This window comes from Halobacillus hunanensis, assembly GCF_900166655.1.
In the GTDB taxonomy this organism is placed as follows: Bacteria; Bacillota; Bacilli; order Bacillales; family Halobacillaceae; genus Halobacillus_A; species Halobacillus_A hunanensis.
This window is the reverse complement of record NZ_FVZB01000006.1, coordinates 171,099-228,769: the sequence shown is the minus strand read 5'-3', so window position 1 is coordinate 228,769 and position 57,671 is coordinate 171,099. Positions and strand designations below refer to the sequence as shown.

At 41.9% G+C, this 57,671-nt stretch carries 49 protein-coding genes and 1 pseudogene (1 of these 50 only partly in view); 39 read left to right on the top strand and 11 right to left on the bottom strand.

The genetic code is table 11. The features are described from left to right. Together B5354_RS06845 and B5354_RS06840 are read right to left on the bottom strand one after the other, a co-directional pair. Positions 1-615, bottom strand: partial view of an LCP family protein gene (locus B5354_RS06845; RefSeq protein ID WP_079527239.1) — the 5' portion only. 411 nt of this gene lie to the left of the window's left edge; the window shows 615 of its 1,026 coding nt (coding positions 1-615); its start codon is at positions 613-615; the stop codon falls past the left edge of the window. Positions 616-662: 47 nt separating this feature from the next. Then, the gene (locus B5354_RS06840; RefSeq protein ID WP_079527237.1) at positions 663-1,301 is read right to left on the bottom strand and encodes a YigZ family protein; all 639 of its coding nucleotides are present in this window, start codon (positions 1,299-1,301) and stop codon (positions 663-665) included. A gap of 168 nt (positions 1,302-1,469) precedes the next feature. Here B5354_RS06840 and B5354_RS06835 point away from each other — a divergent pair, with 168 nt between their 5' ends. From B5354_RS06835 to B5354_RS06760, 16 genes are all read left to right on the top strand, one after another. Continuing rightward, positions 1,470-2,609: a sensor histidine kinase gene (locus B5354_RS06835; protein ID WP_079527235.1), complete on the top strand. Its 1,140-nt coding sequence runs from the start codon at positions 1,470-1,472 to the stop codon at positions 2,607-2,609. Between the two features lie 163 nt (positions 2,610-2,772). Further along, positions 2,773-3,450 carry a response regulator gene (locus B5354_RS06830; protein WP_079527233.1) on the top strand — a complete coding sequence of 226 codons (678 nt, stop codon included), beginning with the start codon at positions 2,773-2,775 and terminating at the stop codon, positions 3,448-3,450. A 391-nt stretch (positions 3,451-3,841) separates the two neighbouring features. Further along, on the top strand, positions 3,842-4,687 hold the full coding sequence (locus B5354_RS06825) for a DegV family protein (protein ID WP_079527231.1): 846 nt from the start codon (positions 3,842-3,844) through the stop codon (positions 4,685-4,687). Between the two features lie 179 nt (positions 4,688-4,866). Then, on the top strand, positions 4,867-6,198 hold the full coding sequence (locus B5354_RS06820) for an ATP-dependent helicase ComFA (RefSeq protein ID WP_079527229.1): 1,332 nt from the start codon (positions 4,867-4,869) through the stop codon (positions 6,196-6,198). A 101-nt stretch (positions 6,199-6,299) separates the two neighbouring features. After that, entirely contained in the window at positions 6,300-6,869 is a 570-nt protein-coding gene (locus B5354_RS06815; RefSeq protein WP_245804732.1) for a ComF family protein, read from the top strand. Positions 6,870-6,937: 68 nt separating this feature from the next. Beyond that, positions 6,938-7,360 (top strand): TIGR03826 family flagellar region protein, encoded by a 423-nt coding sequence (locus B5354_RS06810; RefSeq protein ID WP_079527225.1) that lies wholly within the window; start codon positions 6,938-6,940, stop codon positions 7,358-7,360. Between the two features lie 58 nt (positions 7,361-7,418). After that, a complete protein-coding gene (gene flgM / locus B5354_RS06805) occupies positions 7,419-7,688 on the top strand; it encodes a flagellar biosynthesis anti-sigma factor FlgM (RefSeq protein ID WP_079527223.1) in 270 nt (89 codons plus the stop codon). Positions 7,689-7,700: 12 nt separating this feature from the next. Then, positions 7,701-8,186, top strand: coding sequence for a flagellar protein FlgN (locus B5354_RS06800; RefSeq protein WP_079527221.1), 486 nt, complete (start codon positions 7,701-7,703; stop codon positions 8,184-8,186). A gap of 20 nt (positions 8,187-8,206) precedes the next feature. Then, complete coding sequence (gene flgK, locus B5354_RS06795) at positions 8,207-9,751, top strand: flagellar hook-associated protein FlgK (RefSeq protein WP_079527219.1); 1,545 nt, start codon at positions 8,207-8,209, stop codon at positions 9,749-9,751. Between the two features lie 11 nt (positions 9,752-9,762). Further along, entirely contained in the window at positions 9,763-10,638 is an 876-nt protein-coding gene (gene flgL / locus B5354_RS06790) for a flagellar hook-associated protein FlgL (RefSeq protein WP_079527217.1), read from the top strand. Between the two features lie 62 nt (positions 10,639-10,700). Continuing rightward, positions 10,701-11,252: a DUF6470 family protein gene (locus B5354_RS06785; RefSeq protein WP_079527215.1), complete on the top strand. Its 552-nt coding sequence runs from the start codon at positions 10,701-10,703 to the stop codon at positions 11,250-11,252. 6 nt (positions 11,253-11,258) lie between these two features. After that, positions 11,259-11,711 carry a flagellar assembly protein FliW gene (gene fliW, locus B5354_RS06780; protein ID WP_079527213.1) on the top strand — a complete coding sequence of 151 codons (453 nt, stop codon included), beginning with the start codon at positions 11,259-11,261 and terminating at the stop codon, positions 11,709-11,711. Then, a complete protein-coding gene (csrA, locus tag B5354_RS06775; protein ID WP_079527211.1) occupies positions 11,698-11,925 on the top strand; it encodes a carbon storage regulator CsrA in 228 nt (75 codons plus the stop codon). The genes fliW and csrA overlap by 14 nt, the downstream gene beginning before the upstream one ends. Before the next feature lie 124 nt (positions 11,926-12,049). Continuing rightward, entirely contained in the window at positions 12,050-12,886 is an 837-nt protein-coding gene (locus B5354_RS06770; RefSeq protein ID WP_079527209.1) for a flagellin N-terminal helical domain-containing protein, read from the top strand. A 64-nt stretch (positions 12,887-12,950) separates the two neighbouring features. Further along, positions 12,951-14,786 carry a glycosyltransferase gene (locus B5354_RS06765; RefSeq protein ID WP_079527207.1) on the top strand — a complete coding sequence of 612 codons (1,836 nt, stop codon included), beginning with the start codon at positions 12,951-12,953 and terminating at the stop codon, positions 14,784-14,786. 403 nt (positions 14,787-15,189) lie between these two features. Continuing rightward, a complete protein-coding gene (locus tag B5354_RS06760) occupies positions 15,190-15,912 on the top strand; it encodes a hypothetical protein (RefSeq protein WP_139377080.1) in 723 nt (240 codons plus the stop codon). A 90-nt stretch (positions 15,913-16,002) separates the two neighbouring features. Here B5354_RS06760 and B5354_RS06750 read toward each other — a convergent pair. The 4 genes and pseudogenes from B5354_RS06750 to B5354_RS06735 form a co-directional block, all read right to left on the bottom strand. Then, positions 16,003-16,973 (bottom strand): annotated as a pseudogene (locus B5354_RS06750) (transposase); the annotation flags it as partial. A 116-nt stretch (positions 16,974-17,089) separates the two neighbouring features. Then, a complete protein-coding gene (locus tag B5354_RS06745; RefSeq protein ID WP_079527199.1) occupies positions 17,090-18,088 on the bottom strand; it encodes an ABC transporter substrate-binding protein in 999 nt (332 codons plus the stop codon). A gap of 143 nt (positions 18,089-18,231) precedes the next feature. Further along, positions 18,232-18,993, bottom strand: a complete 762-nt coding sequence (locus B5354_RS06740) for an ABC transporter permease (RefSeq protein WP_079527197.1) — start codon at positions 18,991-18,993, stop codon at positions 18,232-18,234. After that, positions 18,971-19,765 (bottom strand): ABC transporter ATP-binding protein, encoded by a 795-nt coding sequence (locus B5354_RS06735; protein ID WP_079527195.1) that lies wholly within the window; start codon positions 19,763-19,765, stop codon positions 18,971-18,973. The genes B5354_RS06740 and B5354_RS06735 overlap by 23 nt, the downstream gene beginning before the upstream one ends. Before the next feature lie 216 nt (positions 19,766-19,981). Here B5354_RS06735 and flaG point away from each other — a divergent pair, with 216 nt between their 5' ends. The 15 genes from flaG to B5354_RS06660 all read left to right on the top strand — a co-directional run bounded on the left by flaG (position 19,982) and on the right by B5354_RS06660 (position 35,069). Next, positions 19,982-20,353 carry a flagellar protein FlaG gene (flaG, locus tag B5354_RS06730; RefSeq protein WP_079527193.1) on the top strand — a complete coding sequence of 124 codons (372 nt, stop codon included), beginning with the start codon at positions 19,982-19,984 and terminating at the stop codon, positions 20,351-20,353. Between the two features lie 12 nt (positions 20,354-20,365). Next, entirely contained in the window at positions 20,366-21,862 is a 1,497-nt protein-coding gene (locus B5354_RS06725) for a flagellar hook-associated protein 2 (RefSeq protein ID WP_079527191.1), read from the top strand. Positions 21,863-21,890: 28 nt separating this feature from the next. Then, positions 21,891-22,280, top strand: a complete 390-nt coding sequence (gene fliS, locus B5354_RS06720) for a flagellar export chaperone FliS (RefSeq protein ID WP_079527190.1) — start codon at positions 21,891-21,893, stop codon at positions 22,278-22,280. Then, positions 22,280-22,633 carry a flagellar protein FliT gene (gene fliT, locus B5354_RS06715; RefSeq protein ID WP_079527188.1) on the top strand — a complete coding sequence of 118 codons (354 nt, stop codon included), beginning with the start codon at positions 22,280-22,282 and terminating at the stop codon, positions 22,631-22,633. The genes fliS and fliT overlap by 1 nt, the downstream gene beginning before the upstream one ends. Positions 22,634-22,645: 12 nt before the next feature. Beyond that, the gene (locus tag B5354_RS06710; RefSeq protein ID WP_079527186.1) at positions 22,646-23,029 is read left to right on the top strand and encodes a DUF8042 domain-containing protein; all 384 of its coding nucleotides are present in this window, start codon (positions 22,646-22,648) and stop codon (positions 23,027-23,029) included. Between the two features lie 598 nt (positions 23,030-23,627). After that, complete coding sequence (gene hpf / locus B5354_RS06705) at positions 23,628-24,182, top strand: ribosome hibernation-promoting factor, HPF/YfiA family (RefSeq protein WP_079527184.1); 555 nt, start codon at positions 23,628-23,630, stop codon at positions 24,180-24,182. Between the two features lie 261 nt (positions 24,183-24,443). Next, the gene (locus B5354_RS06700; protein ID WP_079527182.1) at positions 24,444-24,644 is read left to right on the top strand and encodes a hypothetical protein; all 201 of its coding nucleotides are present in this window, start codon (positions 24,444-24,446) and stop codon (positions 24,642-24,644) included. A 190-nt stretch (positions 24,645-24,834) separates the two neighbouring features. Beyond that, a complete protein-coding gene (gene secA, locus B5354_RS06695) occupies positions 24,835-27,351 on the top strand; it encodes a preprotein translocase subunit SecA (RefSeq protein ID WP_079527180.1) in 2,517 nt (838 codons plus the stop codon). A 74-nt stretch (positions 27,352-27,425) separates the two neighbouring features. Next, positions 27,426-28,527 (top strand): peptide chain release factor 2 gene (prfB, locus tag B5354_RS06690; RefSeq protein ID WP_139377079.1). Its coding sequence is split into 2 segments (ribosomal slippage): positions 27,426-27,497 and positions 27,499-28,527, totalling 1,101 coding nucleotides; the frame shifts between segments, so codons are not numbered across the junction. A 453-nt stretch (positions 28,528-28,980) separates the two neighbouring features. Continuing rightward, positions 28,981-29,862, top strand: coding sequence for a UTP--glucose-1-phosphate uridylyltransferase GalU (galU, locus tag B5354_RS06685; RefSeq protein ID WP_079527179.1), 882 nt, complete (start codon positions 28,981-28,983; stop codon positions 29,860-29,862). 152 nt (positions 29,863-30,014) lie between these two features. Further along, a complete protein-coding gene (cccB, locus tag B5354_RS06680; RefSeq protein ID WP_079527177.1) occupies positions 30,015-30,380 on the top strand; it encodes a cytochrome c551 in 366 nt (121 codons plus the stop codon). A gap of 381 nt (positions 30,381-30,761) precedes the next feature. Continuing rightward, positions 30,762-31,448, top strand: a complete 687-nt coding sequence (gene ftsE / locus B5354_RS06675; protein WP_079527176.1) for a cell division ATP-binding protein FtsE — start codon at positions 30,762-30,764, stop codon at positions 31,446-31,448. Further along, positions 31,438-32,331, top strand: coding sequence for a permease-like cell division protein FtsX (ftsX, locus tag B5354_RS06670; RefSeq protein WP_079527174.1), 894 nt, complete (start codon positions 31,438-31,440; stop codon positions 32,329-32,331). The genes ftsE and ftsX overlap by 11 nt, the downstream gene beginning before the upstream one ends. Before the next feature lie 30 nt (positions 32,332-32,361). Continuing rightward, entirely contained in the window at positions 32,362-33,750 is a 1,389-nt protein-coding gene (locus tag B5354_RS06665) for a murein hydrolase activator EnvC family protein (RefSeq protein ID WP_079527172.1), read from the top strand. A 164-nt stretch (positions 33,751-33,914) separates the two neighbouring features. After that, positions 33,915-35,069: a D-alanyl-D-alanine carboxypeptidase family protein gene (locus B5354_RS06660; RefSeq protein WP_079527170.1), complete on the top strand. Its 1,155-nt coding sequence runs from the start codon at positions 33,915-33,917 to the stop codon at positions 35,067-35,069. A gap of 106 nt (positions 35,070-35,175) precedes the next feature. Here the strand turns inward: B5354_RS06660 and B5354_RS06655 are convergent, their stop codons facing one another. Together B5354_RS06655 and B5354_RS06650 are read right to left on the bottom strand one after the other, a co-directional pair. Further along, positions 35,176-36,249, bottom strand: a complete 1,074-nt coding sequence (locus tag B5354_RS06655; RefSeq protein WP_079527168.1) for an NAD(P)H-dependent flavin oxidoreductase — start codon at positions 36,247-36,249, stop codon at positions 35,176-35,178. Between the two features lie 75 nt (positions 36,250-36,324). Then, positions 36,325-36,990: a DUF421 domain-containing protein gene (locus tag B5354_RS06650; RefSeq protein ID WP_079527166.1), complete on the bottom strand. Its 666-nt coding sequence runs from the start codon at positions 36,988-36,990 to the stop codon at positions 36,325-36,327. A gap of 372 nt (positions 36,991-37,362) precedes the next feature. Here B5354_RS06650 and B5354_RS06645 point away from each other — a divergent pair, with 372 nt between their 5' ends. From B5354_RS06645 to B5354_RS06635, 3 genes are all read left to right on the top strand, one after another. Then, positions 37,363-38,832, top strand: a complete 1,470-nt coding sequence (locus B5354_RS06645) for a S41 family peptidase (protein ID WP_079527164.1) — start codon at positions 37,363-37,365, stop codon at positions 38,830-38,832. An 86-nt stretch (positions 38,833-38,918) separates the two neighbouring features. After that, entirely contained in the window at positions 38,919-40,100 is a 1,182-nt protein-coding gene (locus B5354_RS06640; protein ID WP_079527162.1) for a PDZ domain-containing protein, read from the top strand. Positions 40,101-40,336: 236 nt separating this feature from the next. Further along, on the top strand, positions 40,337-41,194 hold the full coding sequence (locus tag B5354_RS06635; RefSeq protein ID WP_079527160.1) for an ABC transporter ATP-binding protein: 858 nt from the start codon (positions 40,337-40,339) through the stop codon (positions 41,192-41,194). Between the two features lie 67 nt (positions 41,195-41,261). Here the strand turns inward: B5354_RS06635 and B5354_RS06630 are convergent. Continuing rightward, positions 41,262-42,589, bottom strand: a protein-coding gene (locus B5354_RS06630; RefSeq protein ID WP_139377037.1) for an IS3 family transposase whose coding sequence is annotated in 2 segments (ribosomal slippage) — positions 41,262-42,217 and positions 42,217-42,589 — 1,329 coding nt in all. Because the reading frame shifts where the segments join, the coding sequence is not laid out codon by codon here. A gap of 232 nt (positions 42,590-42,821) precedes the next feature. On the opposite strand from B5354_RS06630, the gene B5354_RS06625 reads away from it, so the two are divergent. Next, entirely contained in the window at positions 42,822-44,819 is a 1,998-nt protein-coding gene (locus tag B5354_RS06625) for a PAS domain S-box protein (RefSeq protein WP_176142423.1), read from the top strand. A 114-nt stretch (positions 44,820-44,933) separates the two neighbouring features. Here B5354_RS06625 and B5354_RS06620 read toward each other — a convergent pair whose 3' ends face one another. Then, the gene (locus tag B5354_RS06620) at positions 44,934-45,593 is read right to left on the bottom strand and encodes a haloacid dehalogenase type II (protein ID WP_079527156.1); all 660 of its coding nucleotides are present in this window, start codon (positions 45,591-45,593) and stop codon (positions 44,934-44,936) included. Positions 45,594-46,423: 830 nt separating this feature from the next. On the opposite strand from B5354_RS06620, the gene B5354_RS06615 reads away from it, so the two are divergent. Next, a complete protein-coding gene (locus B5354_RS06615; protein ID WP_079527154.1) occupies positions 46,424-47,308 on the top strand; it encodes a COX15/CtaA family protein in 885 nt (294 codons plus the stop codon). Positions 47,309-47,427: 119 nt separating this feature from the next. Here the strand turns inward: B5354_RS06615 and B5354_RS06610 are convergent, their stop codons facing one another. After that, the gene (locus tag B5354_RS06610; protein WP_079527152.1) at positions 47,428-50,631 is read right to left on the bottom strand and encodes a DEAD/DEAH box helicase; all 3,204 of its coding nucleotides are present in this window, start codon (positions 50,629-50,631) and stop codon (positions 47,428-47,430) included. Between the two features lie 321 nt (positions 50,632-50,952). On the opposite strand from B5354_RS06610, the gene B5354_RS06605 reads away from it, so the two are divergent. The 3 genes from B5354_RS06605 (at position 50,953) to uvrA (ending at position 57,663) form a co-directional block, all read left to right on the top strand. Then, on the top strand, positions 50,953-52,536 hold the full coding sequence (locus B5354_RS06605) for a peptide chain release factor 3 (protein ID WP_079527150.1): 1,584 nt from the start codon (positions 50,953-50,955) through the stop codon (positions 52,534-52,536). A 261-nt stretch (positions 52,537-52,797) separates the two neighbouring features. Further along, positions 52,798-54,783 (top strand): excinuclease ABC subunit UvrB, encoded by a 1,986-nt coding sequence (uvrB, locus tag B5354_RS06600; RefSeq protein WP_079527148.1) that lies wholly within the window; start codon positions 52,798-52,800, stop codon positions 54,781-54,783. 6 nt (positions 54,784-54,789) lie between these two features. Continuing rightward, positions 54,790-57,663 (top strand): excinuclease ABC subunit UvrA, encoded by a 2,874-nt coding sequence (gene uvrA / locus B5354_RS06595; protein WP_079527146.1) that lies wholly within the window; start codon positions 54,790-54,792, stop codon positions 57,661-57,663. Positions 57,664-57,671: the final 8 nt, after the last annotated feature.

The following is a 57,671-nucleotide window of genomic DNA, read 5'->3' as shown; positions in this document are numbered from 1 at the left end:
TTCACCTGTAACGGTTTGAAACCCTTCTCCTAAGTGAATAGCGCCTTCTGTGTCTTCACTGTTTTGCTCCGTTAAGTCAAACGGGACATTAAATTTGACGCCGCCAAGAGCGTTAATAACTTCAATGAACGAGTTGAAATTCAACCGGACGTAGTAGTCAACTGGAACATCCAGAAAGTTTTCCACTGTTTTTACTGTCGCATCTGTTCCTCCAAATGCGTGTGCATGTGTAATCTTGTCTCGATACCCGACTTCTGGAATATAAACATATGAATCCCGTGGAATGCTCAATAACTTAACAGACTTTTCTTCATCGTTGAAAGTAGCCAACACTAGGGCGTCAGAACGGCTGGTGTGTCCAGAGGGATTCCCATTGGATCGCGTATTACTATCATCGACCCCGAGGAACAAAATTGAAGTATTGTCAAATTCAGGCTGAACTGCTTCAGTACGCATGTCGGATTTACCACCGCGTTCTAATGTATCGTGCGATTCTTTAGCTACTTCCCGTGCTTTATCCGTTAAATAGGCTGCATACCCAACTGTGGCTCCTACAAATATAAGGAGGAGTGCAGCCAGTGACCATAAGAATATCTTCAACTTACTTCTCTTCATAACAAATCTTCCCCTTCAAAAAGTAACGATCTTCAAAAACAACCCTTTCACAAAGAAATGGGGGTATCTGAATAATTGCATTCTCCCTTGTCAATCAGAGCTTGACCACTTGTTAAATTGGTGATCCAGGTTTCGAATGCTGTAGTTTGATTGGTTTCGACTTTAACGTCTATTTCGACTTTTTCTAAGTAATGAATCTCGTCTAAATGATAGGTTGAATGTCTGATCTCATTTTCCACTTTACCGAGCAGCGTGTAGTCAATGGAGACTTTCATCGTTTGCATGAGCTCTCTTTTAACTACACCTGTCGCCTTAATGGCTTCAGAAGTTGTACTGGAGTAAGCACGTATCAATCCGCCTGCCCCAAGCTTCGTTCCTCCAAAGTAACGAGTGACAACGACTGCCGTATCCTTAAGTCCCATCTTTTTAAGGACTTCAAGCATAGGTACTCCTGCTGTCCCGCTTGGTTCACCATCGTCGTTGGCTTTTTGTATGAGATCGTGTTCGCCTATCATATAAGCTGAACAGTTATGTGTAGCATCTTTATATTGTTTCTTCATAGATTCTATGAAGGATTGAGCTTCATCCTCTGTCTCACAACGTTTAACATGCCCGATAAATCGGGATTTCTGTATTGTCAGCTCTTCGGATCCTAGATAATTTACGGTATAATAGCTTTCTAACATGGTTTTAGTTGAACCTCCTAAGATTTTATTATATAACGACTTTATAGGTATGGGCAAATGTAGATCAAACAAGAATAGAGAAAAAATATAGTGGTTTTTCGCATAACCCCCACAAATTGACGTAGGTCAATCGAATGAGTATGTGAATATTGATGGAGGAGACTTGTTATGAAAGAGAATGGATCTGGGAATAAAGAACTCGACTATGTAATCAGGGAAATGGTCGATACCGTTACGAACAGTAAAGATGAAATTTTCCAGATTGGTGAAGACTCCCGAAGCGAATTTGAGAAACTGAACAAAGAATTACTCCGTATCAAAGAGCAGGTAACTGACTTAATTGAGGACGGGGACCTTCTTGATCAAAAGGTTCGGCTATCTAAAAATCGATTGTCGGAAGTCAGCAAGCAATTTCAACAGTATTCAGAACATGAAATTCGTAAAGTTTATGAACAAACTCATTCCTTGCAAATGGATTTATCCATGACCAGGGAAAAAGAAAAACAGCTGAGAATCAGGCGTCAGGAGATTGAATTTCGACTGCGCAGCCTGGATGATACGATTCAACGTGCGGAAGCTTTAGCGGGCAAAATTTCTATTGTGTTGAATTACTTAACAGAAGACTTTAAACATGTGACTGACGCTTTAGAATCAGCCCAGGAAAGACAGGAATTCGGCTTGCAAATTATTGAAGCACAAGAAGAAGAACGCAGAAGGCTTTCCCGGGAAATTCATGATGGACCGGCACAAATGCTGGCTAATGTAATGCTTCGTTCCGACTTAGTGGAGCGGACTTTTAACGAGCGGGGAATTAAAGAAGCCCTTGATGAGATGAAGAATGTTCGTAAACTTGTGCGATCTGCACTTTATGAAGTGCGTCGTATTATTTATGATCTTCGTCCAATGGCATTAGATGATTTAGGTCTGGTGCCCACCCTAAAGAAATACTTAGCCACAACTGAAGAGTATAATAACATCAAGATTTCCTTTACTTCGATGGGAGATGAGCGAAGACTTGAAAGTAAGTATGAGGTGGCTTTATTTCGGCTGATTCAAGAAGCTGTTCAGAACGCTGTGAAGCATGCAGAGCCTTCTGAAATCCACGTAGCCATAGAAATGAAGCCCGAGAATGCGAACATTTTAATTAAAGATGATGGAAAGGGCTTTGACCCGGCTATAAAAAAAGAGAAATCCTTCGGCCTCATGGGTATGCGGGAACGTGTAGACATGGTGCATGGGGAATTGAAAATAGATTCCTCAGAAGGTCAAGGGACCATCGTCATGATTCAAATTCCAATTACTAGTTAATCTTTAATTCAACTATGTAAAAAGACTTGAATCGTTTATAATAGGAAATAGGATTAGGGTAATGAACGAAAACATATTAAACAGAGAAAAATATGAGACGATTCTCATTCGTATTCTAGTAAACCAGCAAAACAATCGAATGTAATAATTAGGAGGAAGATTCATGACGACAAAAATAGTCTTGATTGATGATCATAAATTATTCCGTGAAGGCGTAAAGCGTATCCTCGATTTTGAAACGAGCTTTGAGGTAGTTGCCGAAGGAGACGATGGCGATGTAGCGTTGGAGCTGATCGAAGAAAATAATCCGGATATCGTATTGATGGACATTAATATGCCAAGTATGAACGGTGTGGAAGCAACAGCGGAAATTACTAGTAGATACCCAGATTTAAAGATCATTATTTTGTCGATTCATGACGACGAAAACTATGTAACGCATGCATTGAAAACAGGGGCACAGGGCTACTTGTTGAAAGAAATGGATTCCGATGCACTGATCGATGCGATTAAAGTTGTAAGTGAGGGCGGTTCATACTTACATCCAAAAGTGACTCATAACCTGGTCGCTGAATATCGCAGGTTGTCAGAGACGAAGGAAGGCAACGCTTACCGCGCGATTGAGTACAGAAAGCCGCTTCATCTTTTAACTAGACGTGAATGTGAAGTATTGCAGCTTTTGGCTGACGGAAACAGCAATCGCGGCGTAGCTGAAGCGTTATATATTAGTGAAAAGACGGTTAAAAACCATGTTAGCAATATTCTACAGAAAATGAACGTGAACGATCGTACGCAAGCTGTTGTGACGGCAATTAAGAACGGCTGGGTGGAAGTCGTATAAACTAGAAGATAAGGGATCTGAAGAGAAATTACTTCAGATCCCTTATCTATTGCTTAAGAAACTTTTACAGTCGATTAAGGTGATTTCTTTTCTGATTGTTGAGGTTCCGTCGGGGGTTTAGCGATAAGATTCAGGGGATAACGACTTATTGAATCGTGATAGAGCCCCACCTATGTTAGATACTCCCTTAACGGATGGAGATAACGCCCTGCCTCTGAGCGATAGCGCCTTATCTTAATAGGATAACTCCCTAACCAAGTATATAGTGAATAGAACGCGTCTTTTCCATATTGTAGGTGCATTGCATGAGGGCTTGGTGTAAAATGTAGGTATAGAAAAACGTGACAAGCTATACATATAGTTTAACAATAGATTGGAGGAGATCAATCCTATGAAAACAGCGGTGCTTACGGATAGTACAGCTTACATACCTAAGAAAGTACGTCAGTCTAATAGAATCCATATGGTGCCTTTGAACGTAATATTTGGCCAGGAGTCCTACCAGGAAGAAGTCGACATTACGGCTGATGACTTCTATGATATGGTCAAAGAACACGAGGAACTGCCCAAAACATCACAGCCTGCTACCGGACTGATGGCGGAAAGACTAGAGGAGTTAGCTCGTGATTTTGATGCAGTGGTAGCGATTCACCTCTCAAGCGGGATTAGCGGAACGTATCAAGGAATGGTGGCTGCAAGTGAAATGGTAGACGACCTTGATGTGCACGTGTTTGATTCCGAAATTAGCTGCCTTATGCAGGGCTTCTATGCGATAGAAGCTGCTGAACTAGCCAACAATGGCGGAACACCACAGCAGATTATTGCTAGATTAGAAGAGATGAAATTGTCCATGCAAGCCTATTTTATGGCTGACGATTTAAGCCATTTACATAGAGGAGGAAGGCTGAATGGGGCTCAAGCTTTCGTAGGGAGCCTTCTGCAAGTGAAACCTGTTCTTCATTTTGTCGATACGAAAATCGTTCCATTTGAAAAAATAAGAACGCGTAAAAAAGCTCTTAAACGAATTCTGACGTTGTTTGAAGAAGATATAACTGAAGAAGGTACCTTCCAGGCAAGTGTCATTCATGCCAATCAACCTCAGGAAGCCGAACAAATCAAAACCGCTATTGAAGAGCAGTTTGAGAATGTCGAGGTGACCGTAAGTTACTTTGGTCCTGTCATTGGGTCACATCTCGGTGAGGGAGCTATGGGCATTGGCTGGTATAAGAAGTCTTAAGTGAGTCTAATTGGGCTGGGACAAAATTTAGTTATGTCCCAGCCTCTACAAGTTTCTTTATAAAAATAGAATAGGAAGTGATTTTTCTGACTCGTTTATTCTCCGTGCGTAAATCCTCTGCTGCTCCGCAAGTTGCACCACTTCGGTCGATCCCTGAACAGTCATCTCCCAGGTGGCTGATGGGAAAACTGCTGACCCGACAAGAAATCCCTTTATCAGATGAAGAATTACAATGGTATATTTCAGAAGGTTATATGGAAAGTAAGATCGCTATTGAAAAGAAAAGGTCTAGATTTACTTGTAAGCGATGCGGCAACCATAAGCAGTATTTATTTGCTGCCATGCCGCATGCTGCCTGTCAAAAATCATGTGTGTACTGCAGGAACTGTATTATGATGGGGCGTGTCATGGAATGCGAACCTCTATATAGAGGAAGTCCTCACTACACCTGGCCAATTCTTGAGAATCCTTGTGCCTGGGAAGGGGAATTGACGGCAGAGCAGCAACATGCTGCTGATGAAATTGTCTCGGCGATTGAACACGGTCAAAGCGAGCTGCTGATTTGGGCAGTTTGTGGGGCAGGAAAAACGGAGATGTTGTTCCCTGGGCTTACAGCTGCCCTAAAAGCAGGCAAGCGGATTTGTCTGGCTACGCCTCGAACGGATGTCGTTCGCGAACTGACTCCAAGGCTCAAACAAGCTTTCCCACATGTATCGATTCAAGCTTTATATGGTGATAGTGAGGAAAAATCAGGTGATGCCCAGCTGTTGATATCAACTACACACCAACTATATCGTTTTGCCTACGCCTTTGATGTGATGATTATTGATGAAATTGATGCCTTTCCTTATCATAACGACCTCTCTCTAAAATTTGCTTCTAAACGAGCAGCTAAGATAGATGCTTGCTTCCTTTATTTAACGGCCACTCCAAGACGGCAAGAGAAGAAACGGATTCATCAAAAAAAGCTTCCCTCCGTATTCATCGCTAGAAGATTTCATGGTCATCCCCTGCCTGTTCCGAAGTTAAAACTCAGCCCTTTGTTAAGAAAAGAATTGGCTAATCGCCGTCTCCCGAAAACTATTCTTCAGGTTATAGAGGCTCAGCAGCTTGGGAGCAGACAGCTTCTGCTTTTTACTTCAACTATAGATTATGCCCAGCTAGTTACGGACATCTTAAAGCCAATCTATCCTGCTATTACTTCTGTTCATGCAGAAGATCCCGACCGTGAAGAGAAAGTCCGTGCATTTCGAAACCAAGAATACAGTATTTTAGTAACGACAACGATCCTCGAGCGAGGTGTGACTTTTCCGTCTGTTGACGTTTATGTGCTTGATGCAGGGCATGTAGTGTTTGACGAGGCAGCTCTCGTGCAAATTGCCGGTCGCGCCGGCCGCAGTGCTCATGATCCAACCGGTGAGGTAATCTATTTTCATAGAGGTAAAACGAACGCGATGCTTGATGCACAAGAAGCGATTATGAGAATGAACAAGCGGGGACAGCGCCCATGAAGTGTTTGATTTGTTTTGAGGAGATTGTGGCACAGGTCAGTTGGAACCAGTTCTTGCTTCCCCAAAGAACCAGGAGTATTTGTGAAGGATGTACAGGTAAATTGAAGCGCATTGATCAGATCGGCTGTCCGAAGTGTGGCCGTGAAGATGCGAAAGAGATTTGTTATGACTGTGAGCGCTGGGAGCAATCAGATGTGTACGCAGGATGTCTTGAGAAAAATGTGGCGGTGTATGCGTATAATGAATTTGCAAAAGAGATCGTGGCCAAATGGAAGTATCGTGGGGACTTTATACTGATCCGGGCCTTTGCTGAGGCTGTACAGACGACGTATCACCAGCACTTTTGTGATGTGGGTGCTGATGCGGTGGTGATTCCGCTTAGTGGGCAACGGCTTCTGGAGCGGGGATTCAATCAATCGGATGCGGTTATTCAATTGCTCGGGCTTGATTCTCATGATTTTTTTACGAGAAGGGAAAGCGAGAAGCAGTCGAAGCGTGGGCGCAGGGAGCGGATGGAGGCGGGGAATCCGTTTGAGTTGATGAGGGGGTCTTCACGGCCTGTGCTGCTGGTAGATGATATTTATACGACGGGGGTGACGGTGCGGCATTTGGCGAAGTTGTTAAAGGAATCTGGGTGTCCGGCTGTTTATTCGTTTACACTTTTTCGCTGATCGCTCTTTGGATTATTGGGAGTTTGCCGATATAATAGAAAAAGAGGTATACAGGAGGAAGTTTGAAGATGACTGATTTAGCGAATTGTCCGAGGTGCCATGCATTGTTTATGAAGGGGGCGGCTTCTGTTTGTCCGCATTGTGTGAAGCAGGAAGAGCGTGACTTTCAGGTGGTGTACACGTTTTTGCGTAAAAAACGGAATCGGACAGCGAATATGCAGGAGATTGTTGAGGAAACGGGTGTGGAGGAGGTTCGGATTCGAAGTTTTGTAAAGTCTAAGCGTCTGCATCCGGCTCAGTTTCCTCAGTTGACGTATGATTGTGAGAAGTGCGGGGCGCAGATTCGTGAGGGGCGTCTTTGTGATGGGTGCCGGCGTGAATTTGACCGCGGGCTCCAAAAGCATGATGAAATGGAGCAGCTTCAGAAGCGTAATAGGCAGGACGATATGGGTCAGGTGACTTATTATTCGATTAAGCAGGATAAAGTCTAAACATCCAAAGAAGCGGTCCGATAAATAAAGTAATGATTTTGAACGAGAGGTGAATGAAATGAAGATCAATGGTCCAAACCATTCTAATTTTAACCCTTATAAAAAGCATATAACGCAGCAATCTGATGTGCAAAGGCAAATGCAGAGTCAGCGGGATAAGGTCGAAATTTCTCACCAGGGTAAGGCACTTCAAGGGTCTGAGCAGAAAAATGAGGCTCGCCAGAAGCATGTGGATGAGATTAAGGTGGCTGTCGAGAGTGGTAAGTACCAGGTGGATTCGAATGCAACGGCTAAGAAGATGATTGATTTCTTTTCGAAAAAGGGATAAAGGAGAATGACTGTGACGATCGATAGCATCATAGAGCAGATGGGGCGATTGCAACAGCTTCATGAAAGTCTGCTTGCCTTGTCGACGCGGAAGACGGAAATATTGAAATCGAATGATACGGAAGCACTGCAGGATATTCTTGTCCAGGAGCGGAAGCATGTCCAGGGAATTAATACGGTTGAGAAGCAGCGGATGGCTAGGGCTGCGGCCTGGGCGGAGTCGGCAGGATTTGCTGGTGAGGCTCCGACGGTTTCTGAGATGCTTGAGGCTGTGGAAGGACAGGAGAGGGTGCGGCTCAAGGAGGCTTATGATGCTTTCATTCTTGTGCTGGCCGATTTGAAACAGCAGGAAGTGTTAAATGCGGAGCTGACGAAGCAATCGTTGCAGTTTATTACGATGTCCTTAGATATGCTGCAGCCGTCTTTAACGAATATGAATTATGGCACGTCTTCTCAAGGCGGGGAGCAAAAGCGCTCTGTATTTGATTCGAAGGCATAAGATAGAAGAGGAGAGTTCATATGGTTTCTACCTTTCATGGTTTAGAAGTGGCCAAGCGCGGGCTTTTTACCCAGCAAGCGGCTTTATATACTACAGGGCATAATATTGCCAATGCCAATACACCCGGATATACGCGTCAGCGTGTTAATTTTGAACAAACGGGTCCGTTTCCGGCAGCATCGCGGAACCGTCCAGAGATTCCGGGGCAGATGGGAAGCGGTGTTCAGGCTGGGTCGATTGAACGGATTCGGGTTGGTTTTTTAGACGATCAATTTCGAGGCGAAAATAGTAAAACAGGTTACTATGAAGCTCGTTCGGATGCATTTGGCCGCCTGGAATCAGTGATGAACGAACCATCTGACAGCGGTCTGGCAAAAACGATGGATCGATTTTGGCAATCATTACAGGACTTGTCGGTCAACCCGCAAAACTCAGGGGCCCGTGATGTGGTCGTTCAGCGTGGTCTGGCGGTGGCGAAGACGTTTAATTATTTATCTAGCACTATACATAGAATGCAAAATGATATTAAAACAGAAGTTGGCGTGACGACTAAAGAATTGAATTCCCTTGCGAATCAAATTAATAATTTGAATCAGCAGATTGCTGAGGTTGAGCCGCATGGCTATGTGCCTAACGATTTGTATGATGAGCGGGACCGCTTAATAGATCAGATGTCAGGGCTTGTGAATATTGACGTCAGTTATGAAGATACACCGAAATCCGCTGACCCGTTAGCGATGGGGAAAGCGACGATTTCAATCGTTGGTGTCGGGGGTCAGCCGTTGTCACCTGCTTCCACATTAGTCAATGGTGCGAATAATACGGTGAATGAAGTTACGGTTAATTATCCTGCTGACGGCACCCCTGTTGCTGAGTCGATCACAGTGGGAACGGCGACCTACCAGGTAGAAGACTTTTCTTCACAAGGAAAGTTAACAGGTTTGATTGAGTCTGGCGGCTATATGGCCGGTGGTGAAGCTAAAGGTACTTATGAGGCTATGCAGTATGATTTGGATAAAATGGCTACAGCCTATGCGACAGCTTTTAATGCGGTGCAAACGAGTGGTGAATCGCTAAACTCAATGGAAAACGGTACGCAGCCACCTGCCTTTTTTCAGATTGATGAGTCATTGTCTGCTGACGAAAATGGCGTCGTACGCGGTCTAGCGGGCGCTTTAGATTTAACGGACGTGATTAAAAACGGTTCCGATCATATTGCCGCAGCGAATGGAGAATTGGCGGGAAATGGTGCCAATGCTGGTGAGTTAGCAGATGTACGGGATGAGGCTTCTGCCATTCTAGGAGAAGAAACGTCGGTCAGCACGTTTTACGAATCCATCATTGGAACGATGGCCGTCGAAGCACAGGAAGTTTACCGTATGGAAAGCAACTCTGCCACGTTACGTGCTTCTGTCAATCAACAGCGACAATCGGTCAGCGCGGTTTCCTTAGATGAAGAAATGACCAATATGATTAAATTCCAGCATGCGTATAATGCAGCGGCTCGAAATATAACGGTAGTCGACGAAATGCTTGATCGAATTATTAATCAAATGGGAAGGTAGGTGAGTAGCGAATGCGTGTGACCCAGGGAATGTTAACGAGCAATATGCTTCGCAACTTGAGCAACAGTTACAGCCAGATGGGTAAATATCAGGAACAGCTTTATACGGGGAAGAAAATAAGTCAGCCGTCTGACGATCCGGTAGTAGCGATGAAAGGGATTAACTATCGTTCACAGCTGAGCGAGGTTCAGCAGTATAAACGTAATATTGGGACGGTACATAACTGGACGGACAATAGTGACGCCGCTCTGGATAAGGCTACGCAGGCGATGCAGCGGATTCGTGAGCTTACGGTTCAGGCAAGTAATGGGACATATGAAGACGGGCAGCGGGCCAACATTGCCAAGGAGATTCGTCAGCTGAAAGAGCATCTCGGTACGATTGCGAACACGAAAGTGAATGATAAGTATATTTTTAACGGGGCGAATACGACGGAAGCTCCTGTTGATCTGACCGACTATACAGTCGATAGTACTCAAACCCCTGTTCAGATTGAGGTTTCGGCTGGGGTCAAAATTCAAGTGAATGTTAATCCACAGCCTGTTTTTAGTCAGAAGCTTTTTGAAGACATAGAAGCGTTTGCTGATGCGTTAGAAGGTGATGGCAGTGATGAGGAACTTAGTGATTACCTTGGTACCTTCGATCAGCACATCGATAACATCGTCAATGAACGTGCCGACCTTGGCGCTCGGATGAACCGGGTGGAGTTGATTGAAGGTCGAATCGAAGCCCAAGAAGTTAGTGCTACGAAGATGATGTCAGAGAATGAAGATGCTGATATCGAAAAAGTGATTACGAATTTAAAAACGCAAGAAAGTATTCATCGAGCAGCGTTAGCAGTTGGATCACGTATTATCCAGCCGACATTGATGGATTTTCTAAGATAAGACTGCTTCTCCATTGAGGCAGTCTCCTTTTATAGCCAGTTTTCTTGGAAGGAGGGGTCGGAATGTCTGTACCTCAGCTCCATCTCCAATCGACAGATGCTCGAATTGGAATCAGGACTGTACCAGGACGGCAAACGATTCGTCAGCATCAAGCTGCACAATCCATCCAGCAGTCGAAAGCGCAAATGACGATCGAGACTCGTCCTGGGAAGTTAACGATAGATCAAACGAAAGCCTGGCATAATCTTGATTTGAAAAACGTGTTTGCACGAGCAGATGAGTTAGTGAGTGACGCCAGGCAAATATGGATGGAGGGGATTGCTCGTGTTTCCCGCGAAGGGGACGAACTGATGCGGATCGAGGATGGAGGAAATCCGATTGCAGCTCATGCGAAGCACAATGCTAAGTATGAGTTTACGCTTCAGCCAGGGGGAAGGCCAGCTTATGAATTGGTTGATCTTGATTATACGCCAGCAGAAGTGGATATATCTGTGGAACCTCAAGAACCGATTATTTCAGCGGAACCTCGCAAGCCGGACATTTCGTATCAGCCTGGGAATGTTGATATTTATATGCAGCAATATGCTGATATTCAAATTGATTGGAAAGTGTGATGAGAGATGAAGGTAGAAACAAAATATTTTGGGACGGTAGACGTTGAAGAGAAAGAAACGGTTCATTTTGAGCAGGGATTGCCTGGTTTTGAGAGCTATCATGCTTTTGTTCTATTACCGGTGGATGAAGCGGGACTTTATTATGCGCTGCAATCCTGTGAAGATAAAAACGTGTCTCTGATTGTAACGAACCCTTATTTATTTCAAAAAACGTATGAATTTGAAATTGGAGACGGTGCTCAAATTGAGTTAGGAATTGAAAAACCGAAGGATGTAGCGGTTTATAGTGTGGTGACACTGCGGGAGCCTTTTCATGATTCAACCCTGAACTTGCAAGCTCCAATACTAGTGAATGTACATAATGGAAAGGCGAAGCAGGTTATTTTAACGGAAGATAACTATCAGACAAGAAGGCCGCTTGGGCAAGGAAAAGGCGGTGAACAGCATGCTCGTCCTTAATCGCAAAGCTGGTGAGTCGATCCGGATTGGTGATGAGATTGAGCTTAAGATTGTGTCAGTGGAAGGCGGGCAGGTGAAGCTCGGGATCGATGCACCGAAGCATGTGGAGATTCACCGGCAAGAAGTATATGCTGCGATTCAAGAGGAGAATAAGGAAGCGACAATGTTCTCGGAAAACTTGCTGGAGCTGCTAAAAAGTTCAAAAAAAGATTAAACTCTATGTGAAGTCGTCCGATATAAGTAATGTACCACATTACAAAATCGGCCGGCTTTTGTTTTGTAACTAAACAGCATCTCACAAGGACGTGGGATGACCTATTCAAGGAGGAATTTATAACATGAGAATTAATCACAACATTGCGGCACTTAACACGTATCGTCAGTTAGGACAAGCGAATGATGCTATGTCTAATTCAATGGAAAAATTGTCTTCAGGCCTTCGTATTAATAGTGCTGCAGATGATGCGGCAGGTCTATCAATTTCAGAAAAAATGCGTGGACAAATTCGTGGGTTAGAGCAAGCTTCTCAAAACTCACAAGATGGTATTTCAATGATACAAACTGCTGAAGGATCTCTAAATGAAGTACACTCAATTCTTCAACGTATGCGTGAACTTGCGGTACAGGCATCAAACGATACAAATGTTACAGAAGATAGAGACGCATTACAGAATGAAGTTGATGAATTAGTAACTGAGCTAGGCAGAATAAAGGATAATACGCAGTTTAACACTCAAAACCTATTAGATGGGTCTTCTGGTAGTGGAGGAACAGTCACTATTCAAGTAGGTGCAAATTCAGGAGAAGTGATGACATTAGATTTTACAAAAAAAGGTATTGATTTAACTGATATAGTGGGGACTGATTTAGCCTCCCTCGACCTTTCCAATACCGCAAATGCTCAAACTGCGATTGACTCTATCCAAACAGCTATTGAAGATGTATCCGCAGGGCGTTCACAGCTTGGGGCTTGGCAAAACCGCTTAGAACATACAATTAACAATCTAGATAATGCTAGTACAAATCTGACCGCAGCTGAGTCTCGTATCCGTGATGTGGACATGGCAAAAGAGATGATGAATCAGACTAAGAATTCAATTCTTGCTCAAGCATCCCAAGCAATGTTGGCAAAAGCAAATCAGCAACCACAGGGAGTACTTCAGTTACTTCGTTAATGGATTACTTGATTAAAGGCTCGCTTCAAATGAGGTGAGTCTTTATTTTATAAAGGTGGTAAATATGAAAACAATTGTTATGCTTACAGGAGTTACATTCAATTCCTTAAAACAAAGACCACACCATATGGCAAAACATTTCTCCACTCAAGGATATCGGGTTGTTTTTTTGCCAATAATTGGCGATAAAGTAGTGCTACAAAACTGTATTATCAAGAAGTTGAGTTTTCAAAAGCTTCTTGAAAAGTACTCTAAAGAAGTAAAACAAAATCTATTTGTAATGAAAAAACTATTATATGATACAGTTGGTTCTGAAAATGGTTTAGAAGAAATCTTAGAGATTATTGAACGAGATGCAAAAGGTAAGGTTACCTTTATAGTTTCGCATCCTAACTGGGGAAAATACATTGCTGGTATTTCTACTGACTCAAAATTGATTTATGATTGTTTGGATGATTGGGAGTCATTTGTTAATGATTTAGATTGGGGTTATCAAAATGATTTAATTCATTATGAAAGAAAGATTGCAAGTATGGCTGATTTAGTAATTGTTTCAGCTAGGAGCTTATATTTAAAAATGGCGCATTTAAATGAAAACATTTATTATTTACCTAATGGTGTATGGAATAAAGATTATAGTTTTAATAATACTATTCAAACTCAAGATATTCCTAAGGATACTCTTTCTATTAATAAACCTATTGTCTTTTTTATGGGTGCTATAGCAGGTTGGGTTGATACCGAGCTTATTAGGTTTGTTGCAGAATCTAGACCTGAATATTCTTTTGTATTTATCGGAGCTAAAGTGAAGAAAAGGTTGCCGGAGATTTCTAATATATACTTTTTAGGGCAAAAGAAGTACGAAGAATTACCATCTTATTTATCTCAAGCTAAGGTAGCTATAATACCATTCAAAGTTAATAGATTAACAACTGCTGTAACACCATTAAAATTTTATGAATATCTAAGTTCCTCCACACCAGTTGTAACAACAATGATGCCTGATTTAATAGGAATTAAAGGTTCCCAAACCGCGTTAAACTATAAAGATTTTTTAACCTATATTGATAAATATATATATATGGATGACGCAGAATACAAATTGGAGTCACAAAGAGCAAAGACTACCAGTGAAGATTTTGATTGGAACAAGCTTTTTGAACCATTAACTTCTTTTATTAATGATGAAAATTTTAGGACCTCATCCGTAGATAATTTTACAAATAAAATGATACAGCTATATGAAAGTTATAAACAAAATAATCATATTAAAAATGAGTTATTATGTCTTTACAATATTCAAAGACGTTATAGTTTATCGCTAGAACTTCTTACATCAAAAGAGAATATTGAAGACAAATTAACTTTTGATTACATACAAATGGCATTGGCATATTTTCAAGTTGGTCATTATGAGAAGTCAGTGCAAGTATTAACAAAAAATCAAAAAACTAAACGTTCTTTATTAGTATATATAGATTCTATCGCCAACGATATTGATAATAGGGAAGTTCTTCTTCAAATTTTTTTATTTAAAATGTCAGGTGATATTTATGAAGCGATTAGATTGGCAGATGAAGCAATTCAGGTAAGAGGTAATTCACGGAAACTTTTAGGTTTATTAGCTGGACTATATCTGGATCTAGGTGAATATGGCTCGGCATTTCACTTTGCGACAGAGGCTATAAGAATTAGAGAAAATCTAAAAATAGAAGATATATTAGATATCGATTGTATAACTTTTTTAATTGAATTTCTTACAAAAAAGCAACAACATGAACTGGCTGAAGAGGTTGTGCTATTAGTAATGACAAATAAAGAACTAGAAGAATCATGTATTAATATGCTATCAACTATTTATTTTTCTAAAGCCTTTAATCATGAAAAAAACGAGGCTTAAATCCAAGAAAGTGTAATATTAAATTTATCTGTTATTTTGCATCTGACCAATTAGCTGTCTTGTCTGGTTACTGCTAGAGGTTACAATCAGCGGGGGGGGGGGTTGTAGAAAACCTTTAGAATTTTTCTTTTTACAACTTGAATTTTGAATCGACAGGCATTCAAGGTTTTAATTGAGAAATCAGCAGCCAAGCTGATATTCGAAGTGTCCATACCAAGACATAGTCTATTATATGCTCGAGAGACATGGTGGCTTAACAAGCCAGTCAAATGCCTTAAGGCGTATAAAACTTATTAGTGTAACGTAAATCATAAATAAGGATCCTAGTTTTATGCAAGGGTCTTCTAATATTTTGAAAACTGACCCTGTTTTTATTTTACCTAATATTAAGAGGATGATACAAATGAGTAATTGTGGTTTTAGTGAACGAACTTTTGAATTTTGCTTTAATGCTGAGTTTAGTAAAAAGTATAAGGGTATACTAGCAACATATCCTTTTTTACCTAGTCAAAGGCAAGAAAAGCTATTAGGTTACGATGTTAATTTTGAATTAGAATATGGTAATTATAGGCAGTCACTTTTTCTACAACATAAAATTCCTAACTTTGCTCAAAATCGTCAACACAATAACCGACATTTTTATGATGAACATCATGGACCTTATTATAGGTTTGGTGTCAATACGTTTCAACATAATAGAATGATATCACTTAGTTCAGGAAGGGATTATTTTTACTGTGCCCCCCTCTTTTCTACTAGAAATGATTTGCAAATACGTTATGGTGCCCAGAATATTGTTGATTCATCAATCTGGATAGATTTGAACGGATCAAATATAACAGACAATGCCAAACATAATATTACTTATAGTCAGTATGGAACTAAAGCCATTTTGCATTCGAAAACTTTTCCTCTAAAACCATTCAAACCAGTTGTTGATTCTAACATACAGAGGAGAAGAATTGACAAGGAATATGTGCATAATCTCAAAAATGATTTAAGTGAACAATTAGTTGGTACACCGTATCAAAGGAAGCTTTCTTCTATGGGTCAGATGAATGATCTTGATACAGTTCAATATATTTTAAGTCATATTTTAAGTACATCTTGGATATTACTACCATAATTTATAAATAGTATACCTGAATCAATTTCATAATGGCTCTATTTAAAAAAGTTCAGCCCTTCAGAATATTGATAACGTGATTTTTCAGGCTTACGAAACTATGGTTTCCTGATGAGTGAGGCTGTTCAGATGATCTACAGCTAATTTCGATGCATTATAAACAACCGTCACAAGCTGAAAGTGCATCTTGGCTTTCTTTCCTGTTCGATGACGTACATTGTTCAACATAAAATACTCTTTTAAATAACCGATGTCCCGTTCGACAGCTGTTTGTTGTTTGTAAATCTCATCCCATTTCTTAGATCCTCGGGCAGGCACACTGTACTTGCGCAATTCCTGCGTCCGCTTGACCTTGTAAACCTTTTGACATAAGTCTTCATGACGCAGAGGGTAGTCTTTGATTTTAACGTAACATATTTGGGATCGTAGCTCTCATACCGATAAGAGTGTTCACGGACACAGGTAGGGGCAAAATGTTCATTGAAACCTACCATTTCCTTCTCGTTGCGACGGTTATATACGATGACTGCGTGGGTTCCCATGTCATCCAACTGTTGATAGATTGAAGTGTAATCATAACCGGCATCCAGTATTCCATAACGCAACGAGACATCGAAGGCTCGCCGTATTTTCTTTAATAAAGGAATGGCAGTTTTCCAGGCATGGAGGTTTCCGGTCAACGAAGAAAGAATGTACTGACTTTGCGTACCGAAGGCTAAGTGAGCTTTATAGCCGAACCAAAAGACATTTTTGCCTTCACTGTTTTTCTTAATGCCCCATTTTGGATCCAGGGGAGCTTGTTCAAACAAATTAGAAACAGGATGAGATAGCTGATCCTCAATGGTTTTTTCATAAAGAGGACGATTGGCTTCTCGCTCTCGTTGTTCTTTCAACCACTGTTCGCGTTCTGCCTTCGGTTTGCGACCCCGCTTTTTCGGTTCGGGTTGGGGTTCCTTTTCTTGTTTGGTTGCTTGATCACGTGCTCCGAAGTGGGTAGCGTCAATGGCGATCGCTTCATCCTGAATATATCCTTCTTCCATTGCTTGAAGAAGGATTTGTCTTCAAGTCCTTGGGAGACAAGGGCTGAGATTTATGAAATTGATTCATATATAAAGAAAAAGAAATTATTGTCCTAAAAAAAGCCAGCCGCTCCCGGCTGGCTTTCCTTATCATTCAATTACTCAATAAAACCCGTATCAACCAATCCCTCTAAATCAGGCTTCTTCTTCAAAAACTCAAGCTCATAAGAAGAATTCGCAAAGTCCTGCAGAACATCTCCATTAACTTCATACGTGAAATTAATACGTTCCCACGCATTATCAATTACGGATTTAGAAAGTTCTTGGTCAGTAATTTCCTTAATTTTATCAATCGCGATCGTTTTTGCTTCTTCAGGGTTTTCTTGAATGAACTTCGTTGCTTTTTTATGGGCGTCTACGATGCTTTGAACCATCTCAGGATTATTTTCGACTAGTTCTTGAGAGGTAACGAAAACGGCTGCTGGCAATGTTTTACCGTAAGCTACCTCTGGTGTGTCCACTAGCACTTTGCCGTTTCCTTGTGCTTCAATCACAGAAGCCCATGGTTCAGGGACGGTTGCGGCGTCTACTTTGCCTGCTTTGAACATGGCGTTATAGGTAGCGGGTTTCCCAGTTACGTGTTTCATCGTTCCGCCAATTCTGCTGGATGTGATGCCGTATTCTTCTTTCATCATCGTTTCGAACTGGACGTCGTGGGTACAGCCGACACGTGGAGAGATGAACGTTTTGCCTTTTAAGTCTTCTGGTGTTTCGATGTTAGCACCTTTTCTAGCCATAATCACGGTTCCTCCGGTAGAACCTGCCGCTACGACGTTAATTTTCGCGCCGCTTGTGAAGTGGTTCATAGCTGGGCCAGGTCCGACGAGTCCGCCTTGTACTTCACCTGTTTCAACAGCGGTCATAAACGCTGATCCGTCAGGGAAATATTTATAGTTTACGGTCGTTCCATCTGGCAAGGTTTCAGAGTAAAGTTCTTTTTCTTCTGCAACCATTCCGGCTACGTGGTTAATGTTCGGGAAGTACCCGATTGTAATTTCTTTTGACCCGTCACCGCTTGCTTCTTCTTCACTGCTTCCACAGGCAGCTAACAACAAGCTAAGCGTAACGAGAGAGATAAGAGATAATAATTTCTTCATGTGTTCTTCATCCTTTCTTTTGGCTAGCTACAGCGCACAGACACTCGAGACATAATCGAATCGCCACTATGGGGATAGATCACCCCATTGAGTCGCTTCTATTATGCTGTCCGTGTCTTACCAGTGCGCTTTCGCTTTTCTTTTTATTTAACTAATCCCCAGCGTTTCATCACATTTTTTTCTAACTTGGAAAAAACGAGCTGGTCGACGATAGCGCCGATGACTCCGATTATGATAATAATGCCGATCACTTGATCCATGCGGGCGTAATCCTGGGCATATCGCAACGAGTAGCCAAGTCCTGGCCCGTTACTTAATAATTCACCGGCCATTAAGGCGCGCCAACTGAAGGCCCAGGCAAGTCGGACACCTGACATAAAATAAGGAATGCTTGCTGGGACTTCGACGCGGTAGAATAACCCGAATCCCTTTGTACCCATCGTTCTTGCTGCTCGCACGAGATGGGGAGGGACGTTGTGAATCGCTGACCGTACATTTAGAGCCATGACGAAGGTTCCTCCTAGCACAACGACGAAAACAACAGCAAATTCGGTGAAGCCGAATAGCATGATGGCTAATGGGACCCAGACGATACTTGGAATACTTTGCAGGGCAATTAAGTACATACCGGCTGTTTCGTCGGCTTGTTTTGATTTTCCAAAAATAACACCGACGATGGTTCCGAGCGCGATAGCCATCGACATGCCGAGCAGTAAATGCTTAAAGCTTGCTCCTAATGCTTCGACATAATCTCCGCTTGCGAAACCTTCGTATAATGCGGTCCAGACTTTTCCGGGAGAAGGTAAGATGATATCTGGAAACACGCCGGCTGAGAATACTAACTGCCATAATCCGATGACGGCAACTAAAAACAGTATGCGTTTAACGACTATATTCAATTTCATTTGAGAGCTCTTCCTTTAAAACTTTGTTAATTTCGCCTTCAAGTAAATCCATTACTTTTCTCTCGAGTTCAATGACGTGTTCATTATCACGTTTTCTCGGTCTTGGAATATCGATGGTAAAGTCAGCGATGATTCGGCCGGGACGTGTACCCATCACGACGACGCGATCTGATAGTTTAATAGCTTCTTGAATGCTGTGGGTAACGAACAGGATCGTTTTTTGTGTTTCCTGCCAAATTTTAATGAGTTCATCATGTAAGATGTGGCGAGTTTGTTCGTCGAGGGCGCCAAAGGGTTCATCCATTAACAGCACTTTTGGATCCATGGCTAACGCTCTGGCGATAGCCACACGCTGCTGCATTCCGCCTGATAATTCATAGGTGAAGTTTTCTTTAAAGCGGCTTAAATGAACCATTTTCAAAAAGTGGTCGGCAAGTGTGTTGGCTTCTTTTTTACTCATTGTCCCTTTAAGGGGAAAGGTTACATTGTCACGAACGTTGAGCCATGGAAACAAGGAAGGCTGTTGAAATACCATGCCGCGGTCGGGGCCGGCTTGCTTGATTTCCTTGTTTTGAAGGGTAATGGAACCTTCAGTAGTATGTTCAAGTCCAGCGACCATGGAAAGTAAGGTTGATTTTCCACAGCCGGAAGGTCCAAGGATTGAAACGAATTGGTTTTCGGCTATGCTGAGGTCGATATCGGAAAAAACTTCAAAGTCTTGCTGTTCTTGGTCCGTGAAGGTTTTTCCAACATGCTGCATCTCTAGAAACAATAAACTACCTCCTTATTATAATAATTCCTATAAACAAAGTCGGTTTTAAACATTGTATTAAATTATACCGATTTGTTGACTGCAGTGTCAATTGTTTTACCGGCTTTTATAACTGTTTGAACAGGATTCATGCTGTGCACGATTTTTTCCCGATTATGTATTCAACTCTTTTCATCTACTGCCGATATAAAAAGAAAACAGGGGAGTTGTTGAAAGGTGGACGTAACGAAAGGCAAGGGCCACTCACAACTTCTGCAGAGTCATTCACCGCATCTTAGCCTCCGTACATCTGTTCAGAAGCTGAGCAGGACCATGAATACAGAAGAAGAATTACATAAGCCATTTAAAATTCAAAAAGAGCTAAATAAAGAGAAGATGAGGCAGGTCATCGAGGGCTTAAATGACATATTGAAGCCTGCACATACGAATTTACAGTTTCAATTTCATGAAAAATTGGAGGAGTACTACGTTACTATAGTAAATAGCAGAACAAAAGAAGTTGTAAAGGAAATTCCTCCAAAAGATATGCTGGATTTCTATGCCGCGATGATTGAATCAATTGGACTGATCGTTGATGATAAAATTTAAGAAGGTGAGAATATGAGTGATATGAGAATCGGGGGCTTGGCTTCTGGAATGGACATCGACAAGCTTGTTAATGATTTAATGAAGGCCGAACGTCAGCCCTTAAACAAGATGGAACAGGAGAAAACGTGGTTAACCTGGAAGCGTGATGCTTACCGTGATGTCAATAAACAGTTATTCGAGCTTGATAGTATGATGCTTGATATGAATCTATCAAAAACCTATCAATCTAAGGAAGTTTCGTCTCCTTCATCGGCGATTAGTGCTGAGGCGACTTCATCTGCAGGGACAGGCAATTACAATGTTCAAGTCAATCGACTTGCTTCAGCTGCTTATAACTTGAGTGCCAGTGAGATTTCAGGCGGGGCAGGGAAGATTGATCCAGATCAGTCGCTTGCCTCACAAAAGGACAAGTTTGCAAATTGGTTAAATGAAGGAACGTTTACGATCACCACCCACAATGACGAGGGAACAGAATCAAAGACGTTTACAATCGATGAATCTCAGTCCCTGAATGATCTGCTTGATAAGATCAGCAGCTCTAACTTAGGTTTACGTGCTTTTTACGATAGCAGTGCTGATAAAATCATGCTGGAGCGAACGGAGACGGGGAATTTTAACAGTGCTGGAGCAGAAATTGAGTTCAGCGGTCCAGGCACTAGTTTTCTAACGGATACGCTTGCCCTCACCAACGAGACGGATGGGGTGGATGCGAAGTTTACCTATAACGGTTCCTTACAGATTACGACCCATGAGAATAACTATACGTTAAATGGAGTGACCTTCAAGTTCCACGAGGCGATGGATTCGGCTGTGAACGTGAATGTCTCCAATAACATTGATAACGCTCTAGAAAACATTACGAAGTTCGTTGATAAATATAATGACGTTATTGAAAAATTAAATGAGCAGGTAACCGAGAAGCGGTACCGTGAATTTCCACCTTTAACGGAAAAGCAAAAGGAAGACTTGGAAGAAAGTGAAATTGAATTATGGGAAGAGAAAGCGAAAAGCGGGATGCTTCGCAGTGACTCAACGATTCAAGGCGCTTTGTTCGGGATGCGTTCAGACTGGTATAGCAGTGTCGATACAGGAGGTGTTTTCACCCAAATCTCTCAAATCGGGATTACGACAAGCCCCGATTATTTAGAGCGTGGTAAATTACTCATTGATGAAGATAAGCTTCGGGAAGCGTTGAGAGAAGATCCGGCTGCTGTGCAGGAATTATTTTCTGGAAATGCAGAGACAGGAAGTAAAGGCATTGTCGATAAGCTGGAAGCTACGATCGCTGAGACACGAGACACGATTGAGCGGAAAGCCGGGAAGCCATCGAGTACCGAAGAATCATATATGATGGGACGAAAGCTCGAGGATATGGAAGACCGGATGGAGGCCTTCGAGAATCGCCTCACACAAGTTGAAGACCGTTACTGGGCACAGTTTGGGCGTATGGAGCAGGCGATTCAGCGAATGAATTCTCAGTCCGCCTTTTTGATGTCCAACTTTGGGTAAGTTATTTTGATAAAGGAGTGTCAGGCAGATGTCTATTCAAGCCTACCAGAATAATTCAGTAGAAACAGCTTCTCCAGGGGAGCTTACGCTTATGCTTTACAATGGATGCATCAAGTTTATTCGTTCTGCTAAAAAGGCCATAAATGAAGACGCTATTGAGCAGAAAAATACGTCCATTCAGAAGGCGCAAGCCATTATAAGAGAATTAATGATCACGATGAATCCGGAATATGCCGTTTCACAAGAAGTGCTTCCGCTGTATGAGTATATGAACCATCGGCTGATGGAAGCGAATAGTCAGAACGACACTACAATTCTGAATGAAGTGGAAGAGATGGTCACGGAGTTTCGTGATACGTGGAAGGAAGTCATTTTGCAAACCCGCAGAGCTCAGCATGGTACAGGCGGGAATGCGTAGTGACAGTATGGGCACAGTTTGCTTCGATAACACAACAACTTGATGAATTAGTCCAGCAAAAAGTCACGAATCAAAACAGAGAAGCGATGATTACACAGGTTGATGAGCTTCTTGAAGGGCGTGAGCAGCTTTTACCAGAGCTGAGGAAGCCACAATCGTCGAGTGAGCAAGCTATTGTAGACCAAGTTCTGCAAAGGGAACCAAGTATTAATCAAAGGCTTGAACTTATGCTAAATGAATTAAAAGTTGATTTGCGGAATATGAAAAAGCAGAGGTCCAGCAAACAGCGTTATACGAACCCTTATAAGAGTGTTTCCAGTTATGACGGGATGTTTATGGACCATAAAAAATAATAGGAGATGGCTATGTCACAACTAACAGATGCGCAGCAAAATATGCTGCAAGAATACAATCAATTGTTATCCGTTATAAGTGAAGGGTTTGAATACTTAGAGAATAACCTGAGTGTCGAAGCGCCTCCTCAGGCACAGCAGGTGTTTGAGGATGTGTTACTGGCTTTCCAGCAGCTCTGTGACTCCAATGATCAATTGGTGGAATGGTTTAAAGAGAATGCGCCTTCAAAACTTTTGCTGGGTGACTTTCATGATATTGTTAAATTGCTTGAGAAATGGTCGACATTCGGGACCAACCAAGAAAAGCGTGAGCTGCTGGTTAAAGAAGTGATTCCTGTTTATGAAAGCTGGCGCTCGCAAATGCAATCCTTTTTAGATTCTTATATAGCTCATTAAAATTCTGAAGCATCTGGTAGACTAACCGGATGCTTTTTTTAAATGAATTACATAATAGAACTTTTTAATAATACAAAGACTTGTAGGATTTAAAGATTTGAAAAGGCTGTTGCTAAAAACACGCAGTTGAAATACACTTCGCTTTCCACGGGCAACCAGCGAGCCTCCTCGAACTTCACTGACGTTTCGTTCTGTGGGGTCTCGCTTTGGTCGCGTTACCGTAGGAGTCTTCGTGTATTTCAACTGCTGACATGAGCTATTCTAATTTTTGTTAGAGTTTTGGTTTTTCCTTGTTTGATGCTGCTTTATCTAGACTGGATAGGTACCTTCTTTTTACGTTTAGAATCCCTTAGGGCACTAGGGTCTAAATTATGAAGTTCAATTAAATAAAAGTTATTGTCAAATTCACCAGATTTATCGGCACGACCTTTCAAAAAATACTTTTCTATCGCATTTTCTAACTGTAGTTAACCTATGGTCTGGCAGTTTCCAGCATTTACTGACATGTTTTCGTCAAATAATTCCGAAAGTTTATGCAGGAATGACTCAGGGTATGGTAGAATATAAACTACATAAGGATGAAAGGAGGACACTTGTAATGAATTACAATATTCGTGGTGAAAATCTAGAGGTGACTGATTCCATAAAGGAATATGTGGAGAAAAAGGTGGGCAAATTAGAGCGCTATTTTGACACTCCACTAACTTCGGAGGTTCACGTAAATTTAAGTGTCTATAATGATGAGCAGACCATTGAGGTAACGATCCCGATGAAGAACTTGCTTCTTCGTGCAGAGGAACACAATACTGACTTATACGCTGCCATCGACCTTGTGGTAGATAAACTCGAAAGACAAATCCGAAAGCATAAAACGAAAGTCAATCGAAGGTCTCGCCAGGAGGGTGCTCCTAAGTACGTCTTTGCTGAACTGGAAAGAGAAGCACAACAACAAGTGCTTGAAAAGGAAGATGAATCCGACATTGAAATTGTGAGAACGAAGCGTTTTGATCTTAAACCGATGGATAGTGAGGAAGCTGCACTACAAATGGATATGCTTGGGCATGCATTTTATGTTTTCACCAACGCATTAACAGACGAAACGAACATCGTATATAAACGACGAGATGGCCGTTATGGCTTGATCGAAACTTGATAAACCTCTATCAAGTTCAAGCAGTCCTGGACAACCAGGGCTGCTTTTTTCATAGAAAACATGCGTGAAGCAATCACTTTGAAAAAAACAACAGTCTTTATATTTGTCTTCACCAGGCTTCTATGGAAACGTCATTTTTTGTCTGAATAATTCGTTTTTTGTAACAGTCCAGGCCAGTGGAAGGGGGATTTTACACAGTTACCTTCTCAGGCAAACGATGATATAACTAAGTTGTAACATACCTGCCAGGGAGGCGAATGAATGAAACATACTTATATTTGTTCGAATTGTTCTCACCTTTATCAAAGGGTGCAGCAACAAGAAGAAGCTATTGCACAACTCGTAGAAATTATTGGCGCCACAAATCGCCGTGTGTATGATCTTGATCAGCGGCAGTTAGGCCTCGAGCATGAAATGGTTCGTGAGCGTCAGCCCCGATTGGTCACCCCTGCCTCCTCATAATCGCCTCCTCTCCATAGACAATCCATCCCCGGGTTGTCTATTTATCTGTATGGTACAGCGAACTAAAAACCATGAAATGAGGGGATACAGCCTGACCGATTTGTTGTCACTATGCTCCTCTTAGTGTTATGATAAAGAATGGATTATACTACTCAACCGAAGATTGGAAATCAATAGAGGAGCGGTTGCAATGCTTGGAACTTTAAAGAAAATTTTTGGTGATGATAATACACGTCAGCTCAAGCGACTGGGAAAGATCGCTGAGCAAATTGATGCCCTAGAATCTGAGATGGAAAAACTATCAGACGATGGGTTAAAAGAAAAAACAAACGAATTCAAACAACGTTATGAAAAAGGCGAAAAATTGGATGCTATGCTTGTTGAAGCCTTCGCGGTCGTCCGTGAAGCTTCAAAACGTGTGCTTCATATGCGCCCGTTTACAGTCCAGCTTATAGGCGGGGCTGCTTTACATGAAGGGAATATTGCCGAGATGAAGACAGGGGAAGGTAAAACCCTTGCTTCAACGATGCCGGCTTATCTTAATGCGATTACAGGTAAAGGTGTCCATATTATTACGGTCAACGATTACTTAGCAAGTCGTGACGCAACAGAAATGGGCGAGCTGTATAAATTCCTTGGACTGACTGTTGGCTTAAACACCAATGATTTGTCTAAGGACGAGAAACGTGAAGCGTATGCTGCCGACATTACGTATGGAACTAACAATGAATTCGGCTTTGATTATTTACGCGATAACATGGTGCTTTATAAAGAGCAGATGGTTCAGCGTCCGCTCCATTTTGCTATTATTGATGAAGTAGACTCGATCTTAATCGATGAGGCGAGAACGCCATTGATTATTTCCGGAACAGCTTCTAAGTCAGCTGATCTTTATCAGTCTGCCAATGCGTTTGTACGTCTGCTAAGCAAAGAAGAAGATTTCACGTACGATGAAAAAACCAAAAACGTTCAATTGACGGAAGAGGGAATCAATAAAGCAGAAGGCTTTTTCAAGATTGAGAACCTGTTCGATTTATCAAATGTGTCGTTGATTCATCATATCAACCAGGCTTTAAAAGCCCATGTAACGATGCACCGCGACACGGATTATGTCGTGGATGAGGGTGAAGTAGTCATCGTTGACCAATTCACCGGCAGACTGATGAAAGGCCGTCGCTATAGTGATGGCTTGCACCAGTCCATCGAGGCAAAAGAAGGCTTGCAAATTCAAAACGAGAGCATGACCTTGGCATCGATTACGTTCCAGAACCTCTTCCGAATGTATGAGAAGCTGTCCGGTATGACGGGTACGGCGAAAACGGAAGAAGAGGAATTCCTGAATATTTATAACATGCGCGTTGTGGTCATTCCAACGAACAAACCGATTGTCCGTGATGATAAAGCTGACCTCGTTTATAAAACGATGGATGGTAAATTCCGTGCTGTGGTGGAAGATATTAAAGAACGTTATCAGAATGGCCAGCCTGTGCTTGTAGGTACAGTAGCTGTTGAAACGTCTGAGATTATTTCTCGTTATTTAACGAAAGCTAAGGTGCCTCACAATGTGTTAAACGCGAAGAACCACTTCCGTGAAGCGGAGATCATTGAGAATGCTGGCCAAAAAGGTTCGGTTACCATTGCGACGAACATGGCTGGACGTGGTACGGATATTAAACTGGGAGAAGGCGTTGTTGAAGCTGGTGGTCTAGCGGTTATTGGGACAGAGCGTCATGAATCACGCCGGATTGATAACCAGCTGCGTGGTCGTTCTGGACGTCAGGGAGACCCTGGAATGTCCCAATTTTATCTAGCTACAGACGATGAATTAATGCGTCGTTTCGCTTCTGATAATATGCGCAGCATGATGGAACGTCTGGGGATGGATGATTCACAGCCGATTGAGAGTAAAATGATTTCCCGTGCTGTTGAATCCGCTCAAAAACGTGTGGAGGGTAACAACTTTGACGCACGTAAAACGGTCCTATCTTATGATGATGTTCTACGTCAACAGCGTGAAGTTATCTATAAACAGCGTTTTGATGTACTGAATTCAGAAGGCTTGCGTGAGATCATTGAACAAATGATAGAACGTACAGTCGCCGAAACAGTTCAAGTTCATACGGCAGACGATGAAGACGAGAATTGGGAGCTTGATTCAATCGTTGAATATGTACGAGCCAATTTATTGGAAGAAGGGGACATCACAGCAGGCGACTTGAAAGGTAAAGAACCAGAAGAAATGCAGGAACTGATCCTCGATAAAGTGAAGATGCGCTACAATGAGAAGGAAGAAGAACTTTCAGCAGAACAAATGCGTGAATTTGAAAAAGTAATCTTGCTTCGTACAGTTGACCAGAAATGGATGGACCATATTGACCAAATGGATCAGCTTCGCCAAGGAATCCACTTGCGAGCTTACGGTCAGAACGATCCATTGCGTGAATATCAATTTGAAGGCTATAGCATGTTTGAGAAAATGGTCAAATCCATTGATGAAGAAGTCTCCCGTTATGTCATGAAAGCTCAAATCAGAAATAACTTGCAGCGCCAGGAAGTGGCAGAAGGAGCGAAAGCCGTATCCGGATCAAGCGGTGAGGATAAGGAAAGTAAGAAGAAAAAGCCTTTCGTGAAGAAAGATACTGTGGGTCGAAATGATCCTTGTCCATGTGGAAGCGGCAAGAAGTATAAAAACTGTCATGGCAAGTAATAAAAAGGTGAGGCACTCTCTTCTGTGAGGGTGTCTTGCCTTGTGTGAAACGAATAGTATGAGGAGTGATTGTAATGGATATGGCAGAAATTCGCCATGAATTAGACAATACAGCTAAACAACTAGCGGACTTTAGGGGGTCTCTTTGACGCCGACCAAAAAAAGACTCGCATCGCTGAACTTGAAGAGCAAATGACTGAGCCTGGCTTTTGGGATGATCAGGATACAGCTCAACAAGTCATTAATGAAGTAAATGGTCTGAAGGGGTTAGTTCACACCTTGGAAGATCATGAAGAAACACACGAAAACCTGGAAGTATCCTACGAGCTCGTGAAGGAAGAAGAGGATGAAGATCTTCGGGCAGAACTTGAGGAGCAAGTTGAGAAACTCGTCAGCGATCTGGACCAGTTCGAACTTAATATTTTGTTAAGTGAGCCTTATGATAAGAACAATGCCATCCTTGAATTGCATCCAGGCGCCGGGGGTACCGAATCACAGGACTGGGCAAGCATGTTGCTGCGTATGTACACGAGATGGGCAGAGAAGAAAGGTTTTTCCGTCCAAACTATGGACTATCTGGCGGGGGATGAAGCAGGCGTAAAAAGTGTTACGCTGCTCATTAAAGGTCATAACGCCTACGGTTATTTAAAAGCAGAAAAAGGGGTTCATCGACTTGTACGGATTTCCCCCTTTGACTCATCCGGGCGCCGCCATACATCGTTTGTGTCATGTGAAGTTATGCCTGAATTTAATGATGAAGTTGAAATTGACGTACGCACAGAAGATCTGAAAATTGATACTTACCGCTCAAGCGGGGCTGGCGGACAGCACGTTAATACCACTGATTCCGCTGTGAGGATCACCCATACGCCTACTAATACTGTGGTCACATGTCAGTCTGAACGTTCCCAAATTAAAAACCGGGAACAGGCTATGAAAATGCTCAAGTCGAAGCTTTACCAACTTGAGATTGAACGTCAGCAGGCTGAGATTGATGATATCCGTGGCGAACAGAAAGAAATTGGTTGGGGCAGCCAGATCCGTTCCTATGTATTCCATCCGTACTCAATGGTAAAAGATCATCGGACCAATTTGGATGTGGGCAATACTCAAGGTGTCATGGATGGAGAACTCGATAAATTCATCAACGCCTATTTACGTTCCCAAATGGATTAACCACATAGGAGCTGAGAATATAAAGCAGTGATGTCAAATAGCGAACGGTAAAAATTGAATTGTATAAACGCAGATCATTAGCGTAGTCAAAATACGTAGGCTCCTGGGGAGGAAAGGCCTAGGTGAAACCCCAAAGTGTGCCAGCACAAGGAGGTAGTAAAAGGAAGTTCGACTAAGTTCGGCACGTCCTGTGCCAACATCGAACGACCCCACTACGCGCGAGGGCCGCGAAAAGCGGAGTATTTTGACGGAGCGATGGTTGAGATCCTTTTCTAGATACCTAAATAATCCGAGTTGATTTCCAATAAAATCGTTCGGATTATTTTATGCTTAATTCAGTTTCGTTCCAACCCCTTATATATTGAAGACGGCACAGATGGTGTACTGTCTTTTTTTGGAGAAATTTGCTATTCTAATCATGAACAGCTATCTATATGAAGGGCGGTATTCACCATGAATGTGAAAAAGGCGATTATTCCGGCTGCTGGTCTCGGAACACGATTCCTTCCAGCTACTAAAGCTATGCCGAAAGAAATGCTCCCGATCGTGGATAAACCGACAATTCAATACATCGTCGAAGAAGCTATTGCCTCGGGTATTGAGGATATTATTATTGTGACAGGAAAAGGGAAGCGTGCGATTGAAGATCATTTTGACCATGCGTTTGAGCTTGAAGATAACTTGTATAAAAAGGGAAAGTTAGACTTACTGGAAAGAGTGAAACGTCCTGGTTCGGTTGATATCCATTACATTCGGCAAAAAGAACCAAAAGGTCTTGGACATGCTGTCTGGTGTGCCAGGAAATTTATTGGCAATGAGCCTTTTGCTGTTTTGCTCGGGGATGATATTGTTCGTTCAGACGAGCCTTGCCTGAAGCAGCTGATCAATCAATACGAAGAAACGGGCGCTTCCATTATCGGTGTAAAACAAGTACCAGAAGAGGAGACCTCAAGGTATGGTATCATTTCCCCTAAAGATCAAAATGGACGCCGCTATCAAGTGGAACACTTTGTTGAAAAACCGGCTCCAGGAGAAGCACCTTCACGTTTAGCCATCATGGGCCGATATATTTTAACGCCAGAGATTATGGAACTTCTTGATAATCAAGGAGAAGGAGCAGGTGGTGAAATCCAATTGACAGACGCGATTGAAAGGCTGAATGCCACACAGCCAGTGTATGGGTATGAGTTTGAAGGAGACCGCTATGATGTAGGTGACCAGTTAGGGTTTATTAAAACTACAATTGCCATGGCGCTTGAGCGCTCAGATATGCATGATGATGTGCTGTCAGCTATTTATGAAATTGTTGAGAATGAAGAAGCATCAAAACAGTAAGCAGGGGAATGCTAAATCAACAAGAGGTATTACCCCAAGCTTGGTTTAATAAGACCATCATGATATTGGAACAGGTTTTGGGTTTTAAATAGCAAACATTGGGTAATACTACATACTATCATGACTAATTTTGTCTATGAGGAGGTACAACATTGAAAAAGAAATTACTAACTGTATTATTTGGAACAGCTTTAGTGTTAGCTGCTTGCGGCGGAGGCGGCGGTGAGGAAGGAGCCGACTCCGGTGAAGGAAACAATGGTGGTTCATCAACTGAAGAAAAAGCTAACTCAGAAGTGAATGTCCAAGCAGCAGAGCAAGCTTACGAGCAAACCTGTGCAAGCTGCCATGGAGGAGATCTTTCTGGTGCTGTAGGACCAAACCTTCAGGAAATTGGCTCTAAGTATTCAGCAGATGAAATTGCTGACATCATTAAGAATGGTAAAGGGCAAATGCCACCACAGGGCGGTAATGTAGAAAACGTACAAAACTTGGCTAAGTGGTTAGCTAACAAAAAATAGTGATACTTACCACCGTCCCGGCTGATTGATCAGCCGGGTTTTTTCGTGTGAAAAAGGGAGTATCGACAGGCAGTTTTTTAATTTTATCGCTTCTCTTATAGGTGATTGAAAGAATTTCTCTGTTAAGAAAAATGATTTTTTCTATCTTTGATTATAGCCATTTTATAAGTATTGGTTTCTACAAAAGCCGGCAGGGTTTTTGAAAGTTTTGCCGAATATTAGCAATATGATTACATTCTTGAAATATAAATGTAATAATTTTATGTCTAAAAAAATCGAATTAAGATGTTATAATGAATGAGGACTTGTGACTTTTCGTTTAAAAGCTAAAGGGAACGCATCCTAGATTTACATCAATTAAGGAGTTAAGGTGATAGAAATATGATAGATATGAAGGGAGTCTACAAGACTTATCCTAATGGTGTTACGGCCCTTAACGGCGTCGATGTACATATTGATCAAGGAGAATTTGTTTATATTGTTGGTCCAAGTGGTGCAGGGAAGTCAACTTTTATAAAGTTAATGTTCCGTGAAGAAAAACCTAGCAAGGGATCAATTGTTATTAATGATTATAATTTAGCAACTATAAAAGAGCGGAGAGTACCTCACTTACGACGTAATATAGGGGTTGTATATCAGGATTTCCGCCTGCTTCCTAGATTAACAGTTTATGAGAACGTCGCATTTGCTTTAGAGGTTATTGAAGAATCTCCAAATCAAATTCGACGTCGAGTTATGGATGTTTTAGATCAAGTACGTTTAAAAAACAAAGCACGTTTTATCCCTGATGAACTATCAGGCGGGGAACAACAGAGAGTTTCCATTGCCCGTGCCATTGTAAATCATCCTCAGCTGCTGATTGCTGATGAACCTACGGGAAACCTCGACCCTGATACGTCATGGGAAATTATGCACATCCTGGAAGAAATAAATTCTAACGGTACTACCGTTCTAATGGCTACACATAGTCAGGAAATTGTCAACACGATCCGTAAGCGTGTAATTGCTATAGAAGATGGCCAAATTGTGCGGGATGAAGCACGGGGGGAATATGGTTATGAAATTTAGAACCCTTGGCAGACACACACGTGAAGGAAGTAAAAGTGTTTGGCGTAACGGCTGGATGACGGTTTCAGCTATCGGTGCTGTGACGACAACTTTACTGCTCGTCGGAGTCTTTCTCGCACTGATGCTCAACTTGAACGAAATTGCATCGAATGTGGAAGAAGATGTAGAAGTGAAAGTTCTGCTTGACTTGACTGCCTCTGAAGAACAAATCGATAACTTAAGAGAAGAAATTGAAGGTATATCTGAAGTTGGCTCCATTACTTTTTCCTCGAAAGAAGAGGAGTTAAACCAGTTGATTGATAGTCTTGGTGATAAGGGACAAGCTTTTGAACTGTTTAAACAAAGCAACCCATTGAATGATGCCTTTATCATTAAACCGAAAGATCCAATAGATACCGTTGATATAGCTGAAAAAATTGAGAAAATGGATTACGTCTACCAGGTAGACTACGGGGAAGAAGTTGTTCAGCAAATCTTCCAATTTAACAAATATGCGCGAACGATAGGACTTGCCTTAATTATTGGACTTGTCTTTACTGCCATTTTTCTCATTTCAAATACAATTAAAATTACAATTATTGCTCGCCGTAAGGAAATTGGAATTATGAAACTAGTAGGAGCGACGAATGGCTTTATTCGCTGGCCGTTTTTCATAGAAGGCCTGCTGCTAGGAGTTCTTGGATCGATTATTCCAATTGCTGCGGTTGTAACAGGTTACTATTATCTCTACTACAACTTACGAGATAACATTAAATTTGAATTTATTGAACTGCTGCCTTTTTACCCATTTGCGTTGCAGCTCTCGGGGATCATACTGGCAATCGGAGCCTTCATTGGCGTTTGGGGAAGCGTGATGAGTGTTCGTAAATTCTTAAAAGTCTAGGAACCACTGGGGAGAGGGGAAAGAATTTTGATGAAGAAACTAAACATAGTGATACTTGCCTTTTTATTCGTACTAGGTTCTCTACTAACTTCAACTGGAAGCGTAGTGGCAAATTCAGAACTCGATAACGTAAAGGACAAGTTAAGTGATCTAGAAGAAGAACAAGGTAATGTAAATGAAAAACAGGATAATATTTCTGAAAAAGCCAATGAAACAAAAGAAAAGATTGAAGAAAATGAGGAAGAACAAGCAGAAACTGAATCTCAAATGGCATCTCTTGATCAAGAATTAACAGATATTCAGGAACAGCTTCGTACGAAAGAAAAAGAAATGAAAGAGAATGAGGAAGCGATCAAGAAAAACGAAGCAGAAATTAAAAAGCTGGAAGAGGAAATTAAAGTCCTCAAAAAGCGGATTGAAAAAAGAGAACAGCTTCTAACTAAACGCTTGCGTGCTATGCAGCAAAGCGGCGGGGATGTTAAATACTTAGAAGTATTGATGGGTGCTCAAAACTTTGGCGACTTGATTGACCGTGCTTCTGCAGTGACAACGATTATGGATCAGGATAAAGACATTCTTGATAAGCATATGGCGGATAAGAAACTTTTAGAAGAAAAGAAAGTTGAAGTAGAAGAAAGAAAGAAAGAATTAGAACAGCAAAAGCAAAAACTAGAAGACCAAAAGCAAGAATTAGAAGCTATTAAAGCAGAACTCGATGCTAAGTTGGCTGAAAAGAAAGAACTTATGGAAGAGCTTGAAGTTCAAAATGAACAGCTTCACAAACATAAAATGGAACTTGAGGAAGAACAGGCCATTTTGAGCAATCAGGAAGCTTCGATCCAACAAGCGATTCAAAACGCAAAAGAAAACCGGGCTCAGATCAAAGCTGAGATTGAAAGACAGAAAGAGCTTGAAAGACAACGCCAGGCTGCTTCGGAAGATGAAAGCAGTTCCAATAACAGTAGCGCAAGCGCTAGTGCCAGCAGTTCATCTGCTTCAGCATCTGTTTCACTTCCGTCAGCAAGTGGTAAGTTTATTCGACCTGCCAGTGGATCTGTTACTTCAGAGTTTGGAGCCCGTTGGGGAGGCAGTCACCCTGGAATTGATATCGGAGGGAACGGCAGACCGGTAGTAGCCGCTGCTTCAGGAACGGTATTACGCTCCTATTATTCTTCAAGTTATGGAAATGTTGTTTTCCTAACTCACTATATTAATGGTCAAGTTTACACAACGGTTTATGCCCATATGCAGAACCGCAATGTGAGTACAGGGCAATCCGTAAGCCAGGGAACTACTCTAGGATTAATGGGATCTACTGGTAATTCAACTGGTCCACACCTGCATTTTGAAATCCATGAAGGACCTTGGAATGCCTCGAAAACTAATGCTGTAAATCCAAGAAACCATGTAAACTTTTAATTTTTGACAAAAGAATTTGTGCACACCATGATCTTCCACAGACATGGTGTGCATTTTTCGCTAGCGCATGTTTATCCCAATATTTGTGAGATCATTATAGCTTTATATGATATTGGGGATACCTGTTTAGAGAAGTAATTTTTACAGAAAGGGGAGAGAGTAACATGAAGAAAATAGTGGCTATTTTAACAGCCCTTATAACCTTACAAGTGTTCACCGTCCCAACCGTTTTTGGCGAAACGGATTCTCCATCTCCCCCTGAACTAAAAAGTGAAGCAGCTATTGTAATGGATTCGAAATCAGGTGAAGTACTTTATAGTAAGAATGCTGCAAAAGAAATGTATCCAGCTAGTTTGACTAAGATTGCCACAGCGATTTATACGATCGAAAACGCAGATCTGGATGAGGTTGCTACAGTCAGCAGCAACGCAAGACATACAGAAGGCACACGGGTATATTTAGAAGAAGGGGAACGAGTGACATTAAAAAAACTTCTTCAAGGACTGCTAATTAATTCGGGCAATGACGCCGGTGTAGCGATTGCTGAACATGTCAGTGGCAGTGTAGAGAAATTTGCCAAGGAATTAAATAACTATTTAAAAACGGAAATCGGGGTAAGCAATACCCATTTTGAAAATCCGCATGGTTTATTTAATCCTGAACATGTAACCACAGCGGAGGATTTAGCGAAAATCACAAAATATGCCATGAAAAATGAAGTGTTTAGAGAGATTTTTGGCACCAAAAAGCTGAAATGGGATGGCGCCGCCTGGGATACAACTCTTTACAGCCATCATAAATTAATGAGACAGAAACCTTATGATAAGGTAATTACAGGTGGAAAAACAGGGTACGTCAACCAGTCCGGCTTTACGTTAGCTACTACGGCAAAGAAAGATAACATTAGCTTAATCATCATTACCTTAAACAGCAATGCCCATAGAGGGGCCTATAATGATACCATCAAACTGCTGAATTTTGGATTTGAAAACTTTCAAACCTCCAGTATTTCAAAAGGGTCTTCCTATAAAGTAGATGGAGAAGAGTATATTGTCAGTAAAGAACTTTACTATACTCATTCTAAAGATGAAGAGCCAGTTGAAGAGATAAAACCTGGTGGAGAAATGGAGATCACTAATCAAGCAGGCGAAGTATTGGCTTCCTTTCAGTTAGGAGATACTGATTCACCTAATCAAAAAGATTCCACAGCTCAAGCTGCTTCTCATACAGGGTCTGAATTTCCGGTTCAGATCCATTTACCAAACTTATTTGTTAGTATTGGCTTTAGTATAGTCGATCTCTTTAATAAGTATATTTGAGTACTTATTTAGAGCATGATCATAGCGAATGGATTCAAGAGCGAGGATTCATGATCAAAAAAACATCGGACCTTGGAGCTAATCTCCTCGGGTCCGATGTTTTTCTTTATGTAGGAGGGGAGTAGGAGCTTAAAATGGAGTCTGCCTCAGATACGATCGTTTTTATGATTTCATGTGCCCGACCTTCCTTGCTTAGCTTTGGGCTTTGACCAGACCAGAGCGACATATACTGTGGTTTGTTCTGAAGAGCAGCTGTTTGCCTAATTTCTTTTGTTAAGCTATTTTGAATAGGGTAGTCAGGAAGAGTATCTTCGTAAGGTTTCATATCCTGAATAAATTGATTATCAATTCCTCTGGCCGGTTTACCGCTGAAAGCTGAAGTCATCACTGTAGCATCCTCTGAACTAGTAAGGATGGCTTGCTTATGCTGGTGTTTTGCACTACTTTCTTCAGCTGTTACAAATGCTGTCCCCATCTGTACCCCTTGGGCACCTAACATCATAGAAGCCATGAGTCCTCGGCCATCCATAATTCCCCCGGCTGCAATGACTGGAATTGACACTTTATCGACCACTTGGGGGACGAGTGACAGGGTTCCTATCATTGATTTTTGAAAGGATCCATGGAATGTTCCACGGTGACCGCCTGCTTCATACCCTTGAGCAACCACTGCATCCATACCAGCTTGCTCGTTAAGTGCGGCTTCTTCAACTGTCGTGGCTGCTCCAATTAATAAAATATCGTTTGCTTTTAATTTGTTGATCCATTTTTTTGGAGGAAGTCCAAAAGTAAAACTGCAAATTTGGATGCCTTCTTCTATAATTTTTTCTAACTGCTGTTCAAACACATGCTTGATTTCGCCTGTAGCTTCTTCAATCCCCAGTTCCTTTAAGTAGGGGAATAACAACTCGTTTGAAGCGTGAATGTGAGAAGAATTATAATTTGTTTCTCCAGGGACGAAAACATTGACGGCAAAGGGTTTAGAAGTCTTCTGCTTGATGCTCTTAATGACGTTTTGCATATCAGCAGGGTCCATGTACCCTGCCCCTAAGGATCCTAATCCCCCTGCATTTGAGACCTCAGCAATCAGCTCTGGCGTGGTAATTCCTCCTGCCATTCCTGCTTGTATAATAGGAAGTTCTAGGCTTAACAACTCCGTTAATCTGGTTTGTTTCCACATGCAAATCCCTCCCGTATAGTCGTTTCTTTAACCATAGAGGAGGGACATAGTAAGTGCAAGTGAAAAAACTGAACGCTATTTAGACTTTCGCTTATTGATCATGAGACGCTTTGTTTTTTCATTGACATAGGCATAGATAATATCTTTTGGTACTGAATCTTGATGTTCTAATTCTTTATCCAGCCAGTCTTTATCTAGATCTAATAAAGTTAAATTATGTTTTTGAATTCTGCCGTCCACGATCACGGCAATGGGCAGTCCTTCATCCTGAATGGTAATGTTCATATGCTCGACAGTTACGGGAGTATTGGCTGCGGTAGGGATAACACTCAGCTCACCAATTGGCTCTAGTAAAGCATATTCGACATCATTTACTTTCGGATATCCCTTACTTCTAAGAATAGACAGCAGCTGACCTACGGAAAGGTGGGCTTTTTCCAGGTTATCTTCCAGGATTTCTCCTTTTTTAATTAAGAGGGTAGGCTGTCCCAAGAATAAGGTATTACCAATTTGATTGAGCGTTAGTAGTGAAAAAAGGACGTGTAACAACACGAGTATGCCAAGCGCGATAATGGTTGGAATGAACTTTGTGCTGATAAGGGGTTCTGAAGCGAGCGTACCAATAATAATGATAGCCACTAGGTCATAGGGAGTCATTTGTACAATCGTTGATTTTCCCATGATTCTCATGATGGCGATGGTGACTAAGTATAAGGTAAGTATTTTAATGAAAAATATCATAATAGAGTGAGCTCCTTATTTATAACTTTACCTTTATGGTGCGTAATGCAGAGGGACTCATTCATATACTTTGAAAAATTATGGACCAGGATTTTATCTTTTCTAACTGATCAGCTGAGGTCATTCCAGCTATGTCAGAAGTATGCTTTTTTATGTTTTGGTTCTAGTTGCGACTGTATATGTGGTATTATTTAATTAATTGTAATTGTAGGCATTTTGTTAAGGTGAGATATAAAAAGCAATATGCTTTCACATGCCTTTAGGAGCAACGGCATATCATAAGTAGTACAGGCATCGCACATTTACGGTGTGGTGCCTTGTTTGCTAGGATAGAGTCATCCATAGAAAACTATTCACAGAAGGGTGAAGGCGATGAATATAAAAACGCGTTATGCTGCAATCATTGTGGTCCTTGCAGTTCTGCTTGGAGCTGGCGGCACATATATTGGCATGCAGTATTTTGGAGCGGATACCCAAACACCTGCTGAACGACTGGCAAATGCGAGTCAAAAAGCGGAAAATTTAGGAGGCACCTCCGAAGAAGGCGATCCTAATCTGAAGAAAGTTGATCAAGCCTTCGATATTATTAAGAATAATGCATTGAAAGATGTTGATCAGCAGCAGCTGGTTGAAGGTGCTATTCAGGGGATGCTTGATACATTAGAAGATCCATACAGTGTATATATGGATAAGAAAACGATGGAGCAGTTTAACCAAACGATTGAATCTTCTTTCCAAGGTATAGGCGCGGAAGTAAGTATGGTGAATGATACAGTAACGATTGTGGCTCCGATTAAGGGTTCTCCTGCTGAAGAAGCAGGGTTGAAGCCGAATGACCAAATTTTGAAAGTTGATGGCGAAAGCTTAAAGGGATTGGATTTATATGAAGCCGTGTTAAAAATTCGCGGTGAAAAAGGCTCCGAGGTCACTTTGAAAGTCGATCGCCCAGGAGTTAGTGAACCATTAACGGTTGATATCGTTCGCGATAAAATCCCGTTGGAAACTGTTTATACAGATACGAAAACTGTTGAGGGCAAAAAAGCAGGCATTATTGAAATTACTTCATTCTCAGAGAAAACAGCAGAGGATTTTAAAAAAGCTCTGACGAAATTGGAGAATGATGGTATAGAAGGCTTAGTGATTGATGTCCGCGGTAACCCTGGTGGACTATTTACAGACGTTCAGGAAATATTAAAACAATTTATTCCGAAAGATCATCCGATTGTCCAAGTGAAAAATAGTAAAGGAGAGGTGTCCAAATATTTCTCAGATATTGAGTCTAAGAAAGATTATCCAATTACAGTAGTAATGGATGAAGGCAGTGCTTCAGCTTCTGAGATTCTAGCCGCTGCCATGCACGAGGCAGGCGGGTATGAACTTGTCGGTACAAAAACATTTGGTAAAGGAACGGTTCAGCAGACGGTCCCTATGGGAGACGGAAGCACGATCAAGCTGACCCTTTTCAAATGGCTGACACCTGAAGGGAACTGGATTCATGAAAAAGGAATCAAGCCGACAGTTAAGGTGAAGCAGCCGGATTATTTCTATACCAATCCTGTCGAAATAGAAGAGCCTCTTACCTATAATCAAAATGGTGATAAAATCAAAAGTATTCAGGAAATGCTGAAGGGATTAGGCTATACACCTGGAAGAACGGATGGCTATTTCAGTGAAGAAACGAAAGATGCTGTCGAGAAGTTTCAATCGGACCACCAGCTGGACGTAACGGGTAAAGTCGATTCCGAAACAGCTGGAAAATTGGAAGAACTGATTGTTAACAAAGTACGGGATGAGAAGAATGACCGCCAAATGAAAAAAGCTCTTGAAGTTCTATTTCAATAGGCAGGAATTGAATCGTTTTATAGCGAAATAAGTCCGTAGTCATTGACTGCGGACTTTTTCATGAATCATCGAGAGGAGAATGACTTGTGGATGTTTGGTGGAGTGAGATAGGGGATGGACTGGCAAGGCTTTTTGTGCAGCCGTTATTTTATTGGTCTGTGATTCTGTTATTTATGTTGTCCATTCGTAGAATAAGACAAGAACGAAGAAGCTTTGGGACGAGAGTGTATGATATTTTTGCTGAGGGCAGAAGTACATGGCGCGTATCATTAGTTGGCGGTAGTATCTTATCTGTACTGGCGATTGGCGGGGGGATCGTGATTACATACCCTTTCCTGCTGGTATTAAGCCTTGTAACGATTCTATTAAGTTTAACCTTGAAGCTGAGATGGCTGTCAGCTGCTTATACATTTGGGATTACTTATTTATTGCTTATGTCCGTTCCTTACATACCAACAGGTTTCCTTCCAGAAGGTTGGCGAGCTGGTCTTGAAAGTACCTCCTTAGAAGGGGTCGCCTTAATTATGAGTGTTTTGCTATTGATTGAAGGTGTGATTTTGGCTAAGACGTCTTCAAGGAGAACGTTTCCGGAACGGGTAAAGGGTAATCGAGGAAAGATGGTCGGTCAGCATCGTGTGAAAAAGTTAGTGCTCATCCCGATGGTTGGTTTACTTCCAGCTGGAGCAATTGAACCATTTGCTCCCTGGTGGCCATTATTTTCAATCGGTGCAAACAGCTACGGTTTCATTTTTGTACCATTATTATTAGGGTGGGAATGGGTGGCACGGGCCCAAACCCCAAAACTTGTCGCCATGAAAACAGGGCGTCAAACACTGGTCATTGCCATCGCAGCCTTACTATTATCGGCTGCCAGCTTATACTTGTCCTTGTTATCTCTGGCAGCGGTGGTTGTATGTTTGCTGGGAAGGGAAATGATTTATGGCTACCACCGTATTCGCGAGAAACGTCAGCCTTTCTTCACAGCAGACCATCGGGGTGTGCGTATTCTTGGAACCATACCCGACAGTCCAGCGGACAAAATGGATCTGCTGCCGGGAGAGCTGATTGTGCGAGTAAATTCTATTCCTGTTGCATCTGTGGAAGAATTTTATGAAGCACTACAGACTAATCGGGCATTGAGCAAAATTGAAGTAAGGGACTTTAGAGGAGAGAATCGGTTTACCCAGCGGGCCACGTATGAAGGTGAACATCATGAGTTAGGAATCTTATTTGTTCAAGAATCTTTTCGTAAACAATTAGCAGAATAACACAATGTCCAAAAGCTTTGACTTCAAGGCTTTTGGACATTTTTGTTCTAGCGCAAAATTTGTTTACATAGACTTTCTTAATGAAAATGATTCTCAAATTCATTGACAACGGTCCTCTTTGCTCATAAACTAGAAAGTGCAGACAAATATTGATCGTGATTATTCAGAATAGTAATTGATTACGCAACCAACATACAAATGAGCCTCGGAGCGTTTGTAAAGGGGAGATATAGCAGATGGATTCACTGTTGGCAAACAATTTGACACTAGGATACGGCGACCAAACTATCATAGATTCATTAGATATTCAGATACCTAAAGGAAAAGTAACTGTTTTAATCGGAGGCAATGGCTGTGGTAAATCAACTTTGCTTCGTTCGTTAGCGAGACTGCTCAAGCCTAAATCAGGTCAAGTTGTACTTGACAGTGCGGATATATCCAAAATGCGGACGAAAGAAGTTGCTAAGAAAATGGCAATTTTACCGCAAAGTCCGACAACACCGGAAGGATTAAGTGTATACCAGCTTGTAAAACAGGGACGTTATCCTTATCAAAGCTGGTCCAAGAGATGGTCTCAGGAAGATGAGGATGCCGTAAATAAGGCTCTCACAGATACAAACTTGACTGACTTAAAAGAGCGTTCGGTGGACTCCTTGTCGGGTGGCCAGCGGCAGCGTGCCTGGATTGCAATGACGTTAGCCCAGGATACCGATTTATTATTATTGGATGAACCTACCACGTACTTAGATATGACACACCAGATTGATATTCTTGACTTATTATTTGATCTCAATCAGGATAATGGCCGTACAGTAGTTATGGTATTGCATGATATTAACCTCGCTTGTCGTTATGCCGATCATATCGTGGCGGTCAAGGATAAGACGGTGTACGCACAAGGAAAACCCGAGGAAGTCATCAACTGTGAGTTAATGCAGCACGTATTCGAAATGACTTGTGACGTGCGTGAGGATCCAATTTTTGGTACGCCAATGTGTATTCCCCATGGGAAAGGGCGTTGCTTAATTAAACAAGCCCAGGCAGAGGCACAAAAGTACCCACAGGCACCATTACAACAGAGACAAACGGTTTAGAATAAAAAAGACACAAATGGGCATAATGAACTGTACCCCATAAAATGGACAGTTTAATAAAAAGCCCCTAGGCTGTTAAAAGGTGACCACGGTATTGTGCCGGGGTCATCTTTTTTAATGACCATTGGTATCTCTCATTGTTGTAATACTCCATGTAACCTTGAATTGCTTCCTTGACTTCAAATATGGAAGAGCACGATTTAAAGTCGATGCCATCCTTCATATGTCCAAAAAAGGATTCCATCGGAGCGTTGTCCCAACAGTTTCCACGACGAGACATCGATTGGTTCATCCCTAAAGCTTTGATCTTCTTTCGGAATTCAGGGTGTGTATAATGCACGCCTTGATCAGAATGGATCAAACATTCGGGATGAGGAATAAAGTCCTCGCGTTCCATCAATTTATCAATCGTTTGGTACACTAAATCCATCTTTAAAGAAGTGGAAAGGTGATAAGCCAGGGCTTCTCGTGTCGCTCCATCTTTGATGACCGATAAATAAGCTTTGCGTCCCTCCGCGTAATAAACGTATGTAATATCCGTGAGGAGAACTTTGTGAGGCTCTCCCTGATTGAAGTGGCGTTCCAGCTTATTTTCACAGGTTTTGTGCTCTTGCGTTGCTTTGGCGATTTGTTTGTATGGATTGGCCACGCGTATCTTACACTTGAGATTATATTTTTTCATGACACGACGGATGCGCTTATGGTTCATGGTGATGCTTTCATCGTGCTCTAAAAACATCTTAATCTGTAGGGCTCCTACTTTTCCTTGATGGTTATCATATACCTTCTTGATCACCTTGTAATCTGCCTCATCCTTCTGTTCTTTACGATGGCGTGTATCCTCTGCCTTTAACCAGTTATAGTAACCGGATCGGCTGACACCAGCGATTTCACAGAAATATTGAATGAGATACTTCAGTCCTTTTTCCCGCAAAACCTGTTCAATCAATGTGAATTTTTCAGATGGAGTTAACGTTTCTTCTTCGCCTGCCTTTCGAGTTCCTCTAGCTTTTTTATGAAGTCTAATTCAGCTTCTAAATACGCAATGCGAGCTTCCGCCTTCTTCAGCTTATCCTCCGCAGATAAATGATTCGTGGATGGACGGCCTGTGGATCCCTTTCCCCGACGTTCCTTGTAGAAGCCATCTTTGCCATACTTGTCATAGGTCTCCCGCCAACGCTTTAAACACTCTTTAGGCTTCTTGGAGCCGATAATATCCATATCAAAACCTTTTTCAGTAAAGATCTGGTGGGGGCCTTTTCCAGCTAAGTTTTCCTTCACGGCAGCTAATTTGAAATCTGGAGAATACGTAATGGAACGGTCGGATACTTTCATGACATTCGGATTGGATTCTAGTTGTTGCCTTTGGAATTCAGTAAAGATAATAGGGGACATCTCTATAACCTCGCTTTGTTTATTAGTTTAATTATAAATGTAGATTCGAGGTCGTGAAACACAAAAACCCCGAATAAGGGCACTTTTTTAGAAGTGTCCATTATTCGGGGGATAGTTCATAAATTCCTATTTGTGTCTTTTTTTTATGCTCGATTTCGTGTAATATTTTGAATAAGAGTCAAGGGGGATCCTTATAGAGGTGTGGATGAATTGGAGAGATGGGGAGATAACAATGGAAAACACAAAAGGTTCACCTGAGGAGATCAGCTTACAAGTGGCTTTTCAAAGTACAGAGAGGGAAGTTTTACGTGTACTTATGGAGGGCATGTCAGATTTTGTATTCCTCATGGAAGTTGAAAATTATGATAGTTTTCGCTATTTATATATTAATCATACTTCTGAGCAATGTTATCAATTAAATCGATCCATTTGGAAAGGAAAGCAGATTGAAGAGATGTTGGATCAAGAAAGTGCTGCATACATAAAAAGGTACTATCAAAAGGTCGTAGAAACGGCTGAACCCCTATCATACAGAGATACGATAGATATTCATGGGAAGGAGTTTTACGGAGAAACCCTCCTGACTCCCTTTAAAAATGCAAAAGGCGATGTTGTGCAGGTTCTAGCCATTACTCGTGATATCACTGAACTTGCTAAAAAGGAACATGAGCTGGATACGGTATCTGCCGTTTACCATTCTTTATTAGAAAATACGGCGGATGCTATCTTAATTGTTGATGTTAACGGAGTAATCCTTGAAGCTAATCCTGCCTTTGAAAAAATGTACGGTTTTTCAAAGGAGGAGTTGCAGCAAACCAGGTTTCCCTTTGTTCCTCCATCATTAAAAAAGGAAGCTGACGAGTTAATCGAAAAAGCAGTCCGGCGGGAACATATTTCGGGATATGAAACAAAGCGGCGTCATAAAAATGGCAACTGGGTAGATGTGTCAGTGACGGTTTCCCCTATTTATGGGGCAAGAGGGCATGTGATTGGGGTTAGTTCAATTATTAGAAATATTAGTGAGCAAAAGGTTATGAACCAGAATTTGAAAGCGAGCCGTACTAAGTACGAGTCGTTATTTAAATTCAACCCATACCCGGTCGTTACATTAACGTTAAAAGGCATTATTACTAAGATAAATCCTGCGGTGTTACATTTGCTTAATACAACTGAAGGTGAGCTGCTTCATTCCCCACTGACCAAATGGGTACATGAGGAAGAGGCATCTGCCGTTAATGAAAATATTAAAGACAGTTTTTCTAAGGAGAAAACGAGGTTTCAAACGCGCTTGGTATTTAATCATCAAGAGAAAATTGTAAACGTATTCCTTGCCCCCATCTTGACTGGTCAAGGGAAGGCTGGAATGTATGCTATTCTAGAAGATATTACCGACAAGGAACAGGCTGTTAGTGCCTTGAAACAAAGCGAAGCTAAATTTAAATTAATTGCCGACCATTCGCAGGATCTCATATTTGTTTTCAATCCATATGGAACTATTCTTTATGGGTCCCCTTCAAATCTTGGCTTTTTCGGTTTTGACCCTATTCGTACAAACAGGGAGAAAGTATCAAAATTTGTTCATCCTCATGAAATGGAACTATTGGAATATCGATTTAGAACATGTAATCAGTTTGCCCAGTCATTTACTCTTAAACTTCGTTTTCTAAGAAAAGATCAGGAATGGGTGTGGTTTGAAGTGCGGGGAACCCCCGTCCTTGACGAGCAAAACAGGGTAACTCATGTTGTAGTTGTGTGCCGTGATATTTCAGGGCAGATCAGCTATGAAGAAAGGTTGAAGAGCTATGCTTTTTATGACTTCTTAACAGATTTGCCGAATCGCCGTATGTTCGAGGATCTTTTAGACAGCGTGTTGTTGAGAAATGAACCCTTTGCCCTGCTTTATTTGGACGGGGATGGTTTTAAACACATTAATGACAGTTATGGTCATGATATAGGGGACGATTTTCTGAAGATGATAGGCAAACGTCTAGATTATTTACGGTCAGAGGATGATATGATTGCCAGAATTGGCGGGGATGAATTTGCTATCTTATTTACGGGAGTAGCTAATGTAGAGGAAGCTAGGAAGAAGACCGGGTGGCTTTTGAACGAGTTAAGAAAACCTTATCAAGTTGGAGAGCAGCGTGTATATTCATCTTTCTCGATTGGTGTTTCTTGTTACCCGGTTGATGCTGGTACGAAAAGTGAATTGTTTCGCCGCGCTGATTAGGCGTTGTACTATGGTAAACAACGTGGGAAGGATACGATTTGTTTTTATCAGGATATCAAGGAAAATTAAAGGATGGCTTCGGACCTGTGTCGTGCTTGGTCCGAAGCCATCCTTTTATGAACTCTTGTCTGGTATATGTGAAAGATCCTTTAGCGTATGGTTCGGCTGCAGCCCAAGTTCAGGCCACTTAGCCTGATTACGATTTATCCAGGCCGTATGAAAACCGTACTGTGCAGCGCCGGCAATGTCCCAAGGGTTACTGGAGAAGAAAAGAATGTCTTCCTTTTCCTGGTCCAGTTTCTCTTGAGCAAAACGATAAGCATCAGGGTGCGGTTTATAAATCTTTGGATCATCTGCACTAATAAGAGAGAAGCTATTCGTAAGTTGATTATTCTCTAGTAAAGGCTGCAGCATAGAACGTGTTCCATTAGAGAATATCGTCAATTCTCTATGCAGGTTATTCTCAGCCAGCTGGGAGACCTCATTGTAAGGCTTCAGATGTTGATATTGGTTCATAAGATACTCAATCGTTTCCTCATTATAGTTTGCATCATTCGCGGCCAGGGCATCTGTTAGGGCCCATTTTGTAACCAGATCAAAGGGACGATAACCTTGAATAAGCTGGCGAATCATACAATAATGAATTTGGCGGTCTCGCCAGGCTTTACTTATATCGGGTCCTTTCTCAGGATAACAGCGGTGTATTGCATCTTTCACGGAATGCACATCAAACAAAGTTCCATAGGCATCAAAAACATAAGCCTGGTAATTCATTTACAATTCGCTCCTTTCAAGCTTTGCATCTGAATCAATTTCATAATTCCCAGCCTTTGTACGACAAGGGGTTTGGTAGGTAAAAAGGAGGCATTCCCCAAGTCTAGACAAATAGACATTTTGAAATTACTGTTTTTAAATTCAGCCGTTCCATCATCTTGATGAGAAGAAGGTGGTCGAGGAAATAGCTCGCTTTCCGTGGCCCCACAGGATGTGGGGGTCGTTCGGTTTTGGCGCTATTGGACAGGTGCCTACACCAAATGAGGAAGAGACATAACTAAACGTCTTAAGTGAAAAACGTACCTATGTGCTGTTTGAGCGGAGAAAATATACGCAGACTCCTGCGGGAGGAAAGGCCTAGGTGATACCTCGAAGTGCGCTAGCACAAGAAGGCTCAACAGCCGCCCGCGGAAAGCGAAGTATATTTTCGTAGCGGTTATTTTGCACCCACGTTAGTTTTTACTTAGTTCGGATTTTCTTTTGATAAAACACTCTTCTCCCACCTATTAACGAGGCTGTTTGCTGAGCAAGACGAATGGAAAGTGATCTTCAGTATTAATCTTTTATAAAAAGGCCATTATGAAATTGACTCATTCCCTGTTCCATTTGAGACTAAACAAGATACCATTTATAAATGGGTAAATAGGTATGTGTAAGTAAGAGTTTTTTTCAGCTTTCTCTCAGCAACAGGCTAAGAGAAGGAGCGCGTTCACAAAAATTTCATGGGGATGTGTACACATTGTGCTCTTGTTTCAGGCTGTTTCATGATATGATTTGATAGATAGGACATTTATTACTCAATATATTTTCAATAGAGAAAGGGTAAGACGATGAAGAAATTCTCCATTTTAACTACATTCATCACTTTTCTTGCGCTCATCCTTGGAAATCTGGTTGTAGCGACGGATTCTGGTGATGCTTGCGGAACGACATGGCCGTTATGTAATGGTTCAGTCATTCCGGATATTACAAATTATCACGTGATCATCGAATATTCCCATCGCTTAATGGTGCCGTTATTAGCTATGCTGACGTTTGTTAATGCCGTGGGAGCCATTGCAAAGCATCGGGAAAGACGTTCTGTTTTGATTTTGGCAGTCATGAGTCTTGGTATGCTGGTCTTTCAATCATTGATCGGCGGCTTCAATGTTTTACTGGGTACACCTCCTGGGTTCACGACTCTTGATGTGACATTCAGTCAGGTGCTCTTACTGATCTTAGTTCTGCTCAGCTACAGTCTTCATAACGATAAAGTTGAACTGGATAAGGTGAGCTGGTCGACGGTGAGCATGAGTTACCGCGCTTTTTTAATTGGGTTTTCCATATATATGATACAAATCATATTAGGAGCATTCTTTAAACATAGTGCGGCGAGTAATGTACTATTGGACATTCCGGCTATGGAGTACCTAATCAGAAGTGAATCCATTGCTAATATGATTTATTCCCTTCACTGGGTAGCTACAGTGGTCATATTTGTTGCGGCCATCTGGTTTGTTATCTATGCATCTAAATTTAAATACCATGTAACCTTATCATGGTTGTATTTGATTTCGATTTTGTCCAATGCTGTCGTAGGGTTTATTATTGTAGTGACAGGAAATGTAGTCATTGCTTCCTCGCTTCATATGATCATTTCTACCGTTACTACAGTAATCGGCGGCAGTATTCTCGGTGGATATTGGTTCAAGTTAGATAAAAAAGGAATAGCATAAGCCGGCGCTGTGAGAGGTAATCTTTCACAGCGTTTTTATGATGAGAAAAAGCTGGCTCCGAATAAGTTTGGGACTTACGGAGCCAGCTTTTATGTCAACTTATAAAATCGGCATGTTCATTATTGAAACAGTTCGCGGATTTCTTTTTCACTTAGTGATGTGAGCATGGATTCACCCGGCTGGATAATTTGGTCAACTAAATCACGTTTCTTTTGCTGAAGTTGGTGGATACGTTCTTCAATTGTCCCTTCAGAAATCATCCGGATCACCTGGACGACTTTTTCTTGTCCTATTCGATGGGCCCGGCCAGCCGCTTGTTCCTCAATCGCCGGGTTCCACCATAAATCATAGAGGATGACTGTATCTGCGCCTGTAAGGTTTAAGCCTGTACCTCCAGCTTTTAGGGAAATGAGGAAAGCATCTTTTTCTCCCGCGTTGAATCGCTCAACCATTTCTACGCGCTGCTCACTTTTCGTTTGACCGTCCAGGTAAAAAGCGTCCAGTCCTGTTTCGGTCAGTTCTTGATGAAGAATTTTAAGCATGCTTGAGAATTGGGAGAAAATAAGGATACGATGGTCCCCGCTTTTTAGTTCGGCAACAAGTTCTTTAAGCTGCTCGAGCTTGCCTGATTCTCCTTCATAGTTTTCCAGGAATAAAGAGGGATGGCAGCAAATTTGGCGCAGGCGTGTCAGCCCGGCCAGGATTTCCAATTTACCACGCTGGAATCCTTTTTGGGCAATGGTCTTTTGCATATCGGATTGGATTTTTTCCAAATAAGCTAAATAGACTTCTTTTTGCGGCCGTGTCAGTTCGGAATACTGCACGGTCTCAATCTTATCTGGAAGTTCTTCCAACACCTCATTTTTCATCCTTCTTAAAATGAATGGCCGCGTCATGCGGGCTATTTTCTCTGGTTTCATTTGAAGAAACTTCTTTTTGCTTGAATAAAAGCCTGGCATAATCGTACGAAATAAGGACCATAGTTCATGCAAGGAATTCTCGATTGGTGTTCCGCTTAAGGCGAAACGGTGCTTTGCCTGGAGACCTCGCACAGCCTGGGCTGTTTTCGTAGCCTCATTCTTTATCGCCTGAGCTTCGTCTAAGATCATGGCGTGGAAAGTTCTTTGTTTATAAGCTGGTGCATCCTGTCTTAGTAAAGGATACGAGGTGATGAGCACATCAGCCATACTTTGTTCAATTTGTTCCTTTCTCGTGAGAGGATCTCCCGTAATGACTTGAACAGATAACGATGGAGAAAACTTCTCAAATTCCTTTTTCCAATTATAGACAAGAGAAGCGGGTGCAACAATTAAAGCGGGATCGTCCATGAGCTGTGCTTCCTTTTCATAAAGAAGAAAGGCGATACTCTGGATTGTTTTTCCTAACCCCATATCGTCAGCTAATACACCGCCTAATCCATAGGAAGCCAGTGTCTTCAGCCAGCGAAATCCGGTCAGCTGGTAAGTGCGAAGGTCCGCTTCTAATTGGTCAGGCGGATTAATCATAAGTGACTGAGGCGAGCGCAGTCGCTGAACGAGTTGATCGAAACGCTCATTCCGTTCCTTGGCTTCAAGCTGAAGAGCTTCGTCAACTTGAAGGCTGCGCACTTTAGCTACTTGTAATGAGTGATCTTCAATATCGGTGGTCGTTAAGTCAAGTTCATCTGCCAGTCTTTGAAAGCGCTCAAAAGAATCGGATGAAAGAGACAAAAAGGCACCGTCAGACAAGCGGTAATATTTCTTTCGTTCGATGGCGGCTTTTAGTGCAGCGGTGACATCATCATCTGATATCCCTTCTATTCCAAAACGAATATCAAGCCAGCTGCCATCCTCTTCGATTTGTACGGAGGGAATCAACTCACGATGCTGGTCGTCGAGTAAGGAGCGTACTGAAGAAGAGGTGTACACTTCTGCCAGATCTCTCAATCTTGGAAGATAGACACTCATAAACTCTTCAAGCTCCTCTTCCTCCTCAATATAAACGGTTTCGCCGTCAAATTTAAATTCGGCTTGCTCAATGATTTGGATGATGGCCTGTTCTGTATCGCTATCACGTTGAACGATTACTTGGTTTGTATCATGCGATTGCTTAAAAGGCTGGATCATATGTTCACCGTAATGAAATTGGACATCAACGGTAAGGGCCCAGTCTGCAAAGTCGAGGTAAGCTTTAGGCTTGAGTTCTTCCTGGATTATTTTTTCCTGGGCAGTCTTGTTTAATTGGACGTGAGCAATTGATTCGAGCTCTGGCAGGACATACGATACGATTCCTTCCATATCCGCCTGGCCAACTGTATGGTTTCCGTTTGAATTGTAAGGAAGAAGAGCGTGTAAAGTTTGGACAACCTCTTCTTTTGTTTGATCAAGAAGATAAAAGCAAGCCTGTTTATAGAGCATGTGATACTCTTTCACATATTCAAAGGTTTTAAGCTGGTTCATGTGCATGTGATAGCTTCCTCGCTCTTCAGAAATATAAAAGGAAAGCTCGGGGAATTCTTTTTCAACTTGTAAAGAACCAACTTTTTCTCCCCGTTCGATGACTTCACAATCTGCTGCTACAAGCATTTGAAGTAAGTTTGGCGCGAGGGAAGGGGGAAGGGCTAATATTTTCTGTTCCCCGCTATTCCAGTGACGGTCATAAAAAAGTTCTTGTTCATAGGCTTTAGAGAGTGAGTTAAAAATTTGCTCATCGTTGTCCGTAAAATAATGCTCAGCTGGGTCATAGCTGAACTTTTTAGAAATTTTATAAGGTTCTTCTCGCTGCACATGATGGAGAAGCTGACGAATATCTTTAATAACGTATGAATAGCTTTCCCCAAGCTTAAGTTCAATTCCAAGGCTTTTACTTCCTAATAGGGATTGAACATGCAGGAAATATTGGATTTGCAATGGTCGTTTAACGGATCGTGCATGCCTGTTTTCCTGTCGGTTACGAAATACCTCTGAGAGTCGTTTCGCGAATAATCGATCGTGACTCATGGAGGAAATTGGTTCCCTTGATGCTGAAGTGTTCTTTGCTTTAGGTGCTGCTTGCACAATGGCTTGCTCACGAATCGCTAACAGTACGGCTGCGATGTGCTTACAGCTATAATAGGAATCATAAGCAGGACATTCGCAAGTTGCTTCCAGGTCATCGTCCTCAAAAAAGAAAACGCGTACTTCATAGTCATGAGTACCCGTTACTACTGCACGCCACGATCTGATAGCGCTATTGTGTGAAAGGCCGTACACTTTCCCTTTATTGTAGTAGTCTTTGCCCCGTTCATAAAACGTGGCACCAGTTATTTTCTTAATATCATTAGGTTGTAAAAGGTATGACTGCATAAAATGGCATCCTAACTATCTTTTTTTATAGTATAACAGGATAAGGGGTAACATTTCTTCCCCGACTCACTATTTCTTGTTATGATCCATTTTATTCCACCTCAGGTCATCCAATTTTTGGATGACCTGAGGTGGAAGTGAATTCCAGGATTGATTTTATGGGTGGGTTGTGCTACTTTCAAGTGTATGGAGTAAGACAAATTCAGAAGACCGCTTGCTTCGGGTGAGCGGTTTTTGTATGGAGTGAAGAGGCCAATGTGATACGTATATCCTGCCTGAAGCATATAGAATGAAAGATACTACGATTTGGAGGATATCACGATGACGATAAAGAATGAAATGAAGAAACGTCGCACATTTGCGATTATATCTCACCCTGATGCAGGGAAAACAACGATAACTGAAAAGATGCTGTTATTTGGTAACTTGATTCGTTCAGCAGGGACAGTTAAAGGGAAGAAATCGGGCAAGTTTGCCACATCTGATTGGATGGAAATTGAAAAGCAACGTGGAATCTCTGTTACTTCAAGTGTTATGAACTTTCCTTATAAAGACTATCAGGTTAATATTCTGGATACACCTGGTCACGAAGATTTCAGTGAAGATACGTACAGAACGTTAACGGCGGTCGATAGTGTTGTCATGGTTATTGACGGTACGAAGGGAATAGAGGCTCAAACTCTTAAACTTTTCAAAGTATGTAAGATGCGTGGCATTCCGATTTTTACATTTATCAACAAAATGGACCGCGAAGGCCGTGAACCTCTCGAATTAATGGAGGAGATTGAAACAACCTTGAATATCGAAACGTATCCGATGACATGGCCTGCAGGCATGGGCAAGCGTTTCTTAGGTGTGTTTGATCGTCACAACGAGCAGTTTGTACAATTCACAGGGAACGAGGAAGAGACGTATATCCCGTACGATCAACTTGATCGTCATAAAGAGTTAACCGAAAATCCGACTTATCAAGAAGCAGAAGATGAGATGATGCTCGTAGATGAAGCTGGAGATGGTTTTGATTTGGAAAAAGTAATGAAGGGTGATCAGACACCTGTCTTCTTCGGGAGTGCGCTTGCGCCATTTGGTGTGGAAACGTTTTTCAATACCTTTATCGACTTCGCTCCTGAACCAGCACCCCGTCGATCCACAGAAGGGATCGTGTCACCAGATCATGAAGAGTTCTCTGGGTTCGTTTTCAAAATCCAAGCCAATATGAATCCGCAGCACCGGGATCGAATAGCATTTGTTCGAATATGTTCAGGAAAATTTGAACGAGGAATGAATGTGACGCTGTCAAGAACAGGGAAGACTTTCAAGCTTGCCCAGTCGCAACAGTTTGTCGCTTCCTCACGAGGTACGGTAGAAGAAGGGTACGCCGGGGATATAATCGGAATTTATGATCCAAACATTTACCGGATTGGCGATACGATCGTGACCGGAAAACAAAACTTCGAATACGATGAACTTCCGCAGTTCCCGCCTGAGCTTTTCAAAAAAGTGACGGCCAAGAACGTCATGAAGTCGAAGCAGTTTAAAAAAGGATTGGAGCAGCTTGTGCAAGAAGGAGCTATTCAGTTATTCAAGCGTTATCGATTCGAAGACTATATTATTGGAGCCGTTGGAGAGCTTCAGTATGAAGTATTTGAATATCGGATGAAAAATGAGTACAATGTCGAAGTGGAGTTAACATCTATGGGTGAGAGGATTCCTCGCTGGATCCCGGAAGACCAAGTAGATGAAGCCATGTTCGATGAACGTAATATGCTTGCCGTTGACCGAGAAGGAAATCCACTTGTGCTGTTTAAAAATGATTTCTCACTGCGTTGGTTTAAAGATAAACATGAGGATATTGAATTGATTGACTTGTTTGAAGTGAATCAATACGATCAGTCCCATCAATAATAGAACATGAACATTTAATCTCACTACCGTATTGTGTAGTGAGATTTTTTGAGCTCTTTGAGTAAATGTGAAATAAAAACGGTAAATACGCAATTTGTTCAAAAATGCAATTCGGTGATGTGTTTGTGCAATTCACTAGCTGTTAATGCCAATGACCTCTTATTGCAAAAAAATAAACCGAATGTTTGTTCGTTTTATGTTAGAATGGTAAACTATTGTGGTAGACTATTGATGAATAGCGTATGAACGGAGGTTGTCCACATGGAAAGGGAGAATCGATTCGAATTAGTATCTGATTATAAGCCACAAGGCGATCAGCCAAAAGCCATCCAGGAACTCGTGGATGGAATCGAGCGTGGAGAAAAGCACCAAACCTTGCTCGGTGCAACAGGTACGGGTAAAACATTTACAATGTCCAATGTAATTCAGCAGGTGAATAAACCAACGTTAATCATTGCTCATAATAAGACATTGGCAGGTCAATTATACAGTGAGTTTAAGGAATTTTTCCCTAACAATGCGGTAGAGTACTTTGTAAGTTTCTATGATTACTACCAGCCGGAAGCTTATGTACCCCAGACCGATACATTTATTGAGAAAGATTCTAATATCAATGATGAAATTGACAAGCTGCGTCATTCGGCAACGACTTCTTTGTTTGAGAGAAACGATGTCATTATTGTAGCAAGTGTTTCGTGTATATACGGTTTAGGTTCTCCGGAAGAATACAGCAGTCAGGTTCTGTCTATTCGTCAAGGTATGGAACGGGATCGGGATGAACTGCTCAGATTTCTTGTCGATATTCAATATGCCCGCAATGATATTGACTTCCAGCGTGGAACGTTTCGGGTCAGAGGAGACTCTGTTGAGATTATTCCAGCCTCAAAAGAAGAGCATGCCATCCGGGTTGAATTCTTTGGTGATGAAATCGATCGTATTCGTGAAATTGATGTGCTGACAGGGGAAATTGTCGGGGAACGTGAACATGTTGCCATTTTCCCAGCCTCTCACTTCGTAACCCGTGAGCAAAAGTTAAAAAAGGCGATCGAAAATATAGAAAAAGAAATGCATGCAAGAGTGAAAGAGCTCAAAGACCAAAATAAACTGTTGGAAGCGCAGCGGCTTGAACAACGGACCAATTACGATTTAGAGATGATGAATGAAATGGGATTCTGTTCTGGAATCGAGAACTACTCCCGCCATCTAACGTTCAGGGAAGAAGGAGCCATGCCTTATACACTGCTTGATTATTTTCCAGATGACTTTCTCATCATGGCGGACGAGTCTCATGTAATGCTTCCGCAAATTCGCGGTATGTACAATGGGGACCGGGCACGTAAGCAGGTGCTTGTGGATCATGGCTTTCGACTACCTTCAGCTCTGGATAATCGTCCGTTGACGTTTGGTGAATTTGAGAAGCATATTAATTTGATTACGTATGTATCCGCTACGCCAGGAGATTATGAGCTGAATCATACTGAAAAGTTAACCGAGCAGATCATTCGACCGACAGGGCTGCTTGATCCTGAAATTGAAGTGCGTCCGATTCATGGTCAGATTGATGATTTAGTTGGCGAAATTAACATGCGCAGTGAACGTAATGAACGGGTGCTTGTTACAACGTTAACGAAAAAAATGTCTGAAGATCTTACTGACTACTTGAAGGATTTAGGGATAAAGGTTGCCTATCTCCATTCGGAAATTAAAACATTTGAGCGAATTGAAATTATAAGAGACCTGAGGCTTGGTAAATATGATGTTCTTGTAGGCATTAACTTGCTGCGGGAAGGTCTTGATATTCCTGAGGTATCACTGGTTACGATATTGGATGCGGATAAAGAAGGATTCTTACGCTCAGATCGTTCTCTAATCCAAACGATTGGCCGTGCAGCCCGTAACGAAAATGGCCGGGTTGTCATGTATGCCGATAAAATTACTAAATCCATGCAATATGCGATTGATGAAACGTATCGTCGGCGTGAAAAGCAAATTGCTTACAATAAACAACATGGTATTACTCCAAAAACGATCAATAAACAAATCCGTGATGTGATTCAAGTCAGTAAAGTTGCTGAAGACACCACGACCTATGGGACAGAGAAAAAACCTTCAGAAATGACAAAGAAAGAACGTGCCGAGTTGGTTGATAATTTAGAGACAGAAATGAAACAGGCAGCTAAGGACCTTGACTTTGAGAGAGCGGCTGAGCTTCGTGATATCATTTTGGAACTAAAAGCGGAAGGATGATGGCTTATGGCCAGTAAAAATATCAGTATCAAGGGAGCAAGAGCTCACAATTTAAAAAACATTGACATTGATGTTCCAAAGAATAAGCTTGTGGTCATGACGGGTCTTTCCGGCTCGGGGAAGTCATCCCTTGCCTTTGACACAATCTATGCGGAAGGGCAGCGTCGGTATGTAGAGTCATTGAGTGCTTATGCCCGTCAGTTTCTTGGGCAGATGGACAAGCCTGATGTAGATTCTATTGAAGGATTGTCTCCAGCCATTTCGATTGATCAAAAAACTACAAGCCGAAACCCCCGTTCTACAGTTGGAACGGTAACAGAAATCTTTGATTATCTCCGTTTGCTGTTTGCGAGGATAGGACGGCCCACTTGTCCAAATCACGGGATAGAAATTGACTCACAAACTGTGCAGCAAATGGTTGATCAGATTATGGAACATCCTGAACGAACGAAACTGCAAGTTCTGGCTCCTGTAATATCAGGTCGTAAGGGACAACATGTTAAAGTCTTTGATCAGCTGCAGAAAGAGGGCTATGTCCGCTTGCGGGTTGATGGAGAAATGCGGGAAATCACCGAAGAGTTTAATCTTGAGAAAAATAAAAAGCACTCTATAGAAGTCGTTGTGGATCGGGTAGTCGTTAAAGAAGGCGTTGAGGGGCGGCTTTCTGATTCACTCGAAACGGCTCTTAACCTTGGCGGCGGCCACGTGTTGATCGATGTGATCGACGGGGAGGAAATGACATTCAGCGAGCATCACGCCTGCCCGATATGCGGCTTCTCGGTAAGTGAACTGGAACCACGTATGTTTTCATTCAACAGTCCATTTGGTGCATGTAATCGCTGTGATGGACTTGGAACGAAGCTAGAAGTGGACATTGACTTAGTAATTCCTGACTGGAACAGGACATTGAAGGAACACGCAATAGCAGCGTGGGAGCCGACAAGTTCTCAATACTATCCTCAGCTGTTGAAAAGTGTCGCGCAACATTACCAAATTGACTTAGATAAACCTGTTAAGGATTTGCCTAAGGAACAAATGGATCGCGTGTTGTATGGCAGTGGCAAAGAAAAAATCTTTTTCCGCTATGAAAATGACTTTGGAAAAGTACGGGAAAATGAGATTTACTTTGAAGGAGTTGTTCCGAATATTTCCAGAAGGTACCGTGAAACGGGTTCGGATTTTATTCGCGAGCAAATGGAAAAGTACATGACCCAGAAGCCATGCCCAAAATGTAAGGGGAATCGTCTGAATGAAGAAGCACTGGCTGTCCTGATTAATGGTGAGCACATTGGGCGTACAACAGATTTTTCTGTAGTGGAAGCAAAGCAATTCTTTGAATCACTGGAATTAACGGAGAAAGAAAAAACTATTGCTCGAATGATTCTTAAGGAAATTTGTGAGCGTTTAAGTTTTCTTGCCAACGTGGGACTTGATTATTTAACGCTTTCCAGATCTGCCGGCACTTTGTCTGGCGGGGAAGCGCAGCGAATCCGGCTGGCCACACAAATCGGTTCAGCGTTAACCGGAGTCCTATATGTACTGGACGAACCTTCGATCGGTTTACATCAACGTGACAATGATCGACTGATTACTACCTTAAAGCGAATGAGAGATTTAGATAATACGCTGATCGTTGTGGAGCATGACGAAGACACGATGCTTGCTGCTGATTATTTAATTGATATCGGACCAGGAGCAGGCACCCACGGAGGAGAAATTGTAGCCGAGGGAACACCGCAGCAAGTAATGCGTAATGGAGAGTCGCTGACAGGACAGTATTTATCAGGGGAGAAATTCATCCCGTTACCAACAAAACGGCGCAAATCCGACGGGCGTTATCTTAAAATCAAGCAGGCTGAAGAGAACAACTTGAAAAAGGTAAATGCAAAAATACCGCTCGGCTTATTGACCGCTGTTACGGGCGTCTCGGGTTCTGGTAAAAGCACATTAATCAATGAAATTCTGTACAAGTCACTGTCGAAAAGGCTCCATAGCAGCAAACAAAAGCCTGGGAAGCATAAAGAAATTGAAGGAATCGATATGCTGGAGAAAGTGATTGATATCGACCAGTCACCGATTGGGCGTACCCCCCGCTCTAACCCGGCTACGTACACAGGTGTGTTCGATAATATCCGTGATGTATTTGCTCAGACGAATGAAGCAAAAATCCGCGGCTATAAAAAGGGACGTTTTAGCTTTAACGTAAAAGGCGGTCGTTGTGAAGCTTGTCGCGGGGACGGAATTATAAAAATTGAAATGCACTTTTTACCTGATGTTTACGTACCATGTGAAGTGTGTGACGGGAAACGCTATAATCGTGAAACGCTGGAAGTAAAATATAAAGGGAAAAGTATTGCTGATGTGTTGGGAATGACGATCGAAGAATCTCTTGATTTCTTTGCAAACATTCCTAAGATCAGCCGGAAACTGCAGACTGTAGCTGATGTTGGGTTAGACTACGTTAAACTCGGACAACCAGCAACCACTCTATCTGGAGGAGAGGCACAACGTGTGAAACTTGCCAGTGAGCTACATCGCCGTTCCAATGGAAAGTCCTTTTATATTCTGGATGAACCAACCACAGGTTTGCATGTAGATGACATTTCACGATTGCTAAAGGTGCTTCAACGACTGGTCGATAACGGAGACTCTGTATTAATTATCGAGCACAATTTGGATGTAATTAAGGAAGCTGATCACATTATCGATCTCGGTCCTGAAGGTGGAGAAAAAGGTGGGCAGATTATTGCGACGGGAACGCCGGAAAAAGTCGCCGAACATGCGGATTCTTACACTGGTAAGTACTTAAAGCCTATTCTTCAACGGGACAGAAATCGAATGGAAGACAAACTGAAGTCAAAAGAAAAAGTATTAAAATAAGTAGATGT

Excerpts from the sequence above, each read along its gene's own strand:
- B5354_RS06840 (WP_079527237.1), bottom strand. The coding sequence starts at position 1,301 with ATGTTAGAAAGCTATTATACCGTAAATTATCTAGGATCCGAAGAGCTG.
- B5354_RS06835 (WP_079527235.1), top strand. The coding sequence starts at position 1,470 with ATGAAAGAGAATGGATCTGGGAATAAAGAACTCGACTATGTAATCAGG.
- B5354_RS06830 (WP_079527233.1), top strand. The coding sequence starts at position 2,773 with ATGACGACAAAAATAGTCTTGATTGATGATCATAAATTATTCCGTGAA.
- B5354_RS06825 (WP_079527231.1), top strand. The coding sequence starts at position 3,842 with ATGAAAACAGCGGTGCTTACGGATAGTACAGCTTACATACCTAAGAAA.
- B5354_RS06820 (WP_079527229.1), top strand. The coding sequence starts at position 4,867 with ATGGGAAAACTGCTGACCCGACAAGAAATCCCTTTATCAGATGAAGAA.
- B5354_RS06810 (WP_079527225.1), top strand. The coding sequence starts at position 6,938 with ATGACTGATTTAGCGAATTGTCCGAGGTGCCATGCATTGTTTATGAAG.
- flgM (WP_079527223.1), top strand. The coding sequence starts at position 7,419 with ATGAAGATCAATGGTCCAAACCATTCTAATTTTAACCCTTATAAAAAG.
- flgK (WP_079527219.1), top strand. The coding sequence starts at position 8,207 with ATGGTTTCTACCTTTCATGGTTTAGAAGTGGCCAAGCGCGGGCTTTTT.
- flgL (WP_079527217.1), top strand. The coding sequence starts at position 9,763 with ATGCGTGTGACCCAGGGAATGTTAACGAGCAATATGCTTCGCAACTTG.
- B5354_RS06785 (WP_079527215.1), top strand. The coding sequence starts at position 10,701 with ATGTCTGTACCTCAGCTCCATCTCCAATCGACAGATGCTCGAATTGGA.
- fliW (WP_079527213.1), top strand. The coding sequence starts at position 11,259 with ATGAAGGTAGAAACAAAATATTTTGGGACGGTAGACGTTGAAGAGAAA.
- csrA (WP_079527211.1), top strand. The coding sequence starts at position 11,698 with ATGCTCGTCCTTAATCGCAAAGCTGGTGAGTCGATCCGGATTGGTGAT.
- B5354_RS06770 (WP_079527209.1), top strand. The coding sequence starts at position 12,050 with ATGAGAATTAATCACAACATTGCGGCACTTAACACGTATCGTCAGTTA.
- B5354_RS06765 (WP_079527207.1), top strand. The coding sequence starts at position 12,951 with ATGAAAACAATTGTTATGCTTACAGGAGTTACATTCAATTCCTTAAAA.
- B5354_RS06760 (WP_139377080.1), top strand. The coding sequence starts at position 15,190 with ATGAGTAATTGTGGTTTTAGTGAACGAACTTTTGAATTTTGCTTTAAT.
- B5354_RS06745 (WP_079527199.1), bottom strand. The coding sequence starts at position 18,088 with ATGAAGAAATTATTATCTCTTATCTCTCTCGTTACGCTTAGCTTGTTG.
- B5354_RS06740 (WP_079527197.1), bottom strand. The coding sequence starts at position 18,993 with ATGAAATTGAATATAGTCGTTAAACGCATACTGTTTTTAGTTGCCGTC.
- B5354_RS06725 (WP_079527191.1), top strand. The coding sequence starts at position 20,366 with ATGAGTGATATGAGAATCGGGGGCTTGGCTTCTGGAATGGACATCGAC.
- fliS (WP_079527190.1), top strand. The coding sequence starts at position 21,891 with ATGTCTATTCAAGCCTACCAGAATAATTCAGTAGAAACAGCTTCTCCA.
- B5354_RS06710 (WP_079527186.1), top strand. The coding sequence starts at position 22,646 with ATGTCACAACTAACAGATGCGCAGCAAAATATGCTGCAAGAATACAAT.
- hpf (WP_079527184.1), top strand. The coding sequence starts at position 23,628 with ATGAATTACAATATTCGTGGTGAAAATCTAGAGGTGACTGATTCCATA.
- B5354_RS06700 (WP_079527182.1), top strand. The coding sequence starts at position 24,444 with ATGAAACATACTTATATTTGTTCGAATTGTTCTCACCTTTATCAAAGG.
- secA (WP_079527180.1), top strand. The coding sequence starts at position 24,835 with ATGCTTGGAACTTTAAAGAAAATTTTTGGTGATGATAATACACGTCAG.
- galU (WP_079527179.1), top strand. The coding sequence starts at position 28,981 with ATGAATGTGAAAAAGGCGATTATTCCGGCTGCTGGTCTCGGAACACGA.
- ftsE (WP_079527176.1), top strand. The coding sequence starts at position 30,762 with ATGATAGATATGAAGGGAGTCTACAAGACTTATCCTAATGGTGTTACG.
- ftsX (WP_079527174.1), top strand. The coding sequence starts at position 31,438 with ATGAAATTTAGAACCCTTGGCAGACACACACGTGAAGGAAGTAAAAGT.
- B5354_RS06665 (WP_079527172.1), top strand. The coding sequence starts at position 32,362 with ATGAAGAAACTAAACATAGTGATACTTGCCTTTTTATTCGTACTAGGT.
- B5354_RS06660 (WP_079527170.1), top strand. The coding sequence starts at position 33,915 with ATGAAGAAAATAGTGGCTATTTTAACAGCCCTTATAACCTTACAAGTG.
- B5354_RS06655 (WP_079527168.1), bottom strand. The coding sequence starts at position 36,249 with ATGTGGAAACAAACCAGATTAACGGAGTTGTTAAGCCTAGAACTTCCT.
- B5354_RS06650 (WP_079527166.1), bottom strand. The coding sequence starts at position 36,990 with ATGATATTTTTCATTAAAATACTTACCTTATACTTAGTCACCATCGCC.
- B5354_RS06645 (WP_079527164.1), top strand. The coding sequence starts at position 37,363 with ATGAATATAAAAACGCGTTATGCTGCAATCATTGTGGTCCTTGCAGTT.
- B5354_RS06635 (WP_079527160.1), top strand. The coding sequence starts at position 40,337 with ATGGATTCACTGTTGGCAAACAATTTGACACTAGGATACGGCGACCAA.
- B5354_RS06625 (WP_176142423.1), top strand. The coding sequence starts at position 42,822 with ATGGAAAACACAAAAGGTTCACCTGAGGAGATCAGCTTACAAGTGGCT.
- B5354_RS06620 (WP_079527156.1), bottom strand. The coding sequence starts at position 45,593 with ATGAATTACCAGGCTTATGTTTTTGATGCCTATGGAACTTTGTTTGAT.
- B5354_RS06615 (WP_079527154.1), top strand. The coding sequence starts at position 46,424 with ATGAAGAAATTCTCCATTTTAACTACATTCATCACTTTTCTTGCGCTC.
- B5354_RS06610 (WP_079527152.1), bottom strand. The coding sequence starts at position 50,631 with ATGCAGTCATACCTTTTACAACCTAATGATATTAAGAAAATAACTGGT.
- B5354_RS06605 (WP_079527150.1), top strand. The coding sequence starts at position 50,953 with ATGACGATAAAGAATGAAATGAAGAAACGTCGCACATTTGCGATTATA.
- uvrB (WP_079527148.1), top strand. The coding sequence starts at position 52,798 with ATGGAAAGGGAGAATCGATTCGAATTAGTATCTGATTATAAGCCACAA.
- uvrA (WP_079527146.1), top strand. The coding sequence starts at position 54,790 with ATGGCCAGTAAAAATATCAGTATCAAGGGAGCAAGAGCTCACAATTTA.